Origin of the sequence: Shinella sp. JR1-6, from assembly GCF_004284735.1 — a bacterium.
Classification (GTDB): domain Bacteria; phylum Pseudomonadota; class Alphaproteobacteria; order Rhizobiales; family Rhizobiaceae; genus Shinella.
The window spans coordinates 169,560-225,702 of the sequence record NZ_SHMI01000001.1 but is presented as its reverse complement, the minus strand read 5'-3'; the positions used below and the strand labels follow the sequence as shown (position 1 = coordinate 225,702).

53 protein-coding genes (2 of these 53 only partly in view) are annotated in these 56,143 nt (G+C 64.6%); 25 read left to right on the top strand and 28 right to left on the bottom strand.

The features are described from left to right. A protein-coding gene (locus tag EXZ48_RS01050; protein WP_023517021.1) for a hypothetical protein crosses the window boundary here: on the bottom strand, positions 1-471 show its 5' portion. The gene continues 222 nt to the left of window position 1, outside the view; 471 of the gene's 693 nt are visible here — the first part of the coding sequence; its start codon is at positions 469-471; its stop codon lies beyond the left edge, outside the window. Positions 472-683: 212 nt separating this feature from the next. Between EXZ48_RS01050 and EXZ48_RS01045 the strand changes: the two genes are divergently transcribed. The 6 genes from EXZ48_RS01045 to EXZ48_RS01020 all read left to right on the top strand — a co-directional run bounded on the left by EXZ48_RS01045 (position 684) and on the right by EXZ48_RS01020 (position 6,530). After that, positions 684-1,586 carry a metal ABC transporter substrate-binding protein gene (locus EXZ48_RS01045; RefSeq protein ID WP_050743737.1) on the top strand — a complete coding sequence of 301 codons (903 nt, stop codon included), beginning with the start codon at positions 684-686 and terminating at the stop codon, positions 1,584-1,586. Next, the gene (locus tag EXZ48_RS01040; RefSeq protein WP_305850132.1) at positions 1,583-2,452 is read left to right on the top strand and encodes a manganese/iron ABC transporter ATP-binding protein; all 870 of its coding nucleotides are present in this window, start codon (positions 1,583-1,585) and stop codon (positions 2,450-2,452) included. The genes EXZ48_RS01045 and EXZ48_RS01040 overlap by 4 nt, the downstream gene beginning before the upstream one ends. Further along, on the top strand, positions 2,449-3,321 hold the full coding sequence (locus EXZ48_RS01035) for a metal ABC transporter permease (protein ID WP_024270914.1): 873 nt from the start codon (positions 2,449-2,451) through the stop codon (positions 3,319-3,321). Before EXZ48_RS01040 ends, EXZ48_RS01035 begins: the two co-directional genes overlap by 4 nt. Next, positions 3,318-4,172 (top strand): metal ABC transporter permease, encoded by an 855-nt coding sequence (locus EXZ48_RS01030; RefSeq protein WP_023514776.1) that lies wholly within the window; start codon positions 3,318-3,320, stop codon positions 4,170-4,172. Before EXZ48_RS01035 ends, EXZ48_RS01030 begins: the two co-directional genes overlap by 4 nt. Positions 4,173-4,294: 122 nt before the next feature. Continuing rightward, positions 4,295-5,530 (top strand): FAD-binding oxidoreductase, encoded by a 1,236-nt coding sequence (locus tag EXZ48_RS01025; protein WP_130514049.1) that lies wholly within the window; start codon positions 4,295-4,297, stop codon positions 5,528-5,530. Between the two features lie 49 nt (positions 5,531-5,579). Continuing rightward, positions 5,580-6,530, top strand: a complete 951-nt coding sequence (locus tag EXZ48_RS01020; RefSeq protein WP_130514048.1) for a nucleoside hydrolase — start codon at positions 5,580-5,582, stop codon at positions 6,528-6,530. Between the two features lie 21 nt (positions 6,531-6,551). On the opposite strand, the gene EXZ48_RS01015 is transcribed toward EXZ48_RS01020, so the two are convergent. The 3 genes from EXZ48_RS01015 to EXZ48_RS01005 form a co-directional block, all read right to left on the bottom strand. Then, positions 6,552-7,529, bottom strand: coding sequence for a squalene cyclase (locus tag EXZ48_RS01015; protein ID WP_130514047.1), 978 nt, complete (start codon positions 7,527-7,529; stop codon positions 6,552-6,554). 32 nt (positions 7,530-7,561) lie between these two features. Continuing rightward, on the bottom strand, positions 7,562-8,257 hold the full coding sequence (ung, locus tag EXZ48_RS01010) for a uracil-DNA glycosylase (protein ID WP_023514780.1): 696 nt from the start codon (positions 8,255-8,257) through the stop codon (positions 7,562-7,564). Positions 8,258-8,342: 85 nt separating this feature from the next. Then, positions 8,343-9,515, bottom strand: coding sequence for a dihydrodipicolinate synthase family protein (locus tag EXZ48_RS01005; protein ID WP_130514046.1), 1,173 nt, complete (start codon positions 9,513-9,515; stop codon positions 8,343-8,345). A 339-nt stretch (positions 9,516-9,854) separates the two neighbouring features. On the opposite strand from EXZ48_RS01005, the gene EXZ48_RS01000 reads away from it, so the two are divergent. From EXZ48_RS01000 to EXZ48_RS00980, 5 genes are read left to right on the top strand one after another with little or no spacing between them, the layout of a single operon-like run. Next, positions 9,855-10,901, top strand: a complete 1,047-nt coding sequence (locus EXZ48_RS01000; RefSeq protein ID WP_130514045.1) for a LacI family DNA-binding transcriptional regulator — start codon at positions 9,855-9,857, stop codon at positions 10,899-10,901. Beyond that, positions 10,898-11,899: a Gfo/Idh/MocA family protein gene (locus EXZ48_RS00995; protein WP_130514044.1), complete on the top strand. Its 1,002-nt coding sequence runs from the start codon at positions 10,898-10,900 to the stop codon at positions 11,897-11,899. Before EXZ48_RS01000 ends, EXZ48_RS00995 begins: the two co-directional genes overlap by 4 nt. A gap of 5 nt (positions 11,900-11,904) precedes the next feature. Beyond that, positions 11,905-13,518, top strand: coding sequence for an acyl CoA:acetate/3-ketoacid CoA transferase (locus EXZ48_RS00990; RefSeq protein ID WP_130514043.1), 1,614 nt, complete (start codon positions 11,905-11,907; stop codon positions 13,516-13,518). Then, positions 13,511-14,290, top strand: coding sequence for an enoyl-CoA hydratase/isomerase family protein (locus EXZ48_RS00985; protein WP_130514042.1), 780 nt, complete (start codon positions 13,511-13,513; stop codon positions 14,288-14,290). The genes EXZ48_RS00990 and EXZ48_RS00985 overlap by 8 nt, the downstream gene beginning before the upstream one ends. Then, entirely contained in the window at positions 14,290-15,795 is a 1,506-nt protein-coding gene (locus EXZ48_RS00980) for an aldehyde dehydrogenase family protein (protein WP_130514041.1), read from the top strand. Before EXZ48_RS00985 ends, EXZ48_RS00980 begins: the two co-directional genes overlap by 1 nt. A 47-nt stretch (positions 15,796-15,842) precedes the next feature. On the opposite strand, the gene EXZ48_RS00975 is transcribed toward EXZ48_RS00980, so the two are convergent. Beyond that, a complete protein-coding gene (locus tag EXZ48_RS00975) occupies positions 15,843-16,895 on the bottom strand; it encodes a LacI family transcriptional regulator (RefSeq protein ID WP_023516645.1) in 1,053 nt (350 codons plus the stop codon). A gap of 306 nt (positions 16,896-17,201) precedes the next feature. Between EXZ48_RS00975 and EXZ48_RS00970 the strand changes: the two genes are divergently transcribed. The 8 genes from EXZ48_RS00970 (at position 17,202) to EXZ48_RS00935 (ending at position 25,950) form a co-directional block, all read left to right on the top strand. Further along, complete coding sequence (locus tag EXZ48_RS00970) at positions 17,202-18,452, top strand: ABC transporter substrate-binding protein (protein ID WP_130514040.1); 1,251 nt, start codon at positions 17,202-17,204, stop codon at positions 18,450-18,452. Between the two features lie 167 nt (positions 18,453-18,619). Continuing rightward, on the top strand, positions 18,620-19,501 hold the full coding sequence (locus EXZ48_RS00965; RefSeq protein ID WP_130514039.1) for a carbohydrate ABC transporter permease: 882 nt from the start codon (positions 18,620-18,622) through the stop codon (positions 19,499-19,501). Continuing rightward, positions 19,498-20,379, top strand: coding sequence for a carbohydrate ABC transporter permease (locus tag EXZ48_RS00960; protein WP_130514038.1), 882 nt, complete (start codon positions 19,498-19,500; stop codon positions 20,377-20,379). Before EXZ48_RS00965 ends, EXZ48_RS00960 begins: the two co-directional genes overlap by 4 nt. Positions 20,380-20,383: 4 nt before the next feature. Continuing rightward, positions 20,384-21,499, top strand: coding sequence for an ABC transporter ATP-binding protein (locus EXZ48_RS00955; protein WP_130514037.1), 1,116 nt, complete (start codon positions 20,384-20,386; stop codon positions 21,497-21,499). A 9-nt stretch (positions 21,500-21,508) separates the two neighbouring features. Further along, positions 21,509-23,017, top strand: a complete 1,509-nt coding sequence (locus tag EXZ48_RS00950) for a GMC oxidoreductase (RefSeq protein WP_130514036.1) — start codon at positions 21,509-21,511, stop codon at positions 23,015-23,017. Then, entirely contained in the window at positions 23,014-23,793 is a 780-nt protein-coding gene (locus EXZ48_RS00945; RefSeq protein WP_130514035.1) for a 3-ketoacyl-ACP reductase, read from the top strand. Before EXZ48_RS00950 ends, EXZ48_RS00945 begins: the two co-directional genes overlap by 4 nt. Positions 23,794-23,964: 171 nt before the next feature. After that, positions 23,965-25,620: a GMC family oxidoreductase gene (locus tag EXZ48_RS00940; protein WP_130514034.1), complete on the top strand. Its 1,656-nt coding sequence runs from the start codon at positions 23,965-23,967 to the stop codon at positions 25,618-25,620. A gap of 9 nt (positions 25,621-25,629) precedes the next feature. After that, positions 25,630-25,950 (top strand): Dabb family protein, encoded by a 321-nt coding sequence (locus tag EXZ48_RS00935; RefSeq protein WP_023514100.1) that lies wholly within the window; start codon positions 25,630-25,632, stop codon positions 25,948-25,950. A 138-nt stretch (positions 25,951-26,088) separates the two neighbouring features. Here EXZ48_RS00935 and EXZ48_RS00930 read toward each other — a convergent pair whose 3' ends face one another. From EXZ48_RS00930 to EXZ48_RS00915, 4 genes are read right to left on the bottom strand one after another with little or no spacing between them, the layout of a single operon-like run. Next, a complete protein-coding gene (locus EXZ48_RS00930) occupies positions 26,089-26,832 on the bottom strand; it encodes an ABC transporter permease (RefSeq protein WP_023514101.1) in 744 nt (247 codons plus the stop codon). Continuing rightward, positions 26,829-27,767, bottom strand: a complete 939-nt coding sequence (locus EXZ48_RS00925; RefSeq protein ID WP_023514102.1) for an ABC transporter ATP-binding protein — start codon at positions 27,765-27,767, stop codon at positions 26,829-26,831. Before EXZ48_RS00925 ends, EXZ48_RS00930 begins: the two co-directional genes overlap by 4 nt. Then, positions 27,764-28,924, bottom strand: coding sequence for an ABC transporter permease (locus tag EXZ48_RS00920; RefSeq protein WP_130514033.1), 1,161 nt, complete (start codon positions 28,922-28,924; stop codon positions 27,764-27,766). The genes EXZ48_RS00925 and EXZ48_RS00920 overlap by 4 nt, the downstream gene beginning before the upstream one ends. 52 nt (positions 28,925-28,976) lie before the next feature. Further along, the gene (locus EXZ48_RS00915) at positions 28,977-29,888 is read right to left on the bottom strand and encodes an ABC transporter substrate-binding protein (RefSeq protein ID WP_024271331.1); all 912 of its coding nucleotides are present in this window, start codon (positions 29,886-29,888) and stop codon (positions 28,977-28,979) included. 323 nt (positions 29,889-30,211) lie between these two features. Here EXZ48_RS00915 and EXZ48_RS00910 point away from each other — a divergent pair, with 323 nt between their 5' ends. Continuing rightward, positions 30,212-30,679, top strand: a complete 468-nt coding sequence (locus tag EXZ48_RS00910) for a DUF4126 domain-containing protein (protein WP_130514032.1) — start codon at positions 30,212-30,214, stop codon at positions 30,677-30,679. Beyond that, entirely contained in the window at positions 30,676-32,052 is a 1,377-nt protein-coding gene (locus EXZ48_RS00905) for an FAD-containing oxidoreductase (RefSeq protein ID WP_130514031.1), read from the top strand. The genes EXZ48_RS00910 and EXZ48_RS00905 overlap by 4 nt, the downstream gene beginning before the upstream one ends. A gap of 144 nt (positions 32,053-32,196) precedes the next feature. Here EXZ48_RS00905 and EXZ48_RS00900 read toward each other — a convergent pair whose 3' ends face one another. The 10 genes from EXZ48_RS00900 to paaN all read right to left on the bottom strand — a co-directional run bounded on the left by EXZ48_RS00900 (position 32,197) and on the right by paaN (position 45,096). Continuing rightward, on the bottom strand, positions 32,197-34,176 hold the full coding sequence (locus tag EXZ48_RS00900; RefSeq protein WP_207900346.1) for a tyramine oxidase: 1,980 nt from the start codon (positions 34,174-34,176) through the stop codon (positions 32,197-32,199). A 28-nt stretch (positions 34,177-34,204) separates the two neighbouring features. Next, complete coding sequence (locus EXZ48_RS00895) at positions 34,205-35,611, bottom strand: aldehyde dehydrogenase family protein (RefSeq protein WP_130514030.1); 1,407 nt, start codon at positions 35,609-35,611, stop codon at positions 34,205-34,207. Positions 35,612-35,727: 116 nt separating this feature from the next. Continuing rightward, positions 35,728-36,645, bottom strand: coding sequence for a helix-turn-helix domain-containing protein (locus EXZ48_RS00890; protein WP_130514029.1), 918 nt, complete (start codon positions 36,643-36,645; stop codon positions 35,728-35,730). 154 nt (positions 36,646-36,799) lie between these two features. Continuing rightward, positions 36,800-38,860: a 3-hydroxyacyl-CoA dehydrogenase NAD-binding domain-containing protein gene (locus tag EXZ48_RS00885; RefSeq protein ID WP_130514028.1), complete on the bottom strand. Its 2,061-nt coding sequence runs from the start codon at positions 38,858-38,860 to the stop codon at positions 36,800-36,802. Positions 38,861-38,864: 4 nt separating this feature from the next. Continuing rightward, positions 38,865-39,566 (bottom strand): ABC transporter ATP-binding protein, encoded by a 702-nt coding sequence (locus tag EXZ48_RS00880; RefSeq protein WP_023512763.1) that lies wholly within the window; start codon positions 39,564-39,566, stop codon positions 38,865-38,867. After that, on the bottom strand, positions 39,553-40,338 hold the full coding sequence (locus tag EXZ48_RS00875) for an ABC transporter ATP-binding protein (protein ID WP_130514027.1): 786 nt from the start codon (positions 40,336-40,338) through the stop codon (positions 39,553-39,555). The genes EXZ48_RS00880 and EXZ48_RS00875 overlap by 14 nt, the downstream gene beginning before the upstream one ends. Next, positions 40,335-41,291 carry a branched-chain amino acid ABC transporter permease gene (locus tag EXZ48_RS00870; RefSeq protein WP_130514026.1) on the bottom strand — a complete coding sequence of 319 codons (957 nt, stop codon included), beginning with the start codon at positions 41,289-41,291 and terminating at the stop codon, positions 40,335-40,337. The genes EXZ48_RS00875 and EXZ48_RS00870 overlap by 4 nt, the downstream gene beginning before the upstream one ends. A 2-nt stretch (positions 41,292-41,293) precedes the next feature. Beyond that, positions 41,294-42,166, bottom strand: a complete 873-nt coding sequence (locus EXZ48_RS00865) for a branched-chain amino acid ABC transporter permease (protein WP_130514025.1) — start codon at positions 42,164-42,166, stop codon at positions 41,294-41,296. 70 nt (positions 42,167-42,236) lie between these two features. Continuing rightward, positions 42,237-43,388, bottom strand: a complete 1,152-nt coding sequence (locus EXZ48_RS00860) for an ABC transporter substrate-binding protein (protein WP_023512767.1) — start codon at positions 43,386-43,388, stop codon at positions 42,237-42,239. Positions 43,389-43,434: 46 nt separating this feature from the next. After that, positions 43,435-45,096 carry a phenylacetic acid degradation protein PaaN gene (gene paaN / locus EXZ48_RS00855; RefSeq protein ID WP_130514024.1) on the bottom strand — a complete coding sequence of 554 codons (1,662 nt, stop codon included), beginning with the start codon at positions 45,094-45,096 and terminating at the stop codon, positions 43,435-43,437. A 100-nt stretch (positions 45,097-45,196) separates the two neighbouring features. On the opposite strand from paaN, the gene paaG reads away from it, so the two are divergent. The 4 genes from paaG to EXZ48_RS00835 all read left to right on the top strand — a co-directional run bounded on the left by paaG (position 45,197) and on the right by EXZ48_RS00835 (position 48,564). Next, positions 45,197-45,985 (top strand): 2-(1,2-epoxy-1,2-dihydrophenyl)acetyl-CoA isomerase PaaG, encoded by a 789-nt coding sequence (paaG, locus tag EXZ48_RS00850; RefSeq protein WP_130514023.1) that lies wholly within the window; start codon positions 45,197-45,199, stop codon positions 45,983-45,985. Then, entirely contained in the window at positions 45,982-46,422 is a 441-nt protein-coding gene (gene paaI, locus EXZ48_RS00845) for a hydroxyphenylacetyl-CoA thioesterase PaaI (RefSeq protein WP_050743711.1), read from the top strand. The genes paaG and paaI overlap by 4 nt, the downstream gene beginning before the upstream one ends. A gap of 41 nt (positions 46,423-46,463) precedes the next feature. Continuing rightward, positions 46,464-47,774: a phenylacetate--CoA ligase PaaK gene (paaK, locus tag EXZ48_RS00840; protein ID WP_130514022.1), complete on the top strand. Its 1,311-nt coding sequence runs from the start codon at positions 46,464-46,466 to the stop codon at positions 47,772-47,774. A 193-nt stretch (positions 47,775-47,967) separates the two neighbouring features. Continuing rightward, complete coding sequence (locus EXZ48_RS00835; RefSeq protein ID WP_130514021.1) at positions 47,968-48,564, top strand: TetR/AcrR family transcriptional regulator; 597 nt, start codon at positions 47,968-47,970, stop codon at positions 48,562-48,564. Between the two features lie 7 nt (positions 48,565-48,571). On the opposite strand, the gene EXZ48_RS00830 is transcribed toward EXZ48_RS00835, so the two are convergent. From EXZ48_RS00830 to pcaF, 9 genes are all read right to left on the bottom strand, one after another. Beyond that, a complete protein-coding gene (locus EXZ48_RS00830; RefSeq protein WP_130514020.1) occupies positions 48,572-49,075 on the bottom strand; it encodes an acyl-CoA thioesterase in 504 nt (167 codons plus the stop codon). 4 nt (positions 49,076-49,079) lie between these two features. Continuing rightward, positions 49,080-51,137 (bottom strand): phenylacetic acid degradation bifunctional protein PaaZ, encoded by a 2,058-nt coding sequence (gene paaZ / locus EXZ48_RS00825; RefSeq protein ID WP_130514019.1) that lies wholly within the window; start codon positions 51,135-51,137, stop codon positions 49,080-49,082. A 68-nt stretch (positions 51,138-51,205) separates the two neighbouring features. Continuing rightward, positions 51,206-51,961, bottom strand: coding sequence for a Phenylacetic acid catabolic protein (locus EXZ48_RS00820; RefSeq protein WP_130514018.1), 756 nt, complete (start codon positions 51,959-51,961; stop codon positions 51,206-51,208). A gap of 11 nt (positions 51,962-51,972) precedes the next feature. Continuing rightward, complete coding sequence (gene paaE / locus EXZ48_RS00815; protein WP_130514017.1) at positions 51,973-53,049, bottom strand: 1,2-phenylacetyl-CoA epoxidase subunit PaaE; 1,077 nt, start codon at positions 53,047-53,049, stop codon at positions 51,973-51,975. A 123-nt stretch (positions 53,050-53,172) separates the two neighbouring features. Continuing rightward, positions 53,173-53,697: a 1,2-phenylacetyl-CoA epoxidase subunit PaaD gene (gene paaD / locus EXZ48_RS00810; RefSeq protein WP_130514016.1), complete on the bottom strand. Its 525-nt coding sequence runs from the start codon at positions 53,695-53,697 to the stop codon at positions 53,173-53,175. Positions 53,698-53,706: 9 nt separating this feature from the next. Next, positions 53,707-54,462, bottom strand: a complete 756-nt coding sequence (gene paaC, locus EXZ48_RS00805) for a 1,2-phenylacetyl-CoA epoxidase subunit PaaC (RefSeq protein ID WP_023516150.1) — start codon at positions 54,460-54,462, stop codon at positions 53,707-53,709. Next, positions 54,462-54,746: a 1,2-phenylacetyl-CoA epoxidase subunit PaaB gene (gene paaB / locus EXZ48_RS00800; protein ID WP_068399310.1), complete on the bottom strand. Its 285-nt coding sequence runs from the start codon at positions 54,744-54,746 to the stop codon at positions 54,462-54,464. The genes paaC and paaB overlap by 1 nt, the downstream gene beginning before the upstream one ends. Positions 54,747-54,759: 13 nt before the next feature. Continuing rightward, positions 54,760-55,764 (bottom strand): 1,2-phenylacetyl-CoA epoxidase subunit PaaA, encoded by a 1,005-nt coding sequence (gene paaA, locus EXZ48_RS00795; RefSeq protein ID WP_130514015.1) that lies wholly within the window; start codon positions 55,762-55,764, stop codon positions 54,760-54,762. Between the two features lie 23 nt (positions 55,765-55,787). Beyond that, positions 55,788-56,143 carry the 3' end of a 3-oxoadipyl-CoA thiolase gene (gene pcaF, locus EXZ48_RS00790; protein ID WP_130514014.1) on the bottom strand. 850 nt of this gene lie beyond the right edge of the window, so 356 of the gene's 1,206 nt are visible here — the last part of the coding sequence; its start codon lies off the right edge, out of view; the stop codon is at positions 55,788-55,790.

The window sequence follows — 56,143 nt, the reverse complement described above, 5'->3', positions numbered from 1 at the left end:
ACCGTTGCCCGCCGGCTGCCCGGTCGTGTAGCGCGCGACGAACGGCGCCGCCATGCCGGGAATGGCGGCAGGATTGCGCGCGAAAAGCACCTCGGCACCGATGGCCCGACCACGCATGTCGGCCCGGTTCACTGGACCGGCGGCATCGAGCAGGATGACCTGGTAGAGATCGGCTTCCTCATTGTTGGACACGGCGCCGGCGACGCGCAACGCCGTCTTGATGCGCACATCCCCATCCTTGGCGTCCGAGCGCACATATTTACGCAACCATTGCTGGCCATTCCTATCGAGGCGAACGGTGGACACCGTCGTGCAGACGGCGCCCGACACCTGTTCTGCCGGTGGCCCGAGCAGCGCATCGCGCCCGACAAAAATCGCGGCCGCCCCTGAGGCACCCGTCAACACGACGATGCCGGTGACGATGATCAGAAGCTTCCGGGACAAGCGGAAGGAGGTCGGAAGGAACTTCACGGGCGATGGTCTTCTCTTAAAACGCAGGAACACGAACGCGCCGAGAGCGCGCGAACTGCCCGCACTCTACAGGCCGTGCGTTTCGGAAGTTTTAAACGCGGGGCGTCCGATTTCGGGACGCTGTTGCGAATGATTTGCAATTGCGTTGACAGAAGCAAAAACAGCCCTATAGTTTAATGCAACTCATTCGCAAAAGCACATCAGGAGAACCGATGCTCCGCCGTTCATTTCATGCCCTTCTTCTCAGCCTGCCGCTCCTTGGTGCGGCCCCTGCTTTTTCCCCCGCCTTCGCCCAGGAAAAACCGAAGGTCGTCACGACCTTCACCATCATCGCCGACATCGCAGCGAATGTGGCGGGCGATGCCGCCGTGGTCGAATCCATCACCAAGCCCGGCGCCGAGATCCACAACTACCAGCCGACCCCGCGCGACATCCTGAAGGCACAGGACGCCAAGCTGGTTTTGTGGAACGGGCTGAACCTCGAACTCTGGTTCCAGAAATTCCTCGCCAATCTCGGCGACGTGCCGAACGTTACCGTCAGCGACGGCATCGAGCCGATGAGCATCGTGCAGGGCCCCTATGAGGGCAAGCCGAACCCGCATGCCTGGATGTCGCCGGCCAATGCGCTCGTCTATGTCGAGAACATCCGCAAGGCACTGGTCGCGCTCGATCCCGCCAATGCCGCGACCTACGATGCCAATGCCAAGGCCTATAGCGCCAAGATCACGGCACTCGGCGCAGAGATGAAGGCGAAGATCGACGCATTGCCGGAAGAAAAGCGCTGGCTCGTCACCAGCGAAGGCGCCTTCAGCTATCTCACCCGCGATTTCGGCCTGAAGGAACTCTTCCTCTGGCCGATCAACGCCGACCAGCAGGGCACGCCCAAGCAGGTGAAGGCGGTGATCGACGCGGTGCGCGAACACAACATCCATGTTGTCTTCTCCGAAAGCACCGTTTCCGCCGACCCGGCAAAACAGGTCGCCGCCGAAACGGGCGCAGCCTATGGCGGCGTGCTCTATGTCGACTCGCTGAGCGAGGTGGATGGCCCCGTGCCGACCTATCTCGATCTCCTGCGCGTCACATCGGAGACCATCGTGAAGGGTCTGTCACAATGATGATGGGCGGCAGGCCGAAGAAGGTGGACGGCATTCGCGCCGAGGACGTGACCGTCACCTACCGCAACGGCCACACGGCGCTGATGCATGCCAGCTTCTCCGTGCCGAAGGGTACGATCACCGCCCTTGTCGGCGTCAACGGCGCCGGCAAGTCCACGCTCTTCAAGGCGATCATGGGCTTCGTGCCGGTCGCCGCCGGCAGGGTGACGATCCTCGGCCTCTCGGTGAAGGAGGCGCTGAAGAAGAACCTCGTCGCCTATGTGCCGCAGGCGGAAGAGGTCGACTGGACCTTTCCCGTGCTCGTCGAGGACGTCGTGATGATGGGCCGCTACGGCCACATGAACTGGCTGCGCATCCCGACGAAACGCGACCACGAGATGATCGACGAGGCCCTTGCCCGCGTGAACATGACCGCCTTCCGCAAGCGCCAGATCGGCGAGCTCTCGGGCGGACAGAGAAAACGCGTCTTCCTTGCCCGCGCGCTCGCACAGGAAGGCCAGGTGATCCTCCTCGACGAACCCTTCACCGGCGTCGATGTGAGAACCGAGGAGCAGATCGTCGAACTGCTCGGCAAGCTGCGCGACGAAGGCCGCGTCATGCTGGTCTCCACGCACAATCTCGGCAGCGTTCCCGATTTCTGCGACCGCACCGTCTTCGTGAAAGGCACCGTCATCGCCTCCGGCCCGACGGCCGAGACCTTTACCGAAGCCAATCTCGAGCGTGCCTTCGGCGGCGTGCTGCGCCACTTCATCCTCGGGGGCCACGACCTGCACGACGACGAGGACAAGCGCTCCGTCAAGGTCATCACCGACGACGAGCGCCCCTTCGTCATCTACGGCGAGCGCGACACGGAGAAGACACCGTGATCGACATGCTCCTCGAGCCTTTCGGCTACGGCTACATGGTGAATGCCATGTGGGTGAGTGCACTGGTCGGCTGCATCTGCGGCTTCCTTTCCGCCTATCTCATGCTGAAGGGCTGGTCGCTGATCGGCGACGCGCTCTCCCATTCCATCGTGCCCGGCGTTGCCGGTGCCTACATGCTGGGCCTGCCCTTTGCAGCCGGCGCCTTTCTTTCTGGCGGGCTTGCCGCCGCCGCGATGCTCTTCCTCAACCGCAAGACGCGATTGAAGGAAGACGCCATCATCGGCATGATCTTCTCCTCGTTCTTCGGCCTCGGCCTCTTCATGGTCTCGCTCGCCCCGACCCCGGTGAACATCCAGACCATCGTGCTCGGCAATATCCTCGCCGTCAGCCCGGAGGATACGATCCAGCTCGCCATCATCGGCGTCGTTACGCTCGTCATCCTGCTCTTGAAGTGGAAGGACCTGATGGTCACCTTCTTCGACGAAAGCCATGCCCGCTCGATCGGCCTCAATCCGACAGGCCTGAAGATCCTGTTCTTCACGCTGCTCAGCGCCTCGACGGTCGCAGCCATGCAGACGGTCGGCGCCTTTCTGGTCATCGCCATGGTGGTGACGCCGGGCGCGACCGCCTATCTGCTGACAGACCGCTTCCAGCGGCTGATCACGATCGCCGCCGCGCTGGGCGCCGGCACCAGCTTCGTCGGCGCCTATATCTCCTATTTTCTCGACGGTGCGACGGGCGGTATCATCGTCGTGCTGCAGACGGCGATCTTCCTTGCCGCCTTCCTCTTCGCACCGAAACACGGCCTTCTTGCCGCGCGCCGCAGGAGCCGCCGCGCGCTTGAAACCCTGGGGGCCAAGCAGCCATGAACGAGACCCTCGAACTCGCAATCATGCCCTTCCAGCTCGCCTTCATGCAGAACGCCTTTCTGGTGACACTGATGATCGCGGTGCCGATGGCGCTGCTCTCCTGCTATCTCGTGCTGAAGGGCTGGTCGCTGATGGGCGATGCGGTCTCGCATGCCGTTCTGCCGGGCGTCGTCATCGCCTATGTCGTGGGCCTGCCCTTCGCGACAGGTGCTTTCGTCGCGGGCCTGTTCTGCGCCCTTTCGGCCGGCTATCTCAAGGACAACAGCCGGGTGAAGGAGGACACCATCCTCGGCATCGTCTTTTCCGGCATGTTCGCACTCGGCCTTGTTCTCTATGTGAAGATCCAGCCGGATATCCATCTCGACCACATCCTCTTCGGTGACATGCTCGGCATCGCCACGTCCGATCTCGTGGAAACGGCGGCGATCGCAGCGGCCGCGACGGCCTTCATCCTTCTCTTCCGCAAGGACCTCCTGGTGCATGCCTTCGACAGACAGCACGCCTCGGCCATCGGCCTGCCGGTGAAACTGCTGCATTACGGTCTGCTCGCCGTTCTGTCCCTCGTCGTCGTCGGTGCGCTGAAGGCGGTCGGCATCATCCTCGCCATCGCCATGCTGGTCGCGCCGGGCGCCATCGCCACCCTCGTCACACGGCGCTTTCCGAGCATGCTCATGGTTGCCGTCGCCGTCGCCCTTGGTGCCACCTTCTTCGGGATCTGGCTGAGCTTCCTCATCGACAGCGCCCCGGCCCCGACCATCGTGCTGCTGATGACCATCCTCTTCATACTCGCCTTCCTGTGGCAGGTGCTCCAGAGCCGTAAACCGGCACAGGAGGCCGGAAAACAGGCCTGAACGGCCACGGTTTGCGGCTCAGTCGACAGCCGTGCGCTTTCCGTCTATCGTCCGCCGCAATCCGCCGTTCCTGCTTCGCGGGCGGCGGCGCAACGAACGAAAACAACACACAACGGGACGGCATGGCGCATATCGGTATCGTCGGCGGCGGCCTCATGGGCTGCGCCACAGCGCTCAATCTCTTGGAACAGGGCCACAGCGTCACCATTCTCGAGCGCGATGCCGGCGGCCTGCCGGCGTCCGTCGGAAATGCGGGCATCCTGGCCGTGCCGGAAATCGATCCGCTCGCCCGGCTCGACATGCTGCTCTCGGTGCCGAAATGGCTGCTCGATCCGCTGGGGCCTTTGGCCCTGCGCTGGCAGGACCTGCCGGCGCTCACCCCCTGGCTGATCCGTTTCCTTCTCTCCGCCCGCGCCGGCAAGGCTGCGGAAAGCCGCATGGCGCTGCTCCACCTGATGAAGTCGGCGGAAGCCGATCATGCCCGCCTCGGCGCGATGGCCGGCATCTCCGGCCATATGCGCGACACGGGTGCGCTGACGGTCTTCGACAGCGTGGCAGCACGTGACAAGGCGTTTGCACACGAGATAGAGAATGCCAGGCTGCTCGGCTGCAACGTCGAGACGCTGGATGTGGCGGAAGCCCGTCGCCGCGTGCCGGCACTTTCCGGTCCCTTCGCCGGCGCCACCTTCAACGATGGATACAAGACCTTCGAATATCCGCTAACCTTCCTGCGGCGGCTGCAGGCGCTGCTGCGCGAACGGGCGGCGCTGATCGACGCCACCGTGTCGCGGGTCGCCCGCACGGGGAGCGGCATCTCCGTGACGACCGAAGGCGGCCGGACCTTCACCTTCGATCGCCTTGCCATTACCGCGGGCGTCTGGTCGCGCCGCTTCGTCGCCGATCTCGGGCTGAAAGTGTTGCTCGAGACCGAACGCGGCTACAATACCACGTTCATGAACCCGTCGACGGTACTCGAAATGCCGGTCTTCTTCTCCGAGCACGGCTTCGTGGCGACGCCTTTCGAAAATGCGCTGCGCATCGGCGGTGCCGTGGAACTTGCCTCGCCGGACGCACCCGCAAACTACAAGCGCGCCGCCGCCATGCGCCGGAAGATGCGCCGCTATGTCCCTGATCTTCAGGAGGAAGGCGGCACCGAATGGATGGGGCGGCGCCCTTCCACTCCGGATTCAGTACCCGTCATCAGCCTGCACCCGGGCGATCCGCGCATCGCCTTCGCCTTCGGCCATGGTCATCTCGGCCTCACGCTTTCCGCAACGACGGGCCGCCATGTGGCGCGCCTGCTCGCGGGCGAAGGCGAAAGCGCACTTGCCCCCTTCTCCATCGCCCGCTTCCAGTAGGCGCGCGATCACAAGAAGCCCCATAAGAACAACAAGAAAGAGATACACCATGCACAAGGTTATTTTCGATACGGACCCCGGCGTCGACGACGCGATGGCGCTGCTGTTCCTGCACAATCATCCCGGGATCGACCTCATCGGCATCACCACTGTCTTCGGCAATGCCGCCATCGAGACCACGACACGCAACGCGCTGTTCCTGAAGCGCGAATGGGGCATTGCGGCCCCCGTCGCCCGCGGCGACGGCAAGACCTACAACCCGATGCGCAACCCGATCGACTGGCCGGTGATGATCCATGGTCATGACGGGCTCGGCAATATCGACGTGCCCGACACGATCGACCTGCCACTCGACCCGCGCCCGGCGCACCGCTTCATCATCGAGACGGTGCGGGCCAATCCCGGCGAAGTGACGCTCATCGCCGTCGGCCGCATGTCGAACCTTGCCTATGCGCTGAAGGAAGACCCCGGTATCGCAGGCCTCGTCAAGCAGGTCATCATCATGGGCGGCGCCTTCGACGTTCCCGGCAACATCACACCGGCGGCGGAAGCCAACATCCACGGCGATCCGGAAGCCGCCGACGCGGTGATGGCGGCACCGTGGAAGGTCGTGGTCGTCGGCCTCGACGTGACGATGAAGACCGTGATGACCCGCAGGCGCCTTGCCGAACTCACCGAGAGGAACGGCACGCACCTGAAGTTGCTCTCCGACATCTCGCAGTTCTACATCGACTTCTACGGCCAGCACGTGAAGGACGAGGGCATGGTGGTGCATGACAGCTGCGCCTGCATCTACCTCGTCGCGCCGGAGCTCTTCGCCACACGCCCCGGCGCCATCCGCGTCGTCGCCGGCGGCATTGCCGACGGTCAGACGATCCAGAAGCCGGATGCCCGCACGTTCCCGCCCGGCAACTGGGACGATCTGCCGAGCCAGCATGCCTGCATCGGCATCGATGCGGAAAAGGTGATGGCCCTGCTCGACGAGACGCTCGTGCGATAGGACGGAGCAGCCGGCCGGGGACTACCGCCCGCCGGCTCGTTCCTGCCACCAGCGCAGCACACGCAACGCCCTCAGCGTGATCCAGCGTGAGGGCTTTCCCACCTCTTCCATCTCGAACCATACCGGTCCTTTCAGCTGCCAGTCGAGCGGCCAGGTACCGTCTTCCGGCTGCCGGGAGCGAAGATGATCGATGGCCTCGCCAAGCCTGAAATCCGGGGGTGTGCCGTCCACCAGGGAAGCCGCGCGAAAATAGTCGAGCCCGCGCAGAAGATCGTAGCGCCAGCGGTACGGGTGGAGGAAGACCAGATAGCGCATATCGGCCGGCGCGCCGCTGCCCAGACGGCGAAAGAGGCCCCGTTTCAAGAGATGTTCTTCACCGGCCGAGCGCGCAGCACGCGTTCCCGGCATTGCGCCCACGGCGGTTTCGTATTCCAGAAGACCTTCCAGCACATTGATCGTAGAATGGAAGGAAGAACGGTGCGAGCCGTTGCAGCGCTCGCAGTTCCAGCCGCCATCCGGCTGCCGCTCGCCGAGAAGACGCGCGACAATCGGTGAGACATCGACGCCGAAATAGGCACCCGTGATCACCGTTCGCCCGTTGATGCACTCCTCCACCTCGCCTTCCCAATAGGGCTGTCCATCATGATCCCAGCGTGAATTGCGTCCGATGAGGTCGACCGTTCGCCGTGCCCGTTCACTCGATGGATCGAGGCCGAAATCGTAGAGTTGCTGGAGCGAGAAGCAGGTGGCGGTCCAGGCCTGGCCGAATTCACGCCATTTCTCTTCGGTGTAGTTCGCCGGCAGGAAGGCGCCGCCGGCCCATTGCCCGTCCTCATCCTGGTGGGAGAGAAGTCTTGCACCCCAACCTTCGGTCTCCACCCGCGCACGCTCGGCCCGCCATTCCACCTCCGGCACGTCGAGAAGATCGCGCATCACCTGCCAGCGGATCGCGGGATCCGAAGCAAGAAGCCAGTCGATGACGGAGCTGGTGGACGCCATGCGGCAAGCCTACCAGCCCTGCTTGTGTCTGGCTATTGCGCCGCCGCCGGCAACTGCCAGTCGATCGGCTGGCGTCCGTGCTGCTCAAGAAAGGCATTCGCCTTGGAGAACGGCCGCGAGCCGAGAAAACCGTTATGGGCAGACAGCGGCGAAGGATGGGCGGACCGCAGGACGAGGTGACGATCCCGGTCGACGAAAGCCGCCTTCTTCTGGGCATAGGAGCCCCAGAGGATGAACACAACGGGCTTTTCCTGCTCGTTGACAGCGCGGATGACCGCATCGGTGAACCGTTCCCAGCCACGCCCCTGGTGCGAGGCCGCGCGGCCCATCTCCACGGTCAGCACGCTGTTCAAGAGCAGGACGCCCTGCTTGGCCCAATGCTCCAGAAATCCGTGGCGGGCCGGCGGGATACCGAGGTCCTCCTGCATTTCCTTGTAGATGTTGACCAGCGATGGCGGGGTGCGCACGCCCGGCTGCACGGAAAAGCAGAGCCCGTGCGCCTGCCCCTCGCCGTGATAGGGATCCTGCCCGAGGATGACGACGCGCACATCTGCAAGCGGCGTCAGGTCAAGGGCCCGGAAGTACTCCGACCCCTTGGGGAAGATGCGCCGTCCTGCCTCTTTCTGCTCCAGCAGGAAGGCCCTGAGGTCGGCCATGTAGGGGCTGGAGAACTCCGCCGCCAAAGGCGCCTTCCAGCTTTCCCCCACCTTTACTTCACCCGCTGCCATCGCCTGCTCCCGCCAAACTTTTCGAGAAAGCGGAGCTTAGCGCCTGACGACGGCGAGAACCGGCCGCAAGGCCAGTCATCCACAGCTAATCTTGCCCGACGCCAAGCACGGACATCAGGTTTTTCATGCGTGCAGCGGCGAGGTCCGGCCTGTCGAGCACGTTGGCCCGGTCGGCCAGGCGGAAGACTTCGGCATAATGCAGAAGGCCCCGGGCCGACTGCATGCCATCAGGCATGGTGAAATGGTCCTGGTGACCGTTCAGCCAGGCGAGGAAGACGACGCCCGCCTTGTAGTACGGTGTCGGCGCCTCGAAGATCCTGCGCGAAAGCGGGACCGTCGGCGCGATGACGGCGCGAAAGGTGGCAACATCGCCAGCCGCAAGCGCTGCAAGCGCCTTGGAAGCCTGCGGCGCCACCGCATCGAAGATGCCAAGCAGGGCGTGACTGTATCTCTGCCCGTCCCCCTCGATCAGTTCGGCGTAATTGAAGTCGTCGCCCGTAAAGCAGAGAACGCCCTCGGGCAACCGATTGCGCAGCGCCACCTCACAGGCATTGTCGAGCAGCGAAATCTTGATGCCCTCGACCTTGTCGCGGTTCTCGGCGATGATCGACAGGACCGTTTCCAGCGCCGGCTCGAAAGTCCCGGAACCCCAATAACCGGCAAGCTGCGGGTCGAACATGTCGCCCAGCCAGTGCAACACGACCTTGTCCTTCGCCTGGCCGAGAATATGGCCGTAGACCCTGCGGTAATCGTCCGGCGAGGCCGCCAGGCGGGCGAGTGCCCGGCTCGCCATCATAATGGCACGGCCGCCGTGTTTTTCCACGAAACCGACCTGCTCCTCATAGGCCCGAATCACGTCGTCCAGCGAACGGGCATCGGCGGGGTTGAGGTGATCTGTGCCCGCACCGCAGGCAAGATCGGCACCCGGCACGGTCTTCGCCTCGGCGAGCGAGCGGCGGATCAGCTCCTGCGCGCCGGCCCAGTCGAGCCCCATGCCGCGCTGCGCCGTGTCCATCGCCTCGGCGATCCTGAAGCCGAGCGACCAGAGGTGATGCCGGAACGCCATCGTACGCTCCCAGTCGATGGCCGGCGCCTCCCAGGGCCGCGCATCGCGGCGCGGATCGGAAACCACATGGGCCGCCGCATAGGCGATGCGGCTGAAGGTCGGCACAACGGAGGGGCGCGGAAGCGGCGTCCCGACAAGATCGTAGCGGGAAAGGCCGCCATCCGGCAGCGGCAGGGTAAGGCTGATCGGCATGAAATCCTCCCGAGGTTTTTCAGGGCAATAATTTAGATCGTTCCAAATTTCAAGATGGATTTTTTGAACGGTCGGTCGCCGCAGTCGAGCAGATTCGGATGAATTTAAAGATTCGGCCCTTTGACTTCCCTCTCGACAACGCCAAAAACAACCGAGAACTATCGAAAATCAGTCTGAAACAGCAATATCAGCGCGATCTGATAAGAATGCGAACAATCCAGAAGGCATCCAAAAACAGTCACCGCAGAGCCGACGCCAACGCGCTTGACAAATTTGGAACGATCCAATTATGCTGCATCAACAAACAGCGAAAACGATCGCCGCGCAGGGAGGAAGACCGTGAATAAGAGCCGGGTGACCGTCGTCGATATTGCACGCGCCGCCGGCGTGTCGAAGTCGACCGTCTCGCTCGTCCTGCAGGCAAGCCCCCTGGTGAACGAGGTGACCCGCGCCAAGGTGAACGCCGTCATTCGCGACCTCGGTTACGTCTACAATCGCGGCGCGGCGAACCTGCGCCAGTCCGCCTCCTCGCGGATCATCGGCATCATCGTCAACGACCTCACCAATTCCTTCTTCGCCGAGCTTGCTGTCGGCATGGACATGGTCATGCAATCGGCCGGCTACGTGCAGTTCCTGTCGAATTCGGCTGAGAGCGTCGACCGCCAGCGCGAGGTTATCGCCTCGATGCGCGAACACGGCATTGCCGGCCTCATCCTGTCGCCGGCCCGCGGCACGGAGGCGGCCGATCTGAAACCGCTCGCCGCCAGCGGCATCCCGGTCGTCGCCGTGGTGCGCAACGTCATCGGCGCCAAGGTCTCGACGCTGTTCTCCGACAATTATTCCGGCGCAAAGGATGCCGTCCGGCACCTCGTCTCGCTCGGCCATACCCACATCGCCTTCCTCGGCGGCATCGCCAACACGACGGTCTTCGCCGAGCGCGTCGAAGGCTGGCGGGATGCCCTTGCCGAAGCAGGACTTGCAGCGCCGGACCGGCTCGTCATCAGCACGGCGGCCTCGCGCGCCGGCGGCGTCGCCGCCATCGAACGCGCGCTGCTGCTGCCCGAAGCGCCGACCGCCGCGCTGTGCTTCAACGACGCGGCCGCCTTCGGCGTCTGCGACGGCCTGCGTGCCGCCGGCAAGGAGCCCGGCCGCGACTTCGCCGTCGTCGGCTTCGACGACGTGATCGAGGCCCAGACCGCCGTGCCGGCGCTGACGACGGTATCCGTCGACCCCCAGGGCATGGGCCGGCGCGCCGCGCAACTCTTGCTGAAACAGATCAATGCCGGCCGGGTGGAACCCGAGACCATCGTCAGCTCCGTGCGCCTCGTCGTGCGCCAGAGCTGCGGCGCCGGCCAGACGGACAGGACGAGGAGGATTTCCGCATGACACGGTGGGGTTTGGTCGGCGCCAGCACGATCGCGAAGGAATGGGTGATCGGCGCGATCCGCGCGACGGGCGGCGATGTCGTATCCGTGATGAGCACGAGCGCCGAGCGAGGCCGCACCTATGCGGACGAACAGCGCATCGCAAAGTCGGTCACGACGCTCGCCGATCTGCTTGACGATCCGGAGATCGACGCCGTCTACATCTCGACGACGAACGAACTGCACCGCGACCAGGCCCTCGCCGCAGCGAAGGCGGGCAAGCACATCCTGTGCGAAAAGCCGCTTGCCCTCTCGCTCGACGACGCCCGCGCCATGATCGCGGCAGCCAAGGCGTCCGGCGTGGTGCTCGCGACGAACCACCACCTGCGCAATGCTGCGACGCACCGGGCGATGCGCGATGCCATCAAGGCCGGGCGCATCGGCAAGCCGCTGTCAGCCCGCGTCTTCCACGCCGTTTACCTCCCGCCGCACCTGCAGGGCTGGCGGCTCGACAAGCCGGAGGCCGGCGGCGGCGTCATCCTCGACATCACCGTGCACGACGCCGATACCCTGCGCTTCGTGCTCGACGACGATCCGGCGGAAGCCGTCGCCTTCTCGCAGGCTGGCGGCATGGGCAAGGCAGGACTGGAGGATGCGGTGATGGGCGTGCTGCGCTTCCGCTCCGGCACGATCGCGCAGTTCCACGACGGCTTCACCACGAAATTCGCGGAAACCGGCCTAGAAGTCCATGGCACGGAAGGCTCGCTGATCGGCCGCAACGTCATGACGCAGCGCCCCACCGGCACGGTGACGCTGCGCAGTGCAGATGGCGAGCACGACCTGCCGCTCGACCACCGCAATCTCTATGAGACCACCCTTGCCGCCTTCCACGCCGCCATTGCCGGCAAGGGAACGCCATCGGCCACCGGCGAGGACGGTATCTGGTCGCTGGCAACAGGCCTTGCCGTCGTCGAAGCGGCGCGCACGGGCCATGCGGTCCGCATCGAGCCGGGATTGTAAGACCCATGAGCAAGCATATCACCCCGCGCGAGGCGGCAGGCCTGATCCCCGACGGCGCCATCGTTTCGGTCTCCTCCTCCTCCGGCCTCGGCTGCCCGGACCTGATGCTGAAGGCGATCGGCGAACGTTTCGACGAAACGGGCCATCCGAAGAGCCTGACGACGCTGCACCCCATCGCCGCCGGCGACATGAGCGGCATCAAGGGTGTCGACCACATCGCGAAAAAGGGCCTGCTGAAGAAGATCATCGGCGGCTCGTATCCGTCCGGACCCTCGTCTTCCGAACCGCCGCTGATCTGGCAGATGATCGGCAAGGATGAGGTGGCCGCCTACAACATCCCCTCCGGTATCCTCTTCGACATGCACCGCGAGGCCGCCGCAAAGCGCCCCGGCGTCATCACCAAGGTCGGCCTTGAAACTTTTGTCGACCCAAGCCGCGAAGGCTGCGCGATGAACGCCTCCGCCGCAAACGAACCGGTGGTGGAGAAGATCACCTTCGCCGGCGAGGAATGGCTCTACTTCAAGGCGATCGCGCCTCACGTGGCGATCATCCGCGCCACCACCACCGACGAGCGCGGCAACCTCACCTATGAACACGAGGGCGCCTACCTCGGCGGGCTCGACCAGGCGCTCGCCGCCCGCAACAATGGCGGCATCGTCATCGCGCAGGTCAAACGCATCACCAAGGACGGCTCCCTGAAGCCGCACGACGTGCGCGTGCCCGGCGTGCTGGTCGACTACATCGTGGTCGACCCGGAACAGAAGCAGACGACGCAGACGCTGTACGATCCCGCCATTTCCGGCGAGATCTTCCGCCCGCTCGACACATTCCGCGTGCCGGAATTCAACATCCAGAAGGTCATTGCCCGCCGGGTCGCCGAGGAGCTGGAAGCCGGCAGCGCCGTCAATCTCGGCTTCGGCATCTCCGCCAACGTACCGCGCATCCTGCTCGAAGAGGGCCTGCACGGTGCCGTCACCTGGGTGATCGAACAGGGCGCGGTCGGCGGCGTGCCGCTGCTCGATTTCGCCTTCGGCTGCGCCTCGAACGCCGACGCCTTCATGCCTTCGCCCTACCAGTTCACCTATTTCCAGGGCGCCGGCTTCGATGCCTCGCTGCTCTCCTTCCTGGAAATCGGCAAGGACGGCTCGGTGAACGTTTCGAAACTCTCCTTCCGCCCGCATGTAACGGCAGGGGCCGGCGGCTTCGTCGACATCACGGCGCGGGCAAAGAAGATCGTCTTCTCCGGCATGTTCAATGCCGGCGCGAAGCTTGCGATCGAAGGCGGCAAGCTGGTGATCGAGAAGGAAGGCAAGTTGAAGAAACTGGTCAATGCCGTCGAGCATGTCACCTTCTCCGGCCCGCGCGGCGTGGCGCAGGGGCAGGACATCACCTATGTCACCGAGCGCTGCGTCATGAAGCTGACGCCGGAGGGTATCGTGCTCACCGAGATCGCACCCGGCGTCGACCTCAGGACACATATCCTCGACCAGTCGGAGTTCGCGCTGATCGTTTCACCCGATCTCAAGGTGATGGACGCAAAGCTCTTCACCGATGCGCCGACCGGCCTCACGCTGCCCGAAAAGGCGCCGCGCAAGCTGGTGGGGGCCACCCATGGCTGAACAGCGCATCCGCATCTCCATCGAAGGCCCCGTCGCGACGATTACCGCCGCACGTCCGGAAAAGCTCAACGCCTTCGACATCGACATGTTGAAGGAGCTTTCGGCGGCCTGCGACACCATCGAGGAAAATGCCGCGGTGCGCGTCGCCATTCTCACCGGCGAGGGCAAGGCCTTTTCCGCCGGCGGCGATATCCGGGCCTGGGCCGGCATGGAGGCGAACACGTTCGGTCATGCGTGGGTACGCTTCGGCCATCGTGTCTTCGAGCGGCTGGCGACTTTGCGCATGCCGCTGATCGCTGCCGTTAACGGCCATGCGCTTGGCGGCGGGCTGGAACTGGCGGCCGCAGCCGATATCCGCATCGCGGAAACCCAGGTGAAGATCGGCCTGCCGGAAGCCGGCCTCGGCATGGTGCCCGGCTGGTCCGGCACGCAGCGGCTGGTAAAGCGCTTTGGCGCACAGGCGGTGCGCCGGATGCTGCTCGGCGGCGAGGTACTGACAGCGGTAGAGGCCCAGATTGCCGGCATCATCGACCAGGTCGTCGAGACAGGCACGGCCGTCGAAGCCGCAAGGGCCTACGCAGCGCGCATCGCAGCGCGCGGGCCGGCGGCAACGGAGGTGTCGAAGCTGATGATCGCGGTGGCGAACGGCGAGGACAATGGTGCGGCGGTGGAGGCCCTCGGCTCGATCCTCGTCGCCAAGACCGGGGACCTGAAGGAAGGTGTCGCCGCCTTCACGGGCAAACGCCCCGCCGATTTCAAGGGAGAATGGTAATGACCGCGCATGTGAAACCCAAGGCGCTCGAAAACTTCAAGGCGCGCGATTTCCGCATGCTGATCGACGGCATCTGGACGGAGGGCGCCGGCGATCCGATCGAACGCATCGCGCCGGGCCATGGCATCGTGGTCAGCCGCTACCCGGCCGGCAGCAAGGCTGATGCCGAACGCGCCATCGCCGCCGCACGCAAGGCCTTCGACGACGGGCCATGGCCGTCCATGACCGGCGCCGAACGCTCGAACATCCTCCTCAAGGCCGCCGACCTCATTGCCGCCCGGGCGGAGGAACTGGCCTTCCTCGACTGCATCGAAAGCGGCAAGCCGATCAGCCAGGCGAAGGGTGAACTCGGTGGCGCCGTCGATATCTGGCGCTATGCCGCAGCGCTCGCCCGCGACCTGCACGGCGAAAGCTACAACACCCTTGGCGACGGCACGCTTGGCGTCGTTCTGCGCGAGGCGATCGGCGTCGTGTCGATCATCACGCCGTGGAACTTCCCCTTCCTGATCGTAAGCCAGAAATTACCATTCGCGCTTGCCGCAGGCTGCACGACGGTGGTCAAGCCGTCCGAACTCACCTCGGGATCGACGCTTGTCCTCGGAGAGATCCTGATCGAGGCCGGCGTGCCCGCAGGTGTTGTCAACATCGTCACCGGCACCGGGCCGGAGGTCGGCGCACCGATGACGACACATCCCGACGTCGACATGGTCTCCTTTACCGGTTCCACCGGTGTCGGACGTCTGACCATGGCCAATGCCGCCCAGACCTTGAAGAAGGTATCACTCGAACTCGGCGGAAAGAACCCGCAGATCGTCTTCCCGGATGCCGATCTCGACGCCTTCATCGACGCCGCCGTCTTCGGCGCCTACTTCAACGCCGGCGAATGCTGCAATGCCGGCTCGCGGCTGATCCTGCACAAATCGATCGCGGCCGATGTCACGGCCCGCATCGCGGAACTGGCGAAGAAAGTGAAAGTCGGCGATCCACTCGACCCCGCAACGCAGGTCGGCGCGATCATCACGCCGCAGCATCTCGAAAAAATCGGCGCCTATGTCGATGGCGCGGCGAAGGCCGGTGCTTCGGTCGCGCTCGGCGGCGCGGCGCTGGATCTCGGCCTCGGTCAGTTCATGGCCCCGACCATTCTCTCGGGCGTTCAGCCTGATATGGCCGTCGCCCGCGAAGAAGTGTTCGGTCCGGTGCTTTCGGTTCTGACCTTCGAGACGACGGAAGAGGCGATCCGCATCGCCAACGCCATTGACTACGGCCTGTCCGCCGGCGTCTGGAGCCGCGATTTCGACACGTGCCTCACCATCGGCCGCAAGGTTCGCGCCGGCACGGTCTGGATGAACACCTTCATGGACGGCGCGTCCGAACTGCCCTTCGGCGGCTACCGCCAGTCCGGCCTCGGCCGTGAACTTGGTCGCCATGCGGTGGAGGATTATACGGAGACCAAGACACTCAACATGCATATCGGCGCACGCACCAGCTGGTGGATGCCGCGATGAGCAACGCTCTCCCGACAACCACGGCAGGGACCGGCGCTGCCGCCCGCTCAGGGCGTCGGGAAGCTGAATTGCGGGCTCTGCAGGATGGTGAGGTCCTCGATCGGCTCACCGCCGATCCGCTTCAGCAGCAGTCGGCCCATTGCCTCTCCCGCCGAGGTCAGGTCTTCGTAGAGCGTCTCGACCTTCGGCTGGATCTGGCTGAGCAGCCGCGAGGTCTGCTTGGCAACAATATCGTATTCGCCGCCAAGCGAGAGGCCGCGGTCGCTCATTCCGGTGATCGTGGCAAGCGCCGAGACTTCGCCAGGACAGGCGAAACCATCCGGTGGATCGGGCTCTGTGCTGCGGCGGCGCACATAGTCGCGGATCATGTCGGCGGGACTGTCGAGATCGAGCGCGTCGGGGATCTCGTAGGCAACGCCGGCCTCTCGCACAGCGGTCATGAAACCGTGCAGCATATGCTGGTAGAAGGTGAGGCGCCGGGGTGGCAGGACGATCGTCACCTTGCGCCGGCCCTTGGCGATCAGCCGCCTGGTGGCAGCATAGGCGAAGGCGAAATTGTCGTAGTCGACGAAGGCGTGCGGCGTGGAGAACTCCGTACGGCCATGCGTGACGAAGGGAAAGCCGTTTTCCAAAAGCAGCCGTACACGCGGATCGAAGGGTTCCGTGCGCGAGAAGATCAGCCCGTCGGCCATACCGTTGCGGATGATGTAGTTGACCGCTTCGACATTGCTGCCGTCGAGGAAATTCGGCGTGACGATGAGGTGGTAGGGCGTTCCCTGGAGGGCGCGCGCCAGACCGTGCATGATGGACGTGCCAAAGCCCAGGATCTCCTCGTGTGGATCGAGCAGAACGGACACGACATTGGTACGGCCGGTCTTGAGACGCTGAGCGGCGCGGTCCGGCAGATAGCCGATTTCGGCGGCAACCTCATGCACGCGACGGCGCGTCGTCTCGGAAATCTGCGGCGCGTTGCCAAGGGCACGGGAGACCGTGGTGACCGCAAGGCCCGTCATTTCCGCAATCGTCTTCAGCGTCGGCTTGCCGGTTCGAAGCGCGGAGCGGGCGGGATCACTGTCGGCGGGCTTTTCGATGCGGGACACGGGTGCGGTTCTTCAGATAGCAGCAGGCGATATGCGGCACCATATCCACGCACCTCGCCTTCGGCAATCTTGCGCTGCACAGAATTTAAAACGATTTCAGTGCGCCGCACAACGTCCTTCGAACTGCCGAAACCACCTGAGTTGCCGCAATTTACTGCATTTGTAGAAGCATATCCGGGGATGCACGCCACACGCTTGACTCTGCAAATTTACAACGTTTTAAATTGGAGCGGCGCTTTGAGCCGCAGATGAACTATCGGCGGGAGGAGGCTCTCGCCCTTCGAACTTGCAAACGGGAGGAATACGATGCGCAAGTTTCTGACAACCACCGCGATCGCCGCGGTGATGATGACGATGGGCGGCATGTCCGCCAAGGCCGCCGAAGGCGTGGAAGTCCTGCACTGGTGGACCTCGGGCGGTGAAGCCGCCGCGCTCGACGTCTTGAAGAAGGATCTCGAATCCAAGGGTATTTCCTGGACCGACATGCCGGTCGCCGGCGGCGGCGGCACGGAAGCCATGACGGTCCTGCGCGCCCGCGTCACGGCCGGCAACGCGCCGACCGCGGTGCAGATGCTCGGCTTCGACATTCTCGATTGGGCCAAGGAAGGCGCGCTCGGTAACCTGGACGAGATCGCCGCCAAGGAAGGCTGGGACAAGGTGATCCCGACCGCCCTGCAGCAGTTCTCCAAGTATGACGGCCACTGGATCGCTGCTCCCGTCAACGTGCACTCCACCAACTGGGTGTGGGTTAACAAGGCGGCGCTCGACAAGGCCGGCGGCAAGGAGCCGACGAACTGGGATGAACTCGTCGCCCTGCTCGACAAGTTCAAGGAACAGGGCATCACGCCGGTCGCCCATGGCGGCCAGCCGTGGCAGGACGCGACGATCTTCGACGCCGTCGTGCTCTCCTTCGGCAACGACTTCTACAAGAAGGCCTTCATCGATCTCGATCCGGAAACGCTGGGCGGCGCCCAGATGAAGGAAGCCTTCGACCGCATGACGAAGCTGCGCTCCTATGTGGACGACAACTTCTCGGGCCGTGACTGGAACCTCGCGTCCGCCATGGTCATCGAAGGCAAGGCCGGCGTGCAGTTCATGGGCGACTGGGCGAAGGGCGAATTCATCAAGGCCGGCAAGAAGCCGGGCACGGACTTCGTCTGCATGCGCTTCCCGGGTACCCAGGGTTCGGTCACCTTCAACTCCGACCAGTTCGCGATGTTCAAGGTCGCCGACGACAAGGTTCCGGCCCAGTTGACCATGGCCTCGGCCATCGAAAGCCCGGTCTTCCAGTCGGCCTTCAACGTGGTCAAGGGCTCTGCCCCGGCCCGCACGGACGTTTCCGACGAAGCCTTCGACGATTGCGGCAAGAAGGCGATCAAGGACCTTGCGGAAGCCAACACCAACGGCTCGCTGTTCGGCTCCATGGCGCACGGCCACGCCAACCCGGCCTCGGTCAAGAACGCCATCTACGACGTCGTGACCCGCCAGTTCAACGGTGAACTGTCATCGGAAGAAGCCGTCACGGAACTGAAGGCCGCCGTCGAGGCTGCGAAGTAAGGCAAGGGCGCTGCCCCTCACCCTAACCCTCTCCCCGCAAGCGGGGAGAGGGGACAGAGAGGGCACGGCAGAATCCCTTCTCCCCGCTCGCGGGGAGAAGGTGCCGGCAGGCGGATGAGGGGCAAGACCCCACCGCACCAACACGATTTTCAACGGTGGTACCGACCATGGATAGCCGAAGCCGGCTGCAGGAGCTTTTGCCGAAGCTCGTGCTGGCCCCCAGTTTCCTCATCGTGCTCGTCTTCGTCTACGGCTTCATCGCCTATACGGGCTTTTTGTCCCTGACGGACAGCAAGATGCTGCCCTCCTACAATTTCGTAGGGCTCAGCAACTATTCCAAACTCTGGGCGCTGCCGCACTGGTGGCGGGCGATCTCCAATCTGGCGATCTTCGCTTCACTCTACATCGTCATCTGCTCGGTGCTGGGCCTCGGCCTCGCCATCCTGCTCGACCAGAAGATCCGCGCCGAAGGCATTTTGCGGCCGATCTATCTTTACCCGATGGCGCTTTCCTTCATCGTCACGGGCACCGCCTGGAAGTGGTTCCTCGATCCCGGCATCGGGCTTGAGAACACCATGCACCTCTGGGGCTGGGAAAGCTTCGTCTTCAGCTGGATCAAGGACCGCAACTACGCGATCTACTGCGTGGTGATCGCCGCCGTCTGGCAATCCTCCGGCTTCGTCATGGCGATGTTCCTCGCCGGCCTTCGCGGCGTCGACAACGAGATCATCAAGGCCGCGCAGATCGACGGCGCCTCGACCTCGACCATCTACCGCCGCATCATCATTCCGCTGATGCGCCCGGTGTTCCTCTCCGCCTTCGTCGTGCTCGCCCACCTCGCCATCAAGGCATACGATCTTGTGGTGGCCTTGACGGGCGGCGGCCCCGGCCAGGCGACCGAACTGCCGGCGACCTTCATGTATTCCTACACCTTCACCCGCAACCAGATGGGCATCGGCGCATCCTCGGCGATCATCATGCTGGTCATGATCTTCTCGATCATCATCCCCTACCTCTATTCCGAAATCCGCGGAGGCAAAGGCCGATGAGCGCGCAAAACCCCGACAACGTCATCTCGCACAACAAGCTGACGCGCGCCCTCATCTATTCCGCGCTCATCCTCTTTGCGGTCTACTACCTGCTGCCGCTCTACGTAATGCTGGTCAATTCGCTGAAGCCGCTGGAGGAAATCCGCCAGGGCGGCATGCTGAACCTGCCGCAGGCCTGGACCATCGAGCCCTGGCTGCAGGCCTGGTCGACCGCGCAGATCGGCGTGCAGCCGACCGGCCTTCGCCCCTTCTTCATCAACTCGATCCTGATGGTCGTGCCGGCCGTCGCCATCTCCACCATCATCGGCGCGCTGAACGGCTATGTCTTGACCAAGTGGCAGTTCAAGGGCTCGAACGTCTTCTTCGGCCTGCTGCTGCTCTCCTGCTTCATCCCGTTCCAGATCGTGCTGATCCCGATGGCGCGCATTCTGGGCGCGCTCGGGCTTGCCGGCTCGCTCTGGGGTCTCATCCTCGTCCATGTCGTCTACGGCATCGGCTTCACGACACTCTATTTCCGCAACTATTACGAAAACTTCCCGACCGAGCTGGTGCGCGCGGCGCAGATCGACGGCGCAAGCTTCTTCCAGATCTTTTACCGCATCCTGCTGCCGTCCTCCGGCCCGATCATCGTCGTCTCCGTCATCTGGCAGTTCACCAATATCTGGAACGACTTCCTGTTCGGCGCATCCTTCTCGGGTGCTTCCACGACGCCGATGACCGTGGCGCTCAACAACCTCGTCCAATCCTCGACCGGTGTGAAGGAATACAACGTGCACTTTGCCGGCGCGATCCTCGCCGCGCTCCCCACCCTCATCGTCTACATCGTCTCCGGACGGTACTTCGTGCGCGGCCTGATGTCCGGCGCCGTGAAAGGATAACGCCATGTCTTTCTTGAAAATCAGCAGCCTGCGCAAATCCTACGGTTCGCTCGAAATCCTGAAGGATATCAATATCGAGATCGAACAGGGCGGCTTCCTCGTGCTCGTCGGCCCCTCCGGCTGCGGCAAGTCCACGCTGCTCAACACGATCGCCGGGCTCGAACCGATCACCTCTGGTGATATCGCCATCGACGGCCGCTCGGTTTCAGGCCTGCACCCGTCCAAGCGCGACATCGCCATGGTGTTCCAGTCCTACGCGCTTTATCCGAACATGACGGTCGCCGGCAACATCGCCTTCGGCATGGAAATCCGCGGCGTGCCGAAGGAGGAGCGCGACAAGGCGATCAAGCAGGTCGCCGACATGCTGCAGATCGGCCATCTCCTGGAGCGCAAGCCCGGCCAGCTCTCCGGCGGCCAGCGCCAGCGCGTCGCCATGGGCCGCGCGCTGGTGCGCGACCCGAAACTCTTCCTGTTCGACGAGCCGCTGTCGAACCTCGACGCCAAGCTGCGCGTCGACATGCGCACGGAAATCAAGCGCCTGCACCAGCGCATGAAGACCACCATCGTCTACGTGACGCACGACCAGATCGAGGCGATGACGCTCGCCACCAAGATCGCCGTGCTGAAGGACGGCGTGCTCCAACAGTTCGGCTCGCCTGCGGAAATCTACAACAACCCGGCCAACACCTTCGTTGCCGATTTCATGGGATCGCCCGCCATGAACCTGCTCAAGGCCAAGGTCGAGACCAACGGTTCGGGCATGGCCGTCTCGCTCGCCCGCCATCAGGCGGAGCCGCTGGTGCTCTCCGTCCCCAACGCCCCCGGCAGCCTTTCGGCCTATAACGGCAAGGACGTGATCTTCGGCATCCGCCCGGAGGCGCTGACCGACCCGGATGGCGCGGACCGCAACGCCCGCACCGTCGCGGAAGGCGATTGCCTGATCGAAGTGGTCGAGCCCGCCGGTGCCGACACCTTCGCCGTCACCCATCTCGGCGGCAAGGAGATCGTCGCGCGCCTGCGCGCGGATGTGCGCATCGCCGCCGGCCAGACGGCGCGCCTCGCCTTCAACCTCGACAAGGCCGTGTTCTTCGACCCCGCCAGCCAGCTTCGCATCGCCTGAGATTTTTCAATGACCACGCAGCCGGACATCGTCATCATCGGATCGGGCATCGGCGGCTCCACCATGGCCGCCGCACTTGCCCCGACGGGTGCTAGGATCGTCATCCTCGAAGCGGGCGATCACCTGCCCGACCGCCCGGAAAACCGCGACCAGCGCGCCATCTTCCAGCGCGGCCATTTCCGCCCGAAGGAGATGTGGTACGAGGCTGACGGCACCGCGTTCAACCCCGGCAACTACTACAATGTCGGCGGCAATTCGAAATTCTACGGTGCGGTGCTGGTGCGCTACCGCCGTGAGGATTTCGAGGAGATGCGCCACCGCGACGGCGTCTCCCCCGCCTGGCCCTTCCCCTATGAGACGCTGGAGCCGTGGTATTCGGCTGCGGAAAAACTCTACAATGTCCGCGGCACACTCGGCGACGACCCGACCGAGCCGCACCATTCCGCACCCTACCCCTTCCCGCCGGTGCCGGACGAGCCCGCCATCGCAAAAGTGCGCGCCAAGATGAAGGCGAACGGCCTGCATCCCTATTCGCTGCCGCTCGGCGTCGATATCGACCGCTGGCTCGCCAAGGCGAAGACGCCCTGGGATGCCCACCCCAATAGCAACGACGGCAAGATGGACGCCGAAAGCGCGGCGCTCGCCGAGGCGCTGAAACACCCGAACGTCGAACTGCGCACCAATTGCCGGGTGACGCGGCTCGCCACCGCCCTGCACGGCCGCACCATATCCACGGTGCACTATCAGCGCGGCGATGAGGCGGAGAGCGTTTCGCCAAGACTGGTCATCCTCTCGGCTGGCGCGGTGCAATCCGCGGTGCTTTTGCTGCGCTCGGCCTCCGAAGCCTTCCCGAAGGGGCTCGCCAACACATCCGACCAGGTCGGCCGCAACTTCATGAACCACAATTCGAGCGCCGTGATCGGCCTCTCGCCGTTCTACAGGAACACCTCCGTCTACCAGAAGAGCTTTGGTTTCAACGACTACTATCTCTCGGACGGCAACGGCGGCCCGCCGCTCGGCAATGTACAGCTCCTCGGCCGCGTCTCGGGAAAGATCCTGAAGGCCAACATGCCCTCCGTGCCGGAATGGCTGCTGGAACAGGTGGCGGCCCGCGCCATCGATTTCTACGCCATGAGCGAGGACCTGCCGCATCCCGAAAGCCGCATCACGGTCGACCGCGACCGGATCGTCATGAAATGGACACGCACCAACTGGCAGGCCCATCTCGATCTCGTGACCAAGCTGAAAACCGCCCTGAAAAAGGCCGGCTTCCCGATCGTGCTCGCCCGCGCCTTCGACAAGCGCACGCCCTCGCACCAATGCGGCACCGTGCGCATCGGCAACGATCCGGCGACCGCGCCGCTCGACATCTGGTGCCGCGCCCATGACCATCCGAACCTCTTCGTGGTCGACGCCTCCTATCTTCCGACATCCGCCGCGGTGAACCCGGCCCTGTCCGTCGCCGCCCAGGCGCTGCGCGTCGCCGATCACATCCAATCGAGGGATCTTGCCGCATGACGACCTCAGCACGTCCCGTCGCCATCGTCACCGGCGGCCGCCGCGGCATCGGCCTCGGCATCGCCAGGGCGCTCGCGGCCGACGGTTTCGACATCGCCATAACAGGCATCGGGGATAGCGATGCCGCGACCGACGCCATGCTCGCCGATTTTTCCGCCCTCGGCGCAAAGGCCGTTTATCTCAAGGCAGACCTTGCCGATCTCTCAGGCCACGCGGCCACAGTCTCGGCCATAGAAGATCAACTCGGCGCCATCGGCTGCCTTGTCAACAATGCCGGCATCGCCTCGGTCGTGCGCGGCGATTTCCTCAACCTCGCCCCCGAACATTTCGACACGATCGTCGCCACCAACCTGCGCGGCACCGTGTTCTTCACCCAGGCCGTGCTGAAGGCGATGCTGTACTCCAAACAGGCCGCCGGCCCGCGCGCGATCATCAACATCACCTCCGTCTCCGCCGACCTCACCTCGCCCGAACGGCTCGACTATTGCATGACCAAGGCGGGTCTTGCCGCCTTCAGCCAGGGGCTGGCGCTGCGGCTGGCGGAAACCGGCATTTCCGTCTTCGAGATCCGCCCCGGCATCATCCGCTCCGACATGACGGTCGGCGTTTCGGCGAAATACGACACCCTTATCGCGGGCGGCCTCGTGCCTATGAAGCGCTGGGGCGAGCCCGAAGACATCGGCGCCGTCGCCACAGCGCTGGCGACCGGAAAATTCGCCTTCGCCACCGGCTCGGTGATCAATCTCGACGGCGGGCTCTCGATCGGCCGGCTGTGAACGTCACCGCGCGGGGTTGCCTCTCACCCCGCCCTTTCCCCCAAGCGGGGCGAGGGAGACGAGAGGGCACGGCATATCCCTTCTCCCCGCTTGGCTAGGGAGAAGGTGCCGGCAGGCGGATGAGGGGCAACTCCACCCGTAGCGGCACCGAACCATTCTGAGGACCAAGGCATGACCTACGATTACATCATCACCGGCGCGGGACCGGCCGGCTGCGTGCTGGCGAACCGGCTTTCGGAAGACCCGGGCGTGCGCGTGCTGCTGCTGGAAGCCGGCGGCGGCGACTGGAACCCGCTGTTCCACATGCCCGCCGGTTTCGCCAAGATGACCAAGGGCGTCGCAAGCTGGGGCTGGGAGACCGTGCCGCAAAAACACATGAAGGGCCGGGTGCTGCGATACACGCAGGCGAAGGTCATCGGCGGCGGCTCCTCGATCAACGCCCAGCTCTATACCCGCGGCAATGCGGCCGATTACGACCTCTGGGCAAACGAAGACGGCTGCGAGGGCTGGAGCTACCGGGAAATCCTGCCCTATTTCAAGCGCGCCGAGGACAACCAGCGTTTTGCCGACGACTACCATTCCTATGGCGGCCCGCTCGGCGTCTCCATGCCGGTCTCGGCGCTGCCGATCTGCGACGCCTATATCCGCGCCGGCCAGGAACTCGGCATTCCCTACAACCACGATTTCAACGGCCGCCAGCAGGCCGGCGTCGGCTTCTACCAGTTGACACAAAGGAACCGTCGCCGCTCCTCCGCCTCGCTCTCCTATCTCTCGCCGATCAAGGATCGGAAAAACCTCACCATCCGCACCGGCGCCCGCGTCGCCCGCATCGTGCTGGAAGGGTCCCACGCGGTCGGCGTCGAGGTGGTGACGGCAAGCGGTGTCGAGACGATCCGGGCGGAGCGCGAGGTGCTGGTCTCCTCCGGCGCCATCGGCTCACCGAAACTGCTCCAGCAATCCGGCATCGGCCCAGCGGATCACCTGAAATCCGTCGGTGTCGAGGTCAAGCACGACCTGCCGGGCGTCGGTTCGAACCTGCAGGACCATCTCGACCTCTTCGTCATCTCCGAATGCACCGGAGACCACACCTATGACGGCGTCGCGAAGCTGCACCGCACGCTCTGGGCCGGCCTGCAATATGTGCTCTTCCGCTCCGGCCCCGTCGCCTCCTCGCTCTTCGAGACGGGCGGTTTCTGGTATGCCGATCCCGATGCGCGCTCGCCGGACATCCAGTTCCACCTCGGCCTCGGCTCCGGCATCGAGGCAGGCGTCGAGAGGCTGAAGAATGCCGGCGTGACGCTGAATTCAGCCTATCTGCATCCCCGCTCCAAGGGCACGGTGCGTCTTGCCGCCGCCGACCCCTCGGCCGCGCCGCTGATCGACCCGAACTACTGGGACGATCCGCATGACCGGAAAATGTCGATCGAGGGGCTGAAGATCGCCCGCGAGATCATGCAGCAGGCCGCGCTGAAACCCTATGTGATGGCCGAGCGCCTGCCGGGGCCGAAGGTCGTGACCGACGAGGACCTCTTCAACTACGGCTGCGCCCATGCCAAGACGGACCACCACCCCGTCGGCACCTGCAAGATGGGCACGGGCGCGGATGCCGTCGTCGGGCTCGATTTGAAGGTGCATGGTCTTGAAGGTCTGCGCGTCTGCGACAGTTCCGTCATGCCGCGCGTTCCCTCCTGCAACACCAATGCGCCGACGATCATGGTGGGGGAGAAGGGCGCCGACATCATCCGCGGCCTGCCGGCGCTGCCGGCCCAGGTTTTTCAATATGAACGCAACGACGCGCGCCCGCGCGCCCGCAGCAACATCCGATAGGGGGCAGCCATGATCCGCCACTGCGTTTTCATCCACTTCAAGCCGACGATATCAGCCGCCTACAAGGCCGAACTCTTCAACGAGATCGACGCCCTGAAGGACCGCCTGCCGGGCATGCTCGCCGTGCATATCGGCACGAATGTCAGCCCGGAAGAGGGCATGGACAAGGGCTTTGCCGATGGTTTCATCGTCGACTTCGCCGACAGTTTTTCCCGCGATGCCTATCTGGAAGACACGGAGCACAAGGAGACCGGCGCCCGCCTCGTCGCGGCGGCGGAAGGCGGCATCAAGGGTATCCTCGTCTACGATCTCGAAACCGGCGATCGCTAGGGCGTTTCTGCCCGCCTGTGCCACGTTCTGCGATGGATGTGAGAAATCCGTCAGCTGAATCGCGGGGAGCCAGCTTAACAGATGGCGCCGCACCGCACGATCCTGTCGGCGCGTCCTCCTACCTTTGCCGGCCTTGCGTCAGGCGCGCCCCGCCCGGCGCGACAGCACACGTTCGATGGCCGAAAAGGCATCGTAGATCAGCACCGCCAGCACGGCGACGACGAGACCACCCTGCAGCACGAAGGCAAGGTTGTTGGATTGCAGCCCAGCGATAATGACCTCGCCGAGCGTCTTCGCCGCGACCGTGGAGCCGATGGTCGCGGTGGCGAGGCTGATGACGACGGAAAGGCGGATGCCAGCGAGGATGACCGGCAGTGCCAGCGGTAGCTCAACCCGGGTGAGACGTTGCCAGGCGGTCATACCCGTACCGCGCGCCGCCTCCATGATGGCGGGTGGCAGGGTCGAAAGGCCGGTCATGGCATTTTCGAAGATCGGCAACAGGCCGTAAAGAAAGAGCGCGATCAGCGTCGGTTTTTCCCCAAAGCCAACGGCAGGCACGGCGAGCGCCAGCACGGCGACGGGCGGGAAGGTCTGGCCGATATTCACGAGGCTGCGCGACAGGGGCAGGAATTCCGCGCCGATCGGCCTTGTGACGAGGATGGCAAGCCCAACGGCAACGACGGTCGCGGCAAGCGTCGCGATGAAGACCGTGGCGAGGTGCGACAGCGTCAGCGACAGCAGGCTGCCCTGATTGTAGATGGCCGGCGCATTGGTCTGCACCAGCGGCTTCAGCAACGGATCGAAAAGCAGCGGATGCACGAGAAAGGCGATGAGAACGACAAGCGCCGCCAGCCGCAGGAGATTGGGAAGATACCCCTTCATTGCGGCCTCGCCGCACGGCGGGCAAGGCCGGCAAGTGTGACGCGGCCAAGCCGGACACCATCAGCGCCAACGACCGGCAGGGCCGGTCGACCGGACCAGAGCAGGGCAGACAGCGCGTCGCGCTGGCTGGCTGCAGCGGAAATCGGCTCGCCCTCCGCCTCGCCGGCCTCGGCCGCGTCTGCGACAGCCCCGATCGACAGGAGCCGGAATGGCCGCTCGTCGGCGCCGATCAACGTCTCGACAAATTCCGTCGCCGGGTTCACCAGCATCTCCTCCGGCGCCGCATATTGCGCGATCCTGCCCTTGTCCATGACGGCAATGCGGTCGGCGAGATGGAAGGCTTCCTCCATATCGTGGGTGACAAGCACGATGGTCGTGCCGAAATGCTTCTGGATCGCCAAGAGATCATCCTGCGCCTTGGCCCGGATAACGGGGTCGAGCGCGCCAAACGGCTCGTCCATCAGGAGGATGTTCGGCTCGGCGGCGAGCGCCCGGGCGACGCCGACGCGCTGCTGCTGGCCGCCGGACAGTTCATGCGGATAACGCGGGCCGAAGGCGGCGGGATCGAGCTGGAACAGCGACAGCAGTTCCTTCACCTTCGCCGCGATGCGCGGTTTCTCCCAGCCGAGCAGGGTCGGCACCGTGGCGATGTTCTCCGCAACGGTGCGGTGCGGGAAGAGGCCGTGCCCCTGGATGGCGTAGCCGATGCGGCGGCGCAACTCGTGGCCGGGAATGGAGCGGTTGTCGGCGCCGTCGATCAGGATCGTGCCGGAGGTCGGCTCGACGAGACGGTTGATCATGCGCATCAGCGTCGTCTTGCCGGAACCGGATGTGCCGACGATGACGGTGATCGTATGCGGCGCTATCGTCATGGAAACATTGTCGACGACCGCGGTTTCGCCATAGCGCTTGGTGATGCTGTCGATCTCGATCATGCGGTCCTGCCGAATTGTCTGCTGGAAAGTTCCGTTGCGGCGTCGAGGACGATCGCCGCGGCGAAGGCGAGGGCCACGGTCGGCACCGCGCCGAGCAGCACGAGATCCATCGCCGTCTGGCCGATCCCCTGGAAGACGAAGACGCCGAAGCCGCCCCCGCCGATGAGCGCCGCGATGGTCGCAAGACCGATATTCTGCACCAGAACGATGCGGATGCCGGTCAGGATGACCGGGAAGGCGAGCGGCAGCTCGATGCGGAAGAGGCGCTGGCCGTCCGTCATACCGATGCCGCGGGCGGCATCGTTCGCGTCACGCGGCACGCCGGCAAGCCCGACCACCGTGTTGGCAACGACCGGCAGCAGTGAATAAAGGAAGAGCGCGATGAAGGCCGGCGCGGCCCCGATGCCGCGAATGCCGAGCGCCGCTGCCCCCGGCACATGAAGGGCGACCCAACCCAGCGGCGCGATCAGAAGACCGAAAAGCGCGATCGAGGGAATCGTCTGGATGATGTTGAGCACGTTGAGAACGCCGGCGCGCAACGCCTCCACCCGGTGGCAGAGAATGCCGAGCGGCAGACCGACGAGCGTTGCCGCGACGAGCGAGCCGAGCGCCAGGACAACATGGCGGCCCGCCTCCAGCCAGAAGCTGTCGGCCCGGCTGCCATATTCCTTGAGGATCGACAGCCCGTCCCATACGCCTGAAATCAGAAGTCCCGCGGCAGCCGCGGCGACGGCAGCAAGCAGCGCCACCCGGGCGAGCGGCGACAGCCGGAGCCGGGCCAGCGCATCGGCCGTCAAAAGCGCAAAGGCAAAGCTCAGCAGCCAGAAGCCGGAGGCCGGCGAGACGCGGGCATAGGTGTTTTCCGGCGGCGTGAGATGACCGGCGGAAAGGCCGACGAGGATGGCGAGCACCAGCAGGGCGGCAAGTCCCAGCAGCAGCCGGAAGACCGTCGGCGTCTTCAGCGCGACGACAACGATCGCACTGGCGACAAAACCGAGCAGCGTCACACCGAGTGCCTCGGGAAGCGCCTCCAGAATGCCCTTTGCCTCGCCGGGCACGATGCGGTTGGCCCGGAAACTGGCGAAGGGCGCCAGAAAGGCGCCATAGGCCAGCAATGCGGCGATCACCACGCCGAGCTTGTCGATCCGGAACGTCATGAACACCTTTCGAGGGAGGTCCTCCGCTTTGAGAGCGGAGGACAAACGCGCCTTACTTGATGAAGCCGTTCTTCTTCAGGAAGTCCTCGGCAACGGCCTTGGCCGGCTCACCGCCAACCTGGACGCGGCCATTGAGATCCTGCAGCGTGACGAGATCGAGCTTTTCGAAGACGGGCTTCAGGATTTCCTCGATCTGCGGATTGGCCTTCAGCACCGCCTCGCGGATGATCGGCGCCGGCTGGTAGACCGGCTGCACGCCCTTGTCGTCCGCAAGAACCACAAGGCCCGACGGCGCGATGCCGCCGTCCGTGCCATAGACCATGGCGGCATTTGCACCGTTCGTCTGGTTGGCGGCGGCCGCGATCGTCGCGGCCGTATCGCCGCCGGAAAGCGTGATGAGCTGTTCCGGCTTCAGGGTGAAGCTGTAGGTCGTCTGGAAAGCCGGCAGCGCCGCGGCCGAGTTCACGAATTCAGAGGAAGCCGCAAGCACGACCTCACCGCCACCAGCGACATATTTGCCGAAATCGCTCAGCGTCACCAGTTTGTTCGGCTCGGCGACATCCTTGCGCAGGGCGATCGCCCAGGTGTTGTTGGCCGGGGACGGCGTCAGCCAGACGATCTTGTTGGCATCGAAATCAAGCGTCTTGGCCAGCTCATAGGCCTTGGCCGCATCCTTCCAGGCCGGATCCTCGGCCTTTTCGAAGAAGAAGGCGGCGTTACCGGTATATTCCGGATAGATGTCGATCTCGCCCGCGATGATCGCCTGGCGCACGACCGGCGTCGCGCCGAGCTGCACACGGTCCGTCGTCTCAATGCCGTTGGCATTCAGCACCGAGAGGATGATGTTGCCAAGCACGCCGCCTTCGGTGTCGATCTTCGAGGAGACGACGACCTGGGCCTGAGCAGCGCCGGTTGCAAGCCCGAGGGCCAGAGCTGCTCCGAGGAATTTGACGACTGGACGCATGAGATAACCCTTTCGTTCTGTGCGGGAAGCCATGGCGGCATTTTCACCACGTTTGGGAAAGCCAGTCCCGGCAAAGCATTTCATATATGGCAGACAATCGCGAAAAATAGACTGCGCAACACCGGCGGGACATGCCGTTTGTTGCCGCGCTCAAAGCGCTTTCAAGATTGCGCGAAGCGACAGCCTTTTGCAACAGAAACGCATTGCAATTCCCGGTCGCATCCGACACTCTTCCCTTGGCCCGCCTCATTTTCCGATACTGCATTTCACCCTTGCCGGGAAACCATCCCGGGCCGATGTCCGGCGCAGATCTGTGAGGGACAATGAGCATTTACATTCTTGCATTGCTGATCGGTATCGTGGCGGGGCTGCGTGCAATGACGGCGCCGGCCGCCGTCAGCATCGGGGCCGCGCTCGGCTGGCTTCCCGTCTCCGGCACCTGGGCCGGCTTTCTGGCCTATCGTTTCACGCCCTACATTTTCGGCGCCCTCGCCGTCGTCGAATTTGTCACCGACCAGTTGCCGGGCACACCGAGCCGCAAGGTGCCGCAGCAGTTCGGCGCGCGCATCGTCAGTGGCGGCTTCTGCGGCGCAGCCCTTGGCACCGTTGGCGGATCGATGATCGGCGGGCTCGTCGCCGGCGTCCTCGGCGCGATCATCGGCACGCTCGGCGGCTATGAAGCCCGCAAGCGTCTCGTCGCAGCAACCGGCGGCAAGGACCTTCCCATCGCGCTGCTGGAAGACGCCGTCGCCGTGCTGCTCAGCCTCTTTGTCGTCTCATCGGTCGCCTGATGCGCACGTTCGACGCCATCATCATCGGCGCCGGGCAAGCCGGTCCGTCGCTCGCCGGCCGGCTGACAGCCGCTGGCAAGAAGGTCGCGCTCATCGAGCGCAAGCTGGTGGGCGGCACCTGCGTCAACACCGGCTGCATGCCGACCAAGGCCATGGTCGCCAGCGCCTATGCCGCCCACCTCGCCCGCCGCGGCGCTGATTACGGCGTGGTGACGGGCAAGGTCTCCATCGACTTCGCCCGGGTGATGGCCCGCAAGGACAAGGTGCGCTTCGACGCCCGCAAGGGCAACGAGGACTGGCTGGCGGGCATGCAGGGCCTCACCTTCGTCCGCGGCCACGCGCGTTTCGAAAGCCCGACGGAGATTCGCGTCGGCGAGGAGTTACTGTCCGCCGGACAGATCTTCCTCAATGTCGGCGGACGGGCTGTCGTACCCGACTTCCCCGGTATCCGGGACGTGCCCTATCTCGACAATGTCTCGATGATGGAGCTCGGCGAGGTGCCGAAACACCTCATCGTCGTCGGCGGCAGCTATATCGGGCTGGAATTCGCCCAGATGTTCCGCCGCTTCGGCTCGGACGTGACGGTCATCGAGAAGGGGCCGCGGCTGATCGCCCGGGAGGACGAGGATATCAGCGCCGCCGTGCGCGACATCCTCGAACGCGAGGGCATCGCCATCCGCACGGGGGCGGAGTGCATCCGCTTCTTCAAAACCGGCGACAGCGTCGGGGCCGGCGTCGATTGTACGGCAGGCACCCCTGAGATCCTGGGCTCCCATATCCTCCTCGCCACCGGCAGGCGGCCGAACACGGACGACCTCGGCCTCGACAAGGCGGGCGTGGCGGCGGACAAACGCGGCTACATCACCGTCGACGAGCGATTGGAAACCAGTGCGCACGGCATCTTCGCGATGGGCGACTGCAACGGCCGCGGCGCCTTCACCCACACCGCCTACAACGACTTCGAGATCGTCGCGGCAAACCTCCTCGACAACGAACCGCGCAAGGTGAGCGACCGCATCCAGACCTATGCGCTCTACATCGACCCGCCGCTCGGCCGCGCCGGCATGAGTGAGACGGAAGCACGCAAGACCGGCCGTAAGCTGCTGATCGGCACGCGGCCGATGACCCGCGTCGGCCGCGCCAAGGAAAAGGGCGAGACCCTCGGCTTCATGAAGGTGATCGCCGATGCCGAAACGAAGGAAATCCTCGGTGCCTCCATCCTTGGCACCGGCGGCGACGAGGCGGTGCAGAGCATTCTCGACGTGATGTATGCCAGCAAGCCCTATACAGCCATCACCCATGCCGTGCACATCCACCCGACCGTCTCGGAGCTGATCCCGACGGTTTTCGGGGACATGCGACCGGTGGAGTGAAAGAGGCGGAGAGCGCCCCTCATCCCGCTGCCTCCCAGACAACGCCGCTGTCGCGGGAAACCGGCGCGGCATTCACCTTCTCCCCGCAAGCGGGGAGAAGGTGCCGGCAGGCGGATGAGGGGCATCGCCCGCCGGCATCGGTCCTTACTTCTTGCGCAACGTCAGTGCCGGATTATGGGCGAAGAAGTTGTGCGGCATGATGTGCACGGTCTTCCACTCCGTCGACATGACCGGCCAGTCTTCCATGCGCGGAATGTGATGGAAGCCGGCGGAGAACCAGGTGACGATGTCCTTGCCCATCAGGTTCTGGTCCTTCTTGACCCATTCGGCGAGCGTGTCCGAGCCATCGCTCTGCATGGCGAACTTGCCGCCGGCATAGCGCTGTTCCGGGTCGTAGACCGTGTTCCAGACCGAGTATTCGATATAGGCGTTGCGCTTCATCGGCGGGTCGTTGGCATAGTCGTAGGGACCATAGGCGACACTGCCGTGATGGATCATCCAGCCGGGCTCATGGCCGAGATACCCTTCGCGCGACGGGTTGGAGATGTGGAAGTAGCGCGGCTGCATGGCCGAGAGCTTGTAGCGCGCCTCCATTTCGGTCTTCGGCATATTGTGCTCGACCGTCCACATCGACTTGCGCGGGCTCGACGCATCCAGCTTGGCCGGCACGATGTCCATGGTCGAGAAATGGTTCACCGGCTGGTCGACGTCGAAATCGATGCGGAAGTTGAAGTAGTGGTCATGGTTGGCGGCAACGAGATTCGGCGCGATCAGCGTACCATAGGCGGTGTCCGCCTTCGCCGTCGGGTCCTTCATGGAGGTCGCGGCAACGCCCTTCACCGCATCGAGACCCGTCGCGCCGACATAGATGTTGACCTGGCCGTTCTGCTGCAGGCGATAATCGATGAGATAGTCGTAGTTACCGACCTCGGAGGCCGTGCGCACGACAAGTTCCGTCGCCGGACGGCCTTCCGCCGGCACCGGGTTTTCCGGCGTCTGCGCGAAAACCTCGAAATGGCGCCAGGCCGGATCGCCGATGTTGCGCTCGAAGACGCAGATCGCATCCGGAATGACGAGCGGCGCGCCCTTGTCGTCGGCGATCGTCGCCGGCAGGAAAGTAGCGTGCGACGGGCAGTCGATACCGGCGCGCAGCGGGCTGAGGAAGAGGCCGAAACCATATTCCCCGCTGTCCATGTAGGTGCGCCAGTACCAGCCCTCCGTCGGATCCATGTAGGGCACGAAAACCTCGGAAAGGTGCGCCTGGTAGATGACCGAGCGCCAGGTGCCGTCGTCGTTGACATCGAGATTGGAGAGAACGAGGCCCGGGCGCTTGTCGACGCGGAAGTTGAAGCGCCAGATATCCCATTCGAGGTGACTGCCATCGATCTTGTAGTTCGGACCGCCTTCCTGCACGAGCGTGACGGGCTTCATTTCCGGGCGGAGCGGCAGGCGCTTGGCGACCTCCTCCTCCGTGTAGCCCCAGCTGTCCTTCGGCGCCTGTTCCACGACACCGGTGTCGATGACGCGCTGCACCTCTTTCTTGCCGATGTCGTAGATGGCGAAGAGCCCTTCGATCGGCTTCGCATAGAAGTTCGAGCCTTCCGGCACCTGGTAGCACGGCACCTTCATCAGGCGGGAGTTCTTGTATTCCTCGGTGAAGAAGTTGCCGCCCGTCAGCGGCAGGCAGAAGGCCTGCTCCGGCTTGAGGCCCCGCTTGACAAGGCCTGCGATCATGTCCGGATGGCCGAGCGCGCCTTCCAGCGCGTTCATGAACTCGGTGAACAGCACCATCGGCTGGCCTGCTGTCTTGCCGTTGCTCTCGACCGTGCCCTTCGAGATGTTGACGACCGCCTCATTGAACCCGTCGGCGCTGGTGAAATAGACCGTCGCCTTGCGGTCGAGCGCCACGCCTTCCTTCCAGGCCAGCACCTCGGCCTTGGCCGGCTCCTTCAGTTCGATCAGCGGATAGAGCGTATTGTCATCCGCCACCTTCTGCTCGCGCAGGATCTGGTTGATCTTCTGGTATTCCTCGGCCGTCAGCCCGTCGAGCGGATGGGCGGCTGCCGCCCCGGCGGCAAGGCCGAACGCAAGGGCCGTCGTGGCGAGATGTTTCGTCAGTTTCATGATCGTTCCCTCTTTTCGTTTGTTTCTCTCAGGCAAAGACCACCTGGATATCGGTGTATTCGGCAAGCCCTTCCTCGGCGAACTCGACACCGATGCCCGAGGCTTTCACGCCGCCGAAGGGCACATTCGGCTGGATGGCACCGTGTTTGTTGATCCAGACGGAGCCGCAGGCGAGCCGGCTCGCAACCTTCTTGGCGGCCGCGACATCCGACGACCAGACCGAGCCGCCGAGACCGTTCGGGCTATCGTTGGCGAGCCGGATCGCCTCTTCGACGTCGGAATAGCGGATGATCGGCAAAGCCGGCCCGAACTGCTCCTCGTCGACCAGCGCATCGCCGTTGCGAAGGCCTGCGATGAGGGTCGGCGGGAAAAACAGGCCCTCGCCCGGCTCTCCCCCGAGCAGCACCTTGCCTCGCCCCTTCGCATCCGCGACGAGGCGCGAGACCTTGTCGAACTGCATGCGATTCTGGATGGGGCCGAGGATACTCGCCTCCTCCATGCCGTCGCCGACCTTGATGCCTCGCGCATAGGCGACCAGCGCCTCGCAGACCGCATCGTGGATGGTGTCGTGCACATAGAGCCGCTTCATCGCCGCGCAGGTTTGGCCGTTGTTGATGAAGGCGCCCCAGAAGAGGCCTTCGGCAATCGACACCGGGTCCGCATCGGGCAGGACGATACCGGCGTCGTTGCCGCCAAGTTCCAGCGTCAGGCGCTTCATCGTCTCGGCAGCGGACTGCATGACCCGCTGGCCGGTGGCGCAGGAGCCGGTGAAAACGATCTTGCGGATGTCCGGATGCGCCGACATGGCTGCGCCGAGATTGAAGGCCTGGTCGTCACCCGTCACCACGTTGACGACGCCCGGCGGCAGCACCTCATTCATGATCTCGACCAGCCGCAGGGTGGAAAGCGGGGTATAGGGCGAGGGCTTGACGACGACGGTATTGCCCGTGCGCAGCGCCGGAAGGATGTGCCAGACGGCGATCATGACCGGAAAATTCCACGGCGTGATGGAGCCGACAACGCCGAGCGGCTTGCGGGTGAGCTCCACCCGGCCCTGCTCGTTGTCCTGCAGTACGCGCACCGGCAGCGAAAGCCCGGTCGTGTACCCCGCCCAGGCGACCGCGCCGCCGACCTCCCAGCGCGAGCCGAGACCGTTGAGCGGCTTGCCCTGCTCCGGCGTGATGATCTCGGCGAGTTCGCCGGCATGTTCCTCGATCTTGGCCGTCACCGCCGCGCAGGCGGCCTGCAGGGCCGCATCGCTCTGCGCCGACCATGAGACGAACGCCGCCTTGGCGACCGAGACGGCCGCATCCAGCTCCGCCCCACCCATGTTCGGCGCGCGGCCGACCTCCTGGCCCGTCGCCGGGTTGAGAACGGCGAAGTCCACGCCGACGGGCGCCGGCTTGCCGCCGATGGTAGCCTTGAATTCCATCATATCCGCCTCCTCCATGAGCGGCCCGCCTCCTCCGGCGGGCACATATGGTGGCAGAGATTAGAGAGGGGCAGCACACCGGACTTGGACGGCACCGTCCCGCCTTTTGGACAAAAGCGTCAATGGCAGCGCGCGACCGCGCCCGGCGTCGTGCCGTACTTCTTGCGGAACTCGCGATAGAAATAGGAAAGGTCGTTGAAGCCGCAATCGAAGGCAACGGCCGTAACGCCCTCCGCCGCCTGCTCTCCCTTGCGGGCGGAGAGCCGCGCATGGGCAAGCTCCAGCCGCCGATTGAGCAACCGGTGACCGGGTGTTTCCCCGAGCGGCCGAAAATGCCGCTGCAGCATGCGCTCCGAAACGTTGAGGCGGACGGCCAGTTCACGCGGCCCGAAGCCCGGATCCGCGCGGTGGCGATCGATCATCGCAAGCGCACGCGACAGCAGCGTCTCAGCGGCACCGGTCACGCGGGTCGAATGCAGGTAGGCACCGAGAAGGCACAGGAAAGCTTCGCCGAGTTGCGCCTGCGCCCCTTCCTCCAGCAGCATTTTCGCGATGACCGCGCGCATGGCGAGCCAGAGAGGATCATCGCGCGAGATCGAAAGGCCACCGGTGCATGGCGTACCGAAACGGTGGAGCATCTCGTCGCGCGGGATATGCAGCGACACCTGGTTCGAGCGCTCGCCGCGATAGAGAAAGGACGAGGGCTTGAGGGAATCGACGAGGAACATGTCGCCGGGCGAAAGCTCCGCGACCTGATCGCCCTGCTCGACGCGACAGTGGCCCGCATCCTGCACCAGCAGGAAGAAGTATTCGCCGGGATCCTGCCGGATGGAGCGGGTGTTGCGCGCGACTTCGGAGGCATCGAGTGCGACGATGGCCGTATCGAAGGGACCGACACGCCGCGTCGTGACGTCGCCATTGACGACGCCCGTCCGCCCCATCGGCTCCAGATCGAACGAACCGCAGACCCTCCTGATCTCCGCCTCGAGAATTTCTACCGGCACCGGCTTGTGTCCCGGCGTCATCAGCGACTGCATCGTGCCCTCCCCGGCTCTAGCAGAAAGCCTGTTCTCCCAAAACTATCTCACCACAGTCCGCAACGCTTGCCTATCGCCGAGAGCCCTTCCCGTCCGCAAACGCGCAATCTTTCCGCCCTGCCGCAAGCCGGCAGGCAGTCTTGCCGGAATTGTCTCACCCGGCAAGCACCGAAAAACCACCGGCCTTTGCCGCCCGGCGCAGGCCGTCGCTAGGCGGTTCGGCAAGGCCATCCGCTGCAAGGCGGTCCAGCACCGCCACCACCTCCGAAAGCCCGCGTCCCTCGGCATAGTGCATCGGCCCGCCGCGCCAGCGTGGGAAGCCATAACCATGGATCTTCACGAGATCGATATCGGCGGCGCGGAGTGCAACATGCTCTTCCAGGATGCACGTCGCCTCGTTGACCATGGGCAGGAGAATGGCATCAACGATGCCTGCCTCGTCCCATGCGCGCTGTGCCCGGCTTTCCGCGGCCTCGGCGATGATCGCTGCCACGGTGTCAGAGAGTTTCGGCGCACGGTCGCCCGGCTGGTAGTCGTACCAGCCGCCGCCGGTCTTCTGGCCGTAGCGCTTGAGGGCACAGAGCCGGTCGGCAACGGGCGCAAAAGGCATTTCACCGCGTTCGCGCGCCGCCTTGCGCTGGAAGGCCGCGATGTCGAGGCCGCCGAGATCCTGCGCCTCGAACGGCCCCATCGGCAGGCCGAAGGCGCGCATCGCTGCATCGACCGCCGCAGGCGTCGCGCCCGACAGCAACAGTCGCTCGGCCTGCGCACGTGTCACCTTCAGGATACGGTTGCCAATGAAGCCGTCGCAGATACCGGCGCGCACCGGGATCTTGCCGAGCAGGCGGGCGAGCGCAAAACCCGTCACCAGCACGTCTGGCGCAGTCGTCCCGGTCGGCACAATTTCCAGCAGCTTCATGATGTGCGCCGGGCTGAAGAAATGCAGGCCGAGGAACCGTTCCGGATGGGCGATGCCTTCGCCGATCGCGTCCGGATCGAGATAGGAGGTGTTGGTGGCCAACACCGCATCCGGCCGGCAAACCACAGACAATTTTTCGAAGACGGCGCGCTTGACCGACAGGTCCTCGAACACCGCCTCGATGATGAGGTCCGTATCGGCCAGCAAGCCATAATCGCCGCTGTCGGTGACGCCGGCCATGCGCGCATCGGCGATGGCCTGCGTCATGCGCCCGCGCTTCACCGAACCGTCGTAGATGGCCCTGACATTGGCGAGCCCGCGCTCGACCGCCGCCGCATCGCGCTCAATGAGAATGACCGGCAGACCGGCATCGCGCAACGCCGCAGCGATGCCCGCGCCCATCGTGCCGCCGCCGATGACGGCCGCCGAGCGGATATCGCGCGGCGTGATCCCGGCAAGCTCCGGCGGGCGTGGCGCAGCGCGCTCGGCAAAGAAGACATGGCGCAGCGCCGACGCCTGTTGCGAGCCACGCAGGTCGAGGAAGGTTTCCCGCTCGAAAGCCATGGCACTGGCGAAATCCGTCTCGCTGGCCCGGCGCACCGAGGCAAGCGCCCGGAGCGGAGCGGCCTCCCGCTTCGCCTTGGCGGCCACCGCCTTTTCGGCACCCTCCCAGAAACCGGCTTCAACGGGCGCTACGGCACGGCTGGAGATCGGCTCCGGCCGGGTTTTGCCGGCAGCACCATTCGCAAAGGCAATCGCCCCGGCCAGAAGGTCGCCCTCGATGACAGCATCCACGAGGCCGAGACCTTCTGCCTTCTTCGCGTCAACGGGGCTGCCGCTTGTCACGAGTTCGACGGCAGCCGCCGGACCGATCAGTCGCGGCAGGCGAACCGTGCCACCGGCACCGGGAATGATGCCGAGCTTGACTTCCGGCAGGCCGAGGCTGGCAGAAGCAACGGCCACCCGCCAGGCGCAGCCGAGCGCCACTTCGAGCCCGCCACCGAGCGCGCTGCCATGGATCGCCGCGACCCAGGGCTTCCTAGCGCCCTCGATGGTCGCCACCACGTCCGGCAGATGCGGCGGCTGCGGTGGTTTACCGAATTCGCTGACATCGGCCCCGGCGATGAAGGTGCGGCCGGCGCAGATCAGCACGACGGCTTTCACCGCGGCGTCCGCATCGAGCTTGGCGACGGCCTCGACGAGGGCCTGGCGCAGCGCCTGCGACAACGCGTTGACGGGCGGGTTGTCGATGGTGACGACGGCGATGCCGTTTTCGCTGATGATGCTGACGGTCATGGTGTCATATTCCCAGGTAAGCGGCGCGGATGCGTTCGTCGGCGATGAGGTCGGCAGCGGGGCCGGACATGGTGATGCGGCCCGTCTCCATGACATAACCGCGATCGGCGACCGAGAGTGCGCCGAATGCGTTCTGCTCGACGAGCAGCACGGTGACACCGAGCGCCTTCAGGCTCTTCACCACATCGAAGATCTGCGCGACGAGGATGGGGGCAAGGCCCATGCTCGGTTCGTCGAGCAGCAGGCAGGAAGGGCGGCCCATCAGCGCGCGGGCGATCGCCAGCATCTGCTGCTGGCCGCCGGAAAGGCCGCCGGCCGCAAGATTGCGCTTCTCCCGGAGGATCGGGAACATGGCGAAGGCGTCCTCCCGGTCCCGCTCCACCTTGTCATCGGAAAAGAGATAGGCACCGAGGCGCAGGTTCTCCTCCACCGTCAGGTTGGTGAAGATCTGGCGCCCTTCGGGCGACTGGGCAAGGCCGCGCCGCACGCGGGCATGCGCCGGCACCGCCGTCAGCGCCTCACCGCGAAAGACGATGGACCCGGCCGAGACCGGCTGGATGCCGGAGAGGCACTTGAGCAGCGTGGTCTTGCCGGCGCCGTTCGCGCCGACCACCGTGACGATCTCGCCCGAGGCAACATCGAGGTCGATGCCGTGCAGCACCTCGATACGGCCATAGCGCGAACGCAGTCCTTCAACCGTCAGCATTTTGCGCCTCCGTCGCCTGGGCACCCAGATAGGCCTCGATGACGCGCGGGTCGCGCGCGATCGCCGCCGGCTCGCCTTCGGCGATCTTCTCGCCATGGTCGAGCACCACGATATGGTTGGAAATACGCATGACCATCTTCATGTCGTGCTCCACCAGCAGGATCGACACGCCCTCGGCCGCGACCTTAGCGATCAGATGGTCGATCTCCTCCGTCTCGACGGCGTTGCAGCCGGCGGCCGGCTCGTCGAGCAGCAACACGCGGGGTTTCAGCGCCAGCGCGCGGGCGATCTCCAGCCGCTTCAGCGCGCCATAGGAGAGCGAGCCCGCCTCCTGTTCGGCGGCGCGGCCGAGGCCGACACGGTCGAGCAGCGCACGCGCACTCTCCTCCGACGCCCTGCTGCGGCGGCGCGCGGCGGGCAGCGAGAGGAGATCGGCAAAGACCGAGCCACGCTCGTGCAGGTGATGCCCGGCGACGGCGTTTTCGAGCACGCTCATCGACTGGAAGATCTGCAGGTTCTGGAAGGTGCGCGACAGGCCACGCCGCGCCAGAAGGTGCGGCGGCATGCGCGTGACATCCTCTCCGTCAAGCGCGACACGGCCGCGGGCCGGGGCGTAGACCCCCGAGATCATGTTGAACAGCGTCGTCTTGCCGGCGCCGTTCGGGCCGATGACGGAAACGATCTCGCCGGGTTTCAGGGAGAAGCCGACATCGTTGACGGCACGCACGCCGCCGAAATCGATCCCCAAGCCTTCGATCTGAAGCAGGCTCATTCTGCCCTCCCCCGGATGCGGCGCGCGATGGAGGGCAGCAGCCCCTCGCGCATGAAGATCATAACCAGCATCATGACGAGGCCGAGCATGAGCTGTTCGTATTCCTGGAAGACCGTCAGCACCTGCGGCAGCGTGGTGAGGATCGCTGCACCGAGAATGGCGCCGAGCACCGACCCCGCGCCGCCCAGCACCGTCATGGTGACCATCTCGATCGAGTGCATGAAGCCTGCGACGTCAGGCGTGATGAACTTGTTCTGCAGCGCCAGAAGCGAGCCCGACACGGAGGCATAGACCGCCGAGAGGATGAAGGCGACAAGCTTGTAATGCGCGACATCGACGCCGACCGTCCGGGCCGCAACCTCCGACCCGTGCAACGCCCGCAGCGCCCGACCGGTCGGGCTGTGGTAGAGGTTGAGCGCCAGCCAGGCCCCGATGACAAGGACGAAGCCGGAGAAGGCATACCAGAATTCGGTGTTGGAAAGATCGATGCCGATGGCCTTCAGGAAAGCGCGAAGTCCCAGTTCCGGCACCGCCATGCCGTCCGGCCCGCCGGTGAGCTGCGCCTCGTTGGAGAGCACCATCGAGACAAGGATGCCGAAGCCGAGGCTGGCGACGGCGAGATAATAGCCCTTGAGCCGCAGGATCGGCCGGCCGACGAGGAAGGCGATGGCCGCCGAGAGCGCCGCACCGAGCAGAGCGGCAAGCGCCGGATGCAGGCCGAGATGCACCGGCGCCAGCGCGCAGGCATAGGCGCCGATGCCGGCAAAACCCGCATGGCCAAGGCTGATCTGGCCTGCATAGCCGATGAGGATGACAAGACCCGTCACCGCAAGCCCGTTGACGAAGATCAGCGAGCCGACGCGGAAATAGTAGGAGGACGGGAAGAAGACCGGCGCGATCGCAATGACCGCGGCGAGGATGAGGAGCGTGGTTGCCTTGCTGGAGAGCCGCATGATCACACCCGATCCGTCGACTTGCGGCCGAAAAGGCCCTGCGGCATGGCGAAGAGCACCGCGAGGATGACGACGAAGGCGGCTGCGTCCTTGTATTGCGAGCTGATATAGCCGGCCGTCATCGCCTCCAGGACACCGAGCATCAGGCCGCCCACGAGCGCGCCCTTGGGATTGCCCATGCCCCCGAGCATGGCGGCAGCAAAACCCTTCAATGCCAGCGCGAGGCCGACATCATAGCTCGTCAGCGTGATCGGCGTCACCAGCACGCCGGCGAGAGCACCGATGGCGGCCGACATGGCGAAGGAGAGCGTCATCACATAATTGGTGTTGATGCCGACGAGCTGGGCAGCGATGCGGTTGTTTGCCGTCGCCAGTACCGCGCGACCGATGAGGGTGCGTGTGAAGAACAGCCAGAGACAGAAGAAGACGGCAAGCGCACCGGCAATCACCCAGAGGCTCTGTGGCAGGATGGTCGCTCCGCCGATGACGATCGGCTGGTCGCCCGAAAAGGCCGGGAAGCGATGGAGCTGCTTGTCGAAGACGAGCTGTGTCGCGCCGCGGATGAAGATCGAGGCGCCGATGGTGATGATGATCAGCGAGACGACGGGTGCGCCCCGTGCCGGCTCGATCGCCAGCTTGTTGAGCGCAACGCCGACACCCGCCGTGACGATGATGGCGATGAGCGCGGCAAGCGGCAGCGGCAATCCGGCGGCATGCGCGAAGAAGGTGATCATGCCTCCGAGCATGACGAACTCGCCCTGGGCGAAGTTCACGACGTCGGAAGCGTTGTAGATGATCGTGAAGCCGAGCGCGACCAGCGCATAGACCGCGCCGACCGTGATCCCGGAGAGTAGGAATTGCAGGAGTTCGGGCATGAATGCCTCCGCTTCGCGCACGACGGTTTCCGCCGGCCCACAGCCCTGTGGCGCGGGCCGGCAGGCTCGATTACTCGACGATCTTCCAGCCGCCCTTTTCGATCTGCAGCATGCGGAAGGCCGACAGGTCGAGGCCGAGATGATCCTCCGCCGTCATGGTTACCGTGCCGGTCGTACCGACAAGGCCCGCCGTGCCTTCGATCGCATCGCGGATCGCCGAAGGCTCGGTGCTGCCTGCCCGCTTGATCGCATCGACGAGAATGCGCAGCGCATCGTGGGCGTAGCCGCCGAAGGTCGAGACCGGCTTGCCGGTCGCCTTTTCATAGGCCTCCTTGTAGGCGACGACGACGGCGCGCTGCGGGTCGTTCTCCGGCAGCAGACCCGCGACGAGAAGCGCCGTGCCCGGCAGGCGCACGCCTTCGGCAGCCTCCGCGCCGGCAAGCTCGATGAAACCATCCGAGGCAACACCGTGCGACTGGTAGAGCGGCAGGCCGACGGCGAGCTGCGCATAGTTGCGTGTGACGATCGCCGGCCCCTGGCCGAAACCGGGGTTCAGCACGGCCTGCACGCCGTCCTTGCCCTTGATGTTGGTAAGCTGCGGCGTCATGTCGGCATCGGTCGGGCCGTAGGTCTCGTCGGCCAGCACCTCGATACCGTATTCCCCGACGATGGACAGGCACTGCTTGTGCATGGATGCGCCGAAACCGTCGGAGCCGGAGATCATGCCAATCTTGGTGATGCCGTTCTTCTTCATGTCCTCGAAGATCTTCGCGCAGGCCATACGATCCGTATGCGGGGTCTTGAAGGTGAAGGGACGGACGGGATCGATGATCTCGATCGCGCCCGCAAGCGAGATGAACGGGACTTCGGCATCCTCGAAGACCGGGATGATGGCCATGGAGGTGCCCGTCGTCGTGCCGCCGATCACGGCGACGACCTCGTCATCCTCAACCAGGCGGGTGGCGAAGGTGCGCGCCTTGTTCGGGTCGCCACCGTCGTCATAGACGATCAGGTCGATCTTCTCGCCATTGACGCCGCCGGCCGCATTGATCTCCTCAACCAGCATCTTCAGCGTCTTGGCTTCCGGATCGCCAAGGAAGGAGGCAGGACCGGTCTCCGAAAGGGTCGCGCCGATCTTGATATCGGCAAGGGCCGGCGCGGCAAAGCCGAGGACGAAGGCCAGCGTGCCGGCGAGCGCGGTGGTGGTGAGCGAAAATTTCATGTCGGTTTCTCCTCCCAACAAAGACAAAGGTTAAAGCGAAAACTCCTCACGCCGCCGCGGGGCGGCGCCACATCACCACGCGGAACCGGTTCGCGACGAAGGCCGCATCCGTCAGGCTGGCATTGCCCGCCGGATTGGCACCGGTAACGTGGAAATCGCTGAAGGCGGCGCTCTGGTTGACATAGATGCCGCCGGTCAGGTTGACGGAAAGATTGACGCCTGCCGTGGCGAAACGATCGGCCGCGGCAAGAATCTGGGTTTCATCCGCCGCGTAGAGCGCCGCCGTGATCGCCCCCTTGCGCTCGGCAAGCCTGGCAGCACGGTCGATGCCGTCCTCGACGTCCTCAACCGCAACGACGAAAGCGATGGGACCGAAGCGTTCCTCCGCGTAAGAATCCGCATCCGCTGCATCGACAACGAGGATCAAAGGCGTTGCAGTGCGAGCGCCATCGAGGCCTTCGACGGGCGCCGAGTCACGGACGATGCGGCCAAGCGACCGGGCCGTCGCAATGCGGGCGAGCGTCGCCGGATTGGCGATGGCCCCACAGACACCGGCCGCACGCGCCGGATCGGCAAGCAGACCATCGATGGCAGCCGCGATGCCAGCCGCAACCTCGTCGAAACTCTTGTGGCCTTCATTCGTCGCAATGCCGCCGCGTGGGACAAAAATATCCTGCGGCGCCGTGCACATCTGGCCGGAATAGAGCGAGAGCGAGAAGGCGATATTGCTGCACATGCCGGCAAAATCATCCGTCGCACCGATGACGATCGAGTTGACGCCGGCCTCTTCGGTGTAGACATCGGCATGACCGGCGTTTTCGCGCACCCAGGCACCGAACGTATTGGAACCGGTATAGTCGATGATGGCGACGGCAGGATGCTGCACGAGATCCCTGGTGATCTCGGCACCGGGCGCATCGGCGGCGAGCAGCACGATATCGGCCGCAAACCCCTCTTCCACGAGCACCTGCCGCGCGACTTCGACGGTGATGGCAAGCGGCAGGATCGCCGCCGGATGCGGCTTGACGATGATGGTATTGCCCGTGACGAGGCTGGCGAAAAGGCCCGGATAGCTGTTCCAGGTCGGGAACGTATTGCAGCCGATGACGAGGGAAATACCGCGCGGCACGATGCGCCAGTGCTTTTCCATGACGATCGGCGCGCCCTTGCCCTGCGGCTTGGTCCAGGTCGCCTGCGCCGGTATGCGGCTCATCTCGGCATGGGCATAGGCGACGGCCTCGAGGCCACGATCCTGCGCATGTGGGCCACCGGCCTGGAAGGCCATGGCGAAGGCCTGGCCCGTCGTGTGCATGACGGCATTTGCCATCTCGAAGCTGCGGGCATTGAGGCGGGCAAGGATTTCGAGACAGATGCCGGCGCGTATGTCCGGCGAGGCCGCGGCCCATTGCGGGGCGACCGCACGCGAGGCCATGACCAGCATGTCGGCAGAGGCGGCGGGATACGTGATGCCAAGGCTCGGCCCATACGGCGAAACCTCGGCACCGACGCGCCCTTCGGCCGGATGATCAACGAGATCGAACGCCGCATCGAGCCGTGCCGTATAGGCGGCAAGGCCATCGTCCTTTGCCGTTTCACCGTATATCTTGCCACTCGGCACTTCGGGATAGACGGTCCAGAAATCACGCTTGGCGGCCGCTTCGATTGCGGCGGCCAGCGTCGGGCGATGGCGCTCGAAAAGTCCGGTCATCTCTGGCTCCTCCAGTCAGTGCTTTTATAATTGACTGACCGGTCGGTTTATGCAAGAGTTTTTTTACGGTCGCCGCTGGGAAGGGCGACAGGGAGGAACCATGACCACTTCCGACACCATTCTGTCGGCGCTCGCCGATGGCGTTCTGAGCCTCACGCTGAACCGCCCGGACAAGCTTAACGCCTTTAACGACGAGATGCACCTTGCGCTGCGCGCCGGCTTCGAGCGCGCCCATGCGGATGATGCGGTACGCGCCGTACTGCTGACCGGTGCCGGCCGCGGCTTCTGCGCCGGCCAGGATCTCGGCGACCGCGATCCCAAGAAAGGCGTGCCGGACCTCGGCCACACGATCGAGACCTATTACAATCCGCTGCTGCGCCTCATCCGCAGCCTCGAAAAACCTGTCATCTGCGCGGTCAACGGCGTCGCCGCCGGCGCGGGTGCCAATATCGCCTTTGCCTGCGACATCACGCTCGCCGCCCGCTCCGCCCGCTTCATCCAGGCCTTCGCCAAGATCGGCCTCGTGCCCGATTCCGGCGGCACCTGGAGCCTGCCCCGCCTGATCGGCGAGGCGCGCGCCAAGGCGCTTGCGCTCACCGCAGAACCGCTCGGCGCGGAAACCGCCGCCGACTGGGGACTCATCTGGCGCGCCGTCGACGACGACACGCTGATGGAAGAGGCGAGCGCTCTCGCCGCACGCCTTGCCGCCGGCCCGACCAAGGGCCTCGGCATGACGAAACGCGCCATCCAGGCCGCCGCCACCAATTCTCTAGACCAGCAGCTCGACCTCGAGCGCGACCTGCAGCGCGCGGCCGGTCGCAGCGCCGACTACGCCGAGGGCGTTTCCGCCTTCCTCGAAAAGCGCAAGCCGGAGTTCTCCGGCAAATGAGCGCCGCCGAGCTTTCTCCGCAAGCGCTCGCCGAAGCCTGCGCCAAGGCGATGTGGGATGACGACAACGCCACCCGTCATCTCGGCATGGAGCTCGTTGCCATCGCACCCGGCGAAGCGGCCATTGTCATGACCATCGCCGAGACCATGACCAACGGCCACGGCACCTGTCACGGCGGCTACATCTTCACACTGGCGGATTCGGCCTTCGCCTTCGCCTGCAACACCTACAACCAGCGCACCGTCGCCCAGCACTGTTCAGTGACCTTCATCGCGCCGGCCTTCCGGGGCGACAGGCTGACCGCGACGGCGAAGGAGGTGTCGCGCCGCGGTCGTGGCGGCATCTACGACATCCGCATCACCAACCAGGAGGGCGAGCATGTCGCGGAATTCCGCGGCCACTCGCGAACAGTCAAGGGCACCCATCTGCCGGAGTGAGGCAGAGGGCACACCATCCCGCATTCTCGGAGGAGATTTTCATGGAAGACCTGTCCCCCCGCCCCGGAGACCTCGAAGCGATCGAGACTGCCTCCCGCGATGAGATTTCCGCGCTGCAGCTTGAGCGCATGAAATGGTCACTGACCCACGCCTACGAGAATTCGCCCTTCTATCGTCAGCGCTTCGACGCGGCAGGCGTACACCCCTCCGACCTCAAGACACTCGCCGACCTTTCAAAATTCCCCTTCACCACCAAGAAGGACCTGCGCGACACCTACCCGTTCGGCATGTTCGCCGTACCCCGTGAGAAGCTGACGCGCATTCACGCCTCGTCGGGCACGACCGGCAAGCCCACCGTTGTCGGTTACACGAAGAACGACATCGACACCTGGGCGAATGTCGTCGCCCGCTCGATCCGCGCCTCGGGCGGCCGGGCCGGCGATGTCGTGCATGTCGCCTATGGCTACGGCCTCTTCACCGGCGGCCTCGGCGCGCATTACGGCGCGGAACGGGCGGGCTGCACCGTGGTGCCGATCTCCGGTGGCATGACGGAACGCCAGGTCACCCTGATGCAGGATTTCAAGCCGCGCATCATCATGGTCACGCCCTCCTACATGCTCTCCATCCTCGACGAATTCCGCCGTCAGGGCGTCGATCCGCGGGAAAGCTCGCTCGCCGTCGGTATCTTCGGCGCCGAGCCTTGGACAAACGCCATGCGGGAGGAGATCGAGCAGTCCTTCGACATGCACGCCGTCGACATCTACGGCCTGTCGGAGGTCATGGGGCCAGGCGTCGCCAATGAATGCGTCGAGACAAAGGACGGCCTGCACATCTGGGAAGACCATTTCTACCCCGAAATCATCGATCCGGTCACCGGTGCGGTGCTGCCGGACGGCGAGATCGGCGAGCTGGTCTTCACCACGCTTACCAAGGAAGGCCTGCCGATCATCCGCTATCGCACGCGCGATCTGACGCGGCTGCTGCCCGGCACCGCCCGCTCGATGCGCCGCATGGAAAAGGTCACTGGCAGGTCCGACGACATGATGATCCTGCGCGGCGTCAACGTCTTCCCGACACAGATCGAGGAACAGATCCTGAAATGTCGCGGCCTCGCGCCGCATTTCCAGATCGAGCTGACACGCTCGGGCCGCATGGACAACATGACCGTGCATGTGGAGTGCACGCTCGAGGCAGCCGACGAGGGTTCTCGCACGGGTTCGGCCAAGGAACTCGCCCATCACATCAAGAGCGTGGTCGGGGTCTCGACGAAGATCACGGTGCACGAGCCCGGCGGCGTCGCCCGCTCGGAAGGCAAGGCAAAACGGGTGGTCGACAACCGTCCGAAGGAATGAAAGGCCGGGCTGAACAATTCCAGCAATCGCGCGAGGAATGATTTTGCGTCCGGAGTTGTGTAGAAACAAAGAGATGGGGAATCTTCGCCGTTAGAAGAAGGATGAAGGTCCCCTATCCCGGAACCGGGTTGACTGTGTATAGGGAGGGCAGCCACCTTCCCGGAAGCAGCCGGGCAAAGCAAAGCAGGATAAAATGGCACGCACGCGCGCAGTTGATTTCGAGGAAAAACAGCGCGGCATTCTCTCGAGTGCCGCCGCAGTCTTTGCCGAGATGGGCATGGAGAAAGCCTCCATGTCTATGATCGCCTCGCACAGCAATGTCTCCAAGGCGCTGCTCTATCATTATTATCCGAGCAAGGATGCGCTGATCTTCGACATCGTACGCACGCACCTGACGGAGCTGGCAAACGCCATCGAAGCCGCCGACCGACCAGACGTCGCCCCGCAGGATCGCCTGCGGCTTCTCGTGAAGGCCGTGCTGGCAAACTATGAAGGCCGGGACAACGAGCACAAGGTGCAGCTCAACGGCACCAGCGCACTTTCCCCCGAACAGCTTTCCGAACTGCAGGCGATCGAGCGGCAGATCGTCAAGCGCTTCTCCGGCGTCATCCGCGACATCAACCCGGATCTCAACAAGGGCCGGCCGCTGCTGATGCCCGTCACCATGTCGCTCTTCGGCATGATGAACTGGGTCTATATGTGGTTCCGCCCGAACGGGCCGGTAACGCGGGATGAGTATGCGGATATCGCGACAACGCTGATCCTTGAGGGCGTCAAAGCCGTTACGTAAGCAAAAACTAACCGTCGTCCGACCGTTCCACGTCCTTGCCCGTCGCCGCGACCGATTCCAGCCGCTCGGCAAATTCACGCCGCAGCGTGCGGCGCAACTCTGCCGCCTTGTAGCGCCTGGTATCCACCGGATCCGTCGGCTGCAACTCCGGCACACGCACCGGCTTTCCCGCATCATCCACGGCGACCATCGTAAAATAGCAGGAATTGGTGTGCCGGCGGTGGCCGGAGCGGATGTTCTCCGCCTCGACGCGAATGCCGATCTCCATGGAGGTTCGGCCGGTATGGTTCACCGAAGCGCGAAAGGTGACGAGTTCGCCGACATGGATCGGCTCCTTGAACATCACCTGATCGACCGAAAGCGTCACCGCATATTGCTGCGAATAACGCGAGGCGCAGGAGAAGGCGACACGATCAAGCAGGTTCAGAAGCGCGCCACCGTGAACCTTTCCGGAAAAATTCGCCATGTCCGGCGTCATCAAAACGGTCATTTCCAGGCGGCGCGGGTCCATGCGGTCAGTCTCTCGTTTTGGCCACCATGGTCAGCACGTCGTACTGCGCGACGGTGGCGCCGGTTTGGTTGGTCACGTTGCAATCCCAGCGCACTTCGCCATGCTCGGCATTGGCGCGCGGGCTGATCTCCTTGCAGGTGAGCTGCACTTGCAGCGTATCACCCGGATTGACCGGTGTCAGGAAGCGCAGGTTGTCGACGCCGTAATTGGCCAGCACCGGGCCCGGAGCCGGATCGACGAACAGGCCGGCGGCGAAGGAGACGATGAGATAGCCGTGCGCAACGCGCCCGTCGAAGAACGGGTTCGCCCTGGCCGCTTGCTCGTCCATGTGGGCATAAAAAGTGTCGCCAGTGAAATGGGCGAAATGCTCGATATCGTCGAGCGTCACCGTGCGGGTGGCGGTGATGAGCTGGTCGCCGATCTTCAGTTCCGCCAATGACTTGCGGAACGGATGCTCGCCGCCCGCCCGCGCTGTCGCGCCCGGCAGCCAGCGGCCGGTGACGGCGGAAAGCATGGTCGGCGCGCCCTGAATGGCGGTACGCTGCATGTAGTGCTTGACGCCGCGCATGCCGCCCAGTTCCTCGCCGCCGCCCGCGCGGCCGGGGCCGCCATGCACGAGGCCCGGCAGCGGCGAACCGTGGCCGGTGGATGTCTTGGCGCTGACGCGGTTACCGATCATCACGCGACCATGGAAGGGGGCAAGGCCGAGTACCACCTCTTGGGCAAAACCCGGATCGTTGGTGAAGACCGAGGCGACGAGGCTGCCCTTGCCGCGCCGGGCGAGATCGACCGCCTCTTCCGCCGTGTCATAGGGCATGACGGTGCTGACCGGGCCGAAGGCCTCGACATCGTGCACGGCGCGGGCCGAGCCCGGCTTGTCGCAATAGAGCAGCACCGGATTGAGGAAGGCCCCGGCCACGGCGTCGCCGGACTGGACGCTGGGATTATCAGGATCGCCAGCGACGATCTCGGCGTCGGCGGAGAGATCGCGGATACGGGCGCGAACTTCTTCGCGCTGGTCGAGGCTGGCGAGCGGGCCCATGCGTACGGCTTCGTCGGCGGGATTGCCGATCGCCGTCTTCGCAAGACGCGCGCCAAGACTTTCGATGAGGGCCTCGCTATAGGCGCGCGGGGCGATGACGCGGCGGATCGCCGTACATTTCTGGCCGGCTTTCACCGTCATCTCGCGGGCGACTTCCTTGACGAAGAGGTCGAATTCCTCCGTACCGGGCGCGGCGTCGAGGCCGAGCACGGCGGCGTTGAGGCTGTCGGCCTCCATGGTGAAGCGCACCGAGTTTTCGATGATCGCCTTGTGCGTCTTGAGGCGCTGGCCGGTGGCGGCCGAACCGGTGAAGGTGACGGCGTCCTGCCCTTCGACATGATCGAGCAGGTCGCCGACCGAGCCGCAGACGAGCTGCAACGCGCCTTCCGGCAGGATGCCGGTCTCGACGATACGGCGGACCATCAGTTCGGTGAGATAGGCCGTCTGGCTCGCCGGCTTGATGATGGCTGGAACGCCGGCGATCAGCGTCGGCGCAAGCTTTTCCAGCATGCCCCAGCAGGGGAAGTTGAAGGCGTTGATATGCACCGCGACGCCCTGCAACGGGGTCAGGATATGCTGAGCGGCAAACGTGTTGTCCTTGGAAAGCGGTTCCACGTCGCCATCGAGCAGGACGCGGGTGTTCGGCAATTCGCGCCGGCCCTTGGAGGCATAGGAGAGTAGCGTGCCGATGCCGCCCTCGATATCGACCCAGCTATCGGCGCGCGTCGCGCCGGTGGCGGTCGAGAGAGCGTAAAACTCTTCCTTCTTCTCCATCAGCGCCTGGCCGAGTGCCTTCAGCATGGCGGCGCGCTCGTGAAAGGATAGGCGCCGCAGCGCCGGGCCGCCCTTGTCGCGGCCGTGGGCGAGGATCGCCTTGAAATCGATGCCGGAGGAATCGATGAAGGCGACCGGATCGCCCGTCGCGGCGTCGAGCAGGGGCACGCCCTCCTTCGCACCGACGACCCAAGCGCCGCCGACATAGCTTTCGAGCCGGCGCGGCCGGTTTGCCATGACGTTCATCTCAATGTCCTTCCTGTTTTTTTCGCAATCACGGACGGAAAACCGCTTCACACTTTTCCTGGGATTGCTCAGTTCAATCCAAGCGCAGCGAGCTGCGCATCGACCTCGGCTCGCCATTCGGCCAGCAGGGTCTCGTTGGGCGTATGCCGCAGGCCGAAACGCGACAGCGTTTCGAAGCGGACGGAGCCGGAATGGCCAAAACTGGCGGCGACGCGCGGATACCAGTAGGCGACGGAAGCCTGCGCTTTGGCGCGGCCCTCCTCGTCACCGGCGATGCACACGAGGCCGGCAAGGCCAAGCTCCGCATGGCGCGTCTCGCGCGGCAGGATGGCGCGGAAAATCTCGGCGAGCGGCTGGTAGGAGACGCGCGACAGTTCCTTCAACTGCACGACGCTCGCCCGGCCCATCAGCACGTTCATGACGACGGCATCCACCCAGCCTTGCAGCGGATAGTGGAAGACGGAGAGGCGCATGTCGCCGCCCTGCCGTGCCGCGCCGATATCGGCCTCGCGGGAAAGCCGCTCGGCCCAGGGATGGTGCACGGCGTAGCGCCCGCCATTCGCGCCGAAGGTTTCCATGACCTGCAAGACCTTGCCGGCGTGATCGGCCTTTTCCAGCACGATGCGGGCGGCGGAGATGCGCTCCTGAATGCCCGGCGCATCGTTGATCGTATCGGCGAAGCCGGCGGAACCGGCCAGTTCGCTGTCGACAAAGCTCGCCATGAGGCGCAAGAGTTCGCCGCGATAGCGCGGCGGCACATTGGCGGGCGAGGAGAGCACACCACCCTCAGCCAGATAGTCTTCGATCGGCATCGTATCGGACATGAAAATTCCCCTTACTGGTCGTAGCTGACGACGATGCGGTCGGTGAGCGGGAAGCACTGGCAGGTCAGCACATAGCCCTGGCGCACCTCGTAATCTTCCAGCGCGTGGTTGACCTCCATCTCGGCCTCGCCCTCAATGATCTTGGCTCGGCAGGTTGAACAGACACCGGCCTTGCAGGCATAGGGCGCGTCCATGGCGTTTTCGAGCGCGGCGTCGAGCAGGCTCTGGCCCTGTTTCGGGAACTTGAAGGTGCGGGTCGCGCCGTCGAGCGTGACGGTCGCCTCGCAGGTCGCGCCCTGGTCCGCGCCGTTCGCCTTCTCCACCCTGGCGCGCGCCCGGCCGGGCTGCGAGGAGGCGAAGAGTTCGAACTTGATCTGGTCGTCACGCAGGCCATGCTCACGAAGGGCGGCAGCGATCGCCAGCATCATCGGCTCCGGGCCGCAGATGAAGGCGGTCGTCACAGATTTCGGGTCGATCCAGTTCCTGAACAGCGCCGCGCACTTTTCACCGTCGATGCGGCCGGTGAAGAGGTCGATATCCTGCGCCTCGCTTTCGAGGATATGCAGCACCGAGAAGCGCCCAAGATAAAGGTTTTTCAGGTCCTCCAGTTCCTCGCGGAACATGATCGAGCTGATCTGGCGGTTGGCGTAGACCAGCGTGAAGCGCGCGCGCGGTTCACGCGACAGCACCGTCTTGATGATCGAGAGCACCGGCGTGATGCCGCTGCCGCCGGCAAAGCCGAGATAGTGTTTTGCGGCGTCCGGCTCCAGCGCGGTGAAGAACGCGCCCATCGGGGGCATGGCCTCCAGCGTGTCGCCGGCCTTCAGGCTTTCGTTGACCCAGGTGGAGAAACAGCCGCCGTCGACGCGCTTGATGCCGACCTTCAGGACACCCTCGTCCTTGCCGGCGCAGATCGAATAGGAGCGGCGCAGCTCCTCGTCCTCGAACTTGCGGCGGAAGGTCAGGTACTGGCCTTGCGTGAAGTCGAAGACAGCGCGGTCCTCTTCGGACGGCCGGAGCGTGACCACGACCGCATCGCGCGTCTCGCGGCGAACGTCGGTCACGGTCAGGGAATGAAAACGTGCCATGTGCGGGCCTTCTCCCTAGAGCATTTCCGGCCGGAGCGGCATCGCTTCGGCGTCGGATCATGCGGTAAAAACAGGAAACCAGAGCGTGTCAGGCGAATTCCGGTTCGCCGGAATCGCTTCCGGTCAGATGCACTTGAAATAGTCGAACGGTTCCAGGCAGTCCGTGCAGCGATAGCTCGCCTTGCAGGGCGTCGAGCCGAACTGGCTGATCTTTTCCGTGCTCGCCGAGCCGCAGCGCGGACAGGCGATGGTCAGGTTCGACCGGCCGGAGAGCCGGTCGATGCGTTTCATCAAGACGCCGTCGGTGGCCGTGCCATCGATCGGCGGGGCGATGCCGTAGTCGCGCAGTTTTTCGCGGCCCTCGGCGCTGATCCAGTCCGTCGTCCAGGCGGGCGAGAGACGGCGCTCCAGCTTCACCTTGGCAAGGCCCTTTCCGGTGAGCGCCGTCTCGATATCGAGATTGATCACCGTGGTGGCGGGACAGCCCGAATAGGTCGGCGTCACCGTCACGACAAGTGTATCGTCCCGCCATTCGACATCGCGGATAATGCCGAGATCGGTGAGCGAGATGACCGGGATTTCCGGGTCCGGCACTTCGGAAAGCCAGTGCCAGACCTCCTTGACCGAGGGACGAAGCGCCGGGTCCATCGCCGCCTCCTACCAGGTCGCGCCCGGATAGGCGCGTTGCAGGAACTGCATCTCGGTGAGGATGAAGCCGAGATGCTCGGTGTGAACGCCGCGCCGGCCGCCCTTGTGCATGTAGCCGTCGGCCGGCTTCTTCAGCGTGCCCTCGGAGAGCGTCTCCGCGACGATCTCGTCCCAGCCCGCCTTGAGGCTTGCGGGGGCCGGGATGATGCCGGCCTCGACCAGTTCGGCGTCGAGCGCATCGCTCATGAACATCTCGCCGGTGAAGGGCCAGAGTTCATCCAGCGCCTCCTGCATGCGGCGGTGGCTTTCCGCCGTGCCGTCGCCGAGGCGGATGACGAGATCGCGGCTGCGGTCGAGATGATAGGAGACTTCCTTGAACGCCTTTTCCGCGATCTCGGCGATGCGGGTGTCGGAGGACCCCTTCAGCGCCTTGAGGAGCAGATAGTGCCAGGCGTCAAACAGGAACTGCCGCATCAGCGTCTTGCCGAAATCGCCGTTCGGGCGCTCGACGATGAGGATGTTGCGGAATTCGTAACCGTCGCGCAGATAGGCGAGATCGTCGGCGGAACGGCCCTTGCCTTCCACCTCGCCGGCAAGGCCGAGCCAGAGCTGCGTCTGGCCGATCAGGTCGAGCGCGGTGTTGGCGAGCGCGATATCCTCCTCCAGCGCGGGCGAGTGCCCGCACCATTCGGAAACGCGATGGCCGAGGATCAGCGTGTTGTCGCCGATGCGCAGCAGGAATTCGAGAAGCGCCGCGCCCGACATCACATGTGCCCCACTTCGTCCGGAATGTCGAAGAAGGTCGGGTGACGATAGACCTTGGAGTTCGACGGATCGAACAGCGGGCCCTTTTCCGAGGGCGCGCTGGCGGTGATGTCAGAGGATTTCACCACCCAGATGCTGACGCCCTCGTTGCGGCGCGTATAGACGTCGCGGGCGTTGTTGACAGCCATTTCGGCGTCAGGCGCATGCAGGCTCCCGACATGGCGATGGTTGAGGCCGTGCTGGCCCCGGATGAAAACTTCCCAAAGCGGCCATTCGCTGGACATCGTGCTCTCTCCCTTACTCGGCGGCGATTTTTGCCGCAGCGCGGCGGTCGGCGGCCTTTTCGGCATGCGCCGTCAGGCCGTCGCGGAACCAGGCGCCGTCATTCCAGGCCTTCTTGCGGGCGTTGAGGCGCTCCGCATTGCACGGGCCGTTGCCGGCGATCACGTTGAAGAATTCCTCCCAATCCGGCTCGCCGAAATCGTGGCCGCCCTTTTCCTCGTTCCACTTGAGGTCCGGATCCGGCACGGTGAGGCCGAGATATTTTGCCTGCGGCACGGTCTGGTCGACGAATTTCTGGCGCAGCTCGTCGTTGGAGTTCTGCTTGATCTTCCAGGCCATCGACTGCGCCGAATGCACGGAGGCATCGTCCGAGGGGCCGAACATCATGAGGGACGGCCACCACCAGCGGTTCAGCGCGTCCTGCACCATGGCCTTCTGGGCCGGCGTGCCCTTCACCATCTTCATCAGGGCGTCATACCCCTGGCGCTGGTGAAAGCTTTCTTCCTTGCAGATGCGCACCATGGCCCGCGCATAGGGGCCGTAGGAACAGCGCTGCAACGGCACCTGGTTCATGATGGCCGCGCCATCGACCAGCCAGCCGATTGCGCCGATATCGGCCCAGGTCAGCGTCGGATAGTTGAAGATCGAGGAATATTTCGCCTTGCCGGAATGCAACTGCTCGTACATCTGGTCGCGGCTGATGCCGAGCGTTTCGGCGGCGCAATAGAGGTAGAGGCCGTGGCCGGCCTCGTCCTGCACCTTGGCGAGCAGGATCGCCTTTCTTTCCAAGGTGGGTGCGCGGGTGATCCAGTTGCCTTCCGGCAATTGGCCGACGATTTCCGAATGGGCGTGCTGGCTGATCTGGCGCACAAGCGTCTTGCGATAACCCTCGGGCATCCATTCCTTCGGCTCGATCTTCTGGCCGGCGTCGACGCGCTCCTGGAAGGCGCGCTCCACGGGGTCCATCTCGTCGAGGGACCGGACGCGAGCGGCATCGGTCTTCACCATCTGGGCATACATGGTCTTTCCTCCTTGCTGGCGCGTCAGACGCGCTCGAGAATGATGGCGATGCCCTGACCGACGCCGATGCACATGGTGCACAGTGCATAGCGCCCGCCCTGGCGGTGGAGCTGATAGGTGGCTGTCGTGACGAGCCGCGCGCCGCTCATGCCGAGCGGGTGGCCGATGGCGATGGCGCCACCGTTCGGGTTCACATGCGGCGCATCATCCGGCAGGCCGAGATCGCGCAGAACCGCGAGCGCCTGCGAGGCGAAGGCTTCGTTGAGTTCGATGACGTCCATCTGGCCGAGCGTCAGGCCGGCGCGTTCCAGCACCCGGCGCGCCGCCGGAGCCGGGCCGAACCCCATGATGCGCGGCTCAAGCCCCGCCGCCGCCATGG

Bases quoted from the DNA above. Each gene is read 5' to 3' on its own strand.
- paaN (WP_130514024.1), bottom strand. From the start codon at position 45,096: ATGACCGGACTTTTCGAGCGCCATCGCCCGACGCTGGCCGCCGCAATC.
- EXZ48_RS00900 (WP_207900346.1), bottom strand. From the start codon at position 34,176: ATGAAACTGACGAAACATCTCGCCACGACGGCCCTTGCGTTCGGCCTT.
- EXZ48_RS00910 (WP_130514032.1), top strand. From the start codon at position 30,212: ATGAGCATTTACATTCTTGCATTGCTGATCGGTATCGTGGCGGGGCTG.
- paaB (WP_068399310.1), bottom strand. From the start codon at position 54,746: ATGTCCAGCGAATGGCCGCTTTGGGAAGTTTTCATCCGGGGCCAGCAC.
- EXZ48_RS00860 (WP_023512767.1), bottom strand. From the start codon at position 43,388: ATGAAATTTTCGCTCACCACCACCGCGCTCGCCGGCACGCTGGCCTTC.
- EXZ48_RS00830 (WP_130514020.1), bottom strand. From the start codon at position 49,075: ATGGACCCGCGCCGCCTGGAAATGACCGTTTTGATGACGCCGGACATG.
- EXZ48_RS00915 (WP_024271331.1), bottom strand. From the start codon at position 29,888: ATGCGTCCAGTCGTCAAATTCCTCGGAGCAGCTCTGGCCCTCGGGCTT.
- EXZ48_RS00865 (WP_130514025.1), bottom strand. From the start codon at position 42,166: ATGCCCGAACTCCTGCAATTCCTACTCTCCGGGATCACGGTCGGCGCG.
- EXZ48_RS00885 (WP_130514028.1), bottom strand. From the start codon at position 38,860: ATGACCGTCAGCATCATCAGCGAAAACGGCATCGCCGTCGTCACCATC.
- EXZ48_RS00925 (WP_023514102.1), bottom strand. From the start codon at position 27,767: ATGATCGAGATCGACAGCATCACCAAGCGCTATGGCGAAACCGCGGTC.
- EXZ48_RS00820 (WP_130514018.1), bottom strand. From the start codon at position 51,961: ATGTCCGATACGATGCCGATCGAAGACTATCTGGCTGAGGGTGGTGTG.
- EXZ48_RS01005 (WP_130514046.1), bottom strand. From the start codon at position 9,515: ATGCCGATCAGCCTTACCCTGCCGCTGCCGGATGGCGGCCTTTCCCGC.
- EXZ48_RS00935 (WP_023514100.1), top strand. From the start codon at position 25,630: ATGATCCGCCACTGCGTTTTCATCCACTTCAAGCCGACGATATCAGCC.
- EXZ48_RS00940 (WP_130514034.1), top strand. From the start codon at position 23,965: ATGACCTACGATTACATCATCACCGGCGCGGGACCGGCCGGCTGCGTG.
- EXZ48_RS01015 (WP_130514047.1), bottom strand. From the start codon at position 7,529: ATGGCGTCCACCAGCTCCGTCATCGACTGGCTTCTTGCTTCGGATCCC.
- EXZ48_RS00870 (WP_130514026.1), bottom strand. From the start codon at position 41,291: ATGCGGCTCTCCAGCAAGGCAACCACGCTCCTCATCCTCGCCGCGGTC.
- EXZ48_RS00980 (WP_130514041.1), top strand. From the start codon at position 14,290: ATGACCGCGCATGTGAAACCCAAGGCGCTCGAAAACTTCAAGGCGCGC.
- paaA (WP_130514015.1), bottom strand. From the start codon at position 55,764: ATGTATGCCCAGATGGTGAAGACCGATGCCGCTCGCGTCCGGTCCCTC.
- paaE (WP_130514017.1), bottom strand. From the start codon at position 53,049: ATGGCACGTTTTCATTCCCTGACCGTGACCGACGTTCGCCGCGAGACG.
- EXZ48_RS00950 (WP_130514036.1), top strand. From the start codon at position 21,509: ATGACCACGCAGCCGGACATCGTCATCATCGGATCGGGCATCGGCGGC.
- ung (WP_023514780.1), bottom strand. From the start codon at position 8,257: ATGGCAGCGGGTGAAGTAAAGGTGGGGGAAAGCTGGAAGGCGCCTTTG.
- paaK (WP_130514022.1), top strand. From the start codon at position 46,464: ATGGAAGACCTGTCCCCCCGCCCCGGAGACCTCGAAGCGATCGAGACT.
- paaD (WP_130514016.1), bottom strand. From the start codon at position 53,697: ATGGACCCGGCGCTTCGTCCCTCGGTCAAGGAGGTCTGGCACTGGCTT.
- EXZ48_RS01030 (WP_023514776.1), top strand. From the start codon at position 3,318: ATGAACGAGACCCTCGAACTCGCAATCATGCCCTTCCAGCTCGCCTTC.
- paaI (WP_050743711.1), top strand. From the start codon at position 45,982: ATGAGCGCCGCCGAGCTTTCTCCGCAAGCGCTCGCCGAAGCCTGCGCC.
- EXZ48_RS01020 (WP_130514048.1), top strand. From the start codon at position 5,580: ATGCACAAGGTTATTTTCGATACGGACCCCGGCGTCGACGACGCGATG.
- EXZ48_RS00835 (WP_130514021.1), top strand. From the start codon at position 47,968: ATGGCACGCACGCGCGCAGTTGATTTCGAGGAAAAACAGCGCGGCATT.
- paaC (WP_023516150.1), bottom strand. From the start codon at position 54,462: ATGTCGGGCGCGGCGCTTCTCGAATTCCTGCTGCGCATCGGCGACAAC.
- EXZ48_RS00875 (WP_130514027.1), bottom strand. From the start codon at position 40,338: ATGAGCCTGCTTCAGATCGAAGGCTTGGGGATCGATTTCGGCGGCGTG.
- EXZ48_RS00970 (WP_130514040.1), top strand. From the start codon at position 17,202: ATGCGCAAGTTTCTGACAACCACCGCGATCGCCGCGGTGATGATGACG.
- EXZ48_RS01040 (WP_305850132.1), top strand. From the start codon at position 1,583: ATGATGATGGGCGGCAGGCCGAAGAAGGTGGACGGCATTCGCGCCGAG.
- EXZ48_RS00990 (WP_130514043.1), top strand. From the start codon at position 11,905: ATGAGCAAGCATATCACCCCGCGCGAGGCGGCAGGCCTGATCCCCGAC.
- EXZ48_RS00995 (WP_130514044.1), top strand. From the start codon at position 10,898: ATGACACGGTGGGGTTTGGTCGGCGCCAGCACGATCGCGAAGGAATGG.
- EXZ48_RS00890 (WP_130514029.1), bottom strand. From the start codon at position 36,645: ATGCAGTCGCTGATGACGCCGGGACACAAGCCGGTGCCGGTAGAAATT.
- EXZ48_RS00930 (WP_023514101.1), bottom strand. From the start codon at position 26,832: ATGAAGGGGTATCTTCCCAATCTCCTGCGGCTGGCGGCGCTTGTCGTT.
- EXZ48_RS00965 (WP_130514039.1), top strand. From the start codon at position 18,620: ATGGATAGCCGAAGCCGGCTGCAGGAGCTTTTGCCGAAGCTCGTGCTG.
- EXZ48_RS00985 (WP_130514042.1), top strand. From the start codon at position 13,511: ATGGCTGAACAGCGCATCCGCATCTCCATCGAAGGCCCCGTCGCGACG.
- EXZ48_RS00895 (WP_130514030.1), bottom strand. From the start codon at position 35,611: ATGATGGAATTCAAGGCTACCATCGGCGGCAAGCCGGCGCCCGTCGGC.
- EXZ48_RS00945 (WP_130514035.1), top strand. From the start codon at position 23,014: ATGACGACCTCAGCACGTCCCGTCGCCATCGTCACCGGCGGCCGCCGC.
- paaG (WP_130514023.1), top strand. From the start codon at position 45,197: ATGACCACTTCCGACACCATTCTGTCGGCGCTCGCCGATGGCGTTCTG.
- EXZ48_RS00960 (WP_130514038.1), top strand. From the start codon at position 19,498: ATGAGCGCGCAAAACCCCGACAACGTCATCTCGCACAACAAGCTGACG.
- paaZ (WP_130514019.1), bottom strand. From the start codon at position 51,137: ATGAACGTCATGGCAAACCGGCCGCGCCGGCTCGAAAGCTATGTCGGC.
- EXZ48_RS00920 (WP_130514033.1), bottom strand. From the start codon at position 28,924: ATGACGTTCCGGATCGACAAGCTCGGCGTGGTGATCGCCGCATTGCTG.
- EXZ48_RS00955 (WP_130514037.1), top strand. From the start codon at position 20,384: ATGTCTTTCTTGAAAATCAGCAGCCTGCGCAAATCCTACGGTTCGCTC.
- EXZ48_RS00880 (WP_023512763.1), bottom strand. From the start codon at position 39,566: ATGCTGACGGTTGAAGGACTGCGTTCGCGCTATGGCCGTATCGAGGTG.
- EXZ48_RS01025 (WP_130514049.1), top strand. From the start codon at position 4,295: ATGGCGCATATCGGTATCGTCGGCGGCGGCCTCATGGGCTGCGCCACA.
- EXZ48_RS01045 (WP_050743737.1), top strand. From the start codon at position 684: ATGCTCCGCCGTTCATTTCATGCCCTTCTTCTCAGCCTGCCGCTCCTT.